The sequence below is a fragment of the Kribbella speibonae genome, assembly GCF_004331375.1.
GTDB lineage: Bacteria > Actinomycetota > Actinomycetes > Propionibacteriales > Kribbellaceae > Kribbella > Kribbella sindirgiensis.
Genome location: NZ_SJKC01000003.1, coordinates 1,304,108 through 1,361,778, shown reverse-complemented (window position 1 = coordinate 1,361,778; position 57,671 = coordinate 1,304,108). Strand labels below are relative to the sequence as shown.

Sequence of the window (57,671 nt, the reverse complement as noted above, 5' to 3'; positions counted from 1 at the left end):
CCCACCGGCTGCTCCAGCCAAACGATTTTGGGAAGGTCCTGGTCGATCCCAGCAAGAAGGAGGCAAAGTGATGGCTGATCGTGAAGAGGTCGAGCGTCTGAAGGACCTGGCGCTTCAGATGCGCAAGGATGTGCTGCGCCTGGCGCGTAACGCGGGCGGTCCCGTACATGTCGGCGGCGACTTCTCGCTGTCGGAGATCATGACGGTGCTGTTTCAGCACTTTCTGCGGATCGATGCAGGCAAACCCGAGTGGCCGGATCGTGACCGGTTCATTCTCAGCAAGGGCCACGGCGCCGGCACGCTGTATTTCTCCCTGGCGCGCAAGGGGTACTTCGACATCGAGGACGTCTTCGGCACCTACGGGAAGCTGGGAACGGACTTCGGAATGCATCCCTGCAAGGCCCACGCTCCCGGTGTCGAGACGTCGACCGGATCGCTCGGACACGGCCTCGCCGTCGCCGTGGGCATGGCGCTGGGCGGCAGGCTCGACGGGGGCACGCATCGAGTGGTCACCGTACTCGGAGACGGGGAGATGAACGAGGGGTCGGTCTGGGAGGCGGTCATGGCCGCCCCGCAGTTCAAACTCGGCAACCTCGTCGCCATCGTCGACAAGAACGAACTGTCCCTCGACGGGCACCTCGACGACGTCATGAAGATCAACCCTCTCGACGAGAAATTCGCCGCCTTCGGCTGGAACGTGATCGAGCTGGACGGACACGACGTGGCTGCCCTGATCGACGCCCTCGACAACCTGCCTCCGGTCGCCGCCGACCGTCCCACCGCCATCGTCGCGAAGACCGTCAAGGGCAAAGGCATCGATTTCATGGAAGACAAGATCGCCTGGCACGCCGGCATCCTCGACGACGAAATGTACGAGGCGTGCCTGAAGCAACTGGACGAGAAGCGCGAGGCAGAAAGGAATGACGCATGGCTGGTTCACTGAATGTCGAGGACATGCTGAAGCTCAACCCCCGGGATGTCTACGGTCGCAAATTGACCGAACTCGGGGAAACGGACGAGCGTATCGTCGTGGTCACGGCCGACTTGGCCAAGTCCAACAAGCTGCTCGATTTCCGCGACCGGTTCCCGGACCGGTTCTTCAACGTGGGCATCGCCGAACAGAACCTGATGGGGGTCGCCGCGGGGCTCGCGCTCGAAGGAAAGATCCCGGTCGCCTCGACGTTCGCGGCGTTCGCGTCGATGCGCGCACACGAACAGGTCAGAAGCGACATCGGCTACGTCGACCTTCCGGTGAAGATCCTCGCGACGACCAGCGGGCTGACGGCCGGCATCATGGGCCCGACGCACCAGGGCAACGAAGACATCGCGGTCATGCGGACCATTCCCAACATGACCGTGCTGGCCCCCAGCGATCCGCTGCAAGTGTCGGAGTTCATCGAGCTTGCGATCGGGCTGCCCGGACCGGTGTACATCCGCGTCGGCCGCGGCGAAGACCCGGTGCTCTACGGCGAGGACCAAAAGATCGAGATCGGAAAAGCGATCGTCGCCCGTGAAGGCACCGACGTCTCCATCGTCGCCTGCGGCACCATGATGAAGGACGCCATCCAGGCACACGAACAGCTGGCATCGGAAGGCGTCTCCGCGCGGGTTCTGGACTTTCACACTGTGAAGCCCCTCGATCGGGACGCGATCATCGCCGCAGCACGGGAGACGGGAACCATCGTCACCGTCGAAGACCACTTCGTCACCGGCGGGCTCGGTTCCGCCGTCGCCGAAGTCGTCGCCGAGGAGGGACTGGGGGCACGAGTTCGCCGGCTCGGCGTGCCGGATGTCTTCGCGGAGGTCGGGGTGCCCGACGAGCTCTACCGCCACTACGGGTACGACGCTGCCGGGATCGTCGCGACCGTGCGTGACCTGATCTTGCCAGCACGGCGCCGCTGACTCGGACTCGTGCCACGGGGTGCCGCAGGACCCCAGTTTCGCGGCGGCGCCTCATTCAACTGTGCCCTCATCGCCCCGAGCTTGGAGTACTCATGCGGATCGGGTTGCTGACATCCGGCGGCGACTGCCCCGGTCTCAATGCCGTCATCAGAGCATCCGTGCTGGAAGGCATCATCAACCACGGCGACGAGTTCGTGGGATTCCGGGACGGGTGGCGCGGGCTGGTCGAGCAGGACGTGATTCCGCTAGGCCGGCACGACGTTCGCGGCCTGTCCCGTCAGGGCGGCACCATCCTGGGCAGCTCCCGCACCAACCCGTTCGACGGTCCGCACGGGGGCGCGGCGAACATCAGAAACACACTCAAGCGGCTCGGTGTCGACGCGGTGATCGCCATCGGAGGGGAAGGGACGCTGACGGCCGCGAGCCGCTTGACCGACAAAGGACTGCCGATCGTCGGCGTGCCCAAAACGATCGACAACGACATCTCCGGGACGGACTACTCGTTCGGCTTCGACACGGCCGTGGAGATCGCCACGGACGCGATCGACCGGCTCCGCACGACTGCCGAGTCGCACAAACGCTGCATGGTCCTCGAGGTCATGGGCCGTCACGTTGGATGGATTGCCCTGTACTCCGGCATCGCGGGCGGCGCGCACGGAATCCTCATCCCCTCGCAGCAACGATCGCTCGATGACGTGTGCGGGTGGGTCGAAAGCGTGCGTCGCCGCGGCCGCGCGCCCGTTGTGGTCGTATCCGAAGGATTCACGCTCGACAGCATGGAGGAGCCCCATTCCCACAAGGGACTCGACGCTTTCGACCGTCCTCGCCTCGGCGGAATCGGTGACATCATCGCCGCGCAGATCGAACGCAGGACCGGGGTGGAGTCGCGGGCGGTCGCGCTTGGCCACCTGCAGCGCGGAGGCGCGCCCACAGCTCGTGACCGAGTCCTCGCGACCCGACTTGGGATGGCGGCCGTGGCAAACGTCCACGCCCGCGGCTGGGGATCGATGGTGGCCGTCCGAGGACTGGACATCGTCTCGGTCCCGATCGCGGAGGCGATCGCCGAGCTACAACGAGTACCGGCTGCGCGGTACGAAGAAGCCGAGAGGCTATTCGGCTGACTCGGCAGTTACGCGTCACCCGCTAACGGCGGGGCCGCGACGCAGCAAGGGAGGAACGCATGACGACGACATATCGCATCATGGGGTATCCATCCGACCGGACTAGCTGGGTTAGCCTCGTGATGTGACTGTGCCCCGGTTGCGGGCTGGCGTGCACTACCCCAGGTCGGTCGGGGAGCTCCAGTCCTGGTTCCGCACGGATGAGGATTGCCTGGACCACCTGGCGTGGCTGCGGTGGCCGGACGGGTTCGTCTGTCCGCGCTGTGGTTCGCCGGGCGGGTGGGCGACAGCAGACGGCCGCTACAAGTGTGGGGCGTGTGGCGCTCGAACCTCGGTGACGGCAGGCACGTTGTTCGACCGTCGCCGGACGCCGCTGACGGTGTGGTGCACCGCGTGCTGGATGTTCGCCGCGCAGAAGGATGGCGTCTCCGCGCAGAGTCTGCTGCGGGGCCCTGGAGATCGGCTCGTACCGGACCGCGTGGGCGATGCTGCACCGGCTGCGCGGCGGGCGGGCCAGAGGCAAGAAAGCCCTGGTCGGCGTGGCGGGCGAGCTCACAGAACCCCCGTGGATACGGGCGTTGCCGCATGAAGATCCTGACCGACACCTCCGCCGCCACGCTGCAGCCATTCGTCACCGAGCACGTCGAGCCGGGATCGACGCTCATCACCGACGGGTGGCAAGGCTATGCCGGCATCGACAGGCTGGGCTACCTCCACGACCGCCGCAGCCAACGGGCCGCTCGCGCCCGCGGCGAGGATCCTGGTGCGCTGCTGCCCGGCGTACACAGCGTGGCAGCATCGGGGTTTCGAACTTCACCGCCGACCACCTCGACCGTCTCATCGCTTAGCCGGATGCAATAAGGTCGCCCGGGCGTTGGCCTGCTTTCGGCAGGCCGTGCTAGGGCTGCGGTGGTTTCGCCAGGGCGCCGATATCACCACGCTGGGCCGCGATCACGGCGTCTCACGGGCGACGGCCTACCGCTACGTGGACCAGGTGATCGAGGTACTGGCTGCGCAGGCGCCGGACCTGCACGAGGCGCTGCTGCGTGCCAAAGAGGAGGGCCTGGCCTAGATAATCCTCGACGGGAAAGTGTTCTCCGCCGACAGGTACGGCGAGAAGACCGTCAGCACCAAGGGCTGATCGACCTGTGGTACTCCGGCAACGCCCAGGAGCACGGCAGCAACATCCAAGCCCTGTCGGCACCCGGTGGGTTCCCATTGTGGTCGCCAACGTCGAACCCGGCTCCACCCACGACCTGACCGCCGCCCGCGAACACGTCCTCGGCGCCCTGCATTGGGCGGCGTCCCGGCTCGATCTGCCCAGACTGGCCGACGGCGGCTACGACGGCGCCGGCATCGGCATGCACACCCCCGATCAAACAACCCACCGACGGACGGAAACTCCACGCCGACAACCGCACTTACAACGCACTGCTGCGCGGGCTACACGCCCCAGGAGAACGCGGCTTCGCCGTGCTCACCGGGCGCTGGCGCACCCTGAACCACATCACCGCCAGACCCCGAAAATTGGCAAGACCGTCAAAGCCGCGCTCGTTCTCACGCAGATCGAACACGGCCACCTCACATGATCTTGTTGAGATCACCTCGATCCCCTGCCGTCAATCAAATCGAGCTGCATCCGTACTTCACACAGAACTCGATGACCGCGGTGAACTCGGCGCGCGGGATCGTGACAGAGGCATGGTCACCGCTGGGCGGCATCCATTCCTGGGGATCCGAGCAACCGACCGAATCTCCCTTGTCCGATCCGGCTACTGCAGAGATCGCAACTCATCATGGCAGGAGTCCTGTACGGATCGTCTTGAGCTGGCATCGCCAACATGGCCGGATCGTGATTCCAAAGTCGAGCGGTGACGCCCGAATTCGGGAAAACTTCGCAGTTGGCGACTTCAGTCTGTCGTGATGAGGACGTTCATCTCATTGATGGGCTTGACAGGGGAGTCCGACTCAGGCTGGATCCAGACACCCGTCACCCCTAGCGCCCCTGGCCTACGCCATCTCCTCCAGCGCTGCACCATTGAGCTGGACGGACCCGTCGATGATCGCCGTTGGCACGACCATCGGTCCGAGTTGCCGGACGCCAGCATCGGCGGCTTGATTGAGCAAGGCAACGGGGCGGCCTCCATGAACCTCGACAGTCTGCACCGCCGCCTTGAGTAGCCCGTGGAGATCCAACCTAGGGTCAGTCACCCATAAGTGGATCGCTGCGGCCAGAGCTCCGACGAAGGAGTATCCGATGGCTTCGGGCAGGATGAGAGTGTCGCCGCGCGTGAAACGTGAGCGAAGGTAGTCGGCTAGTACCTGCGCCGTACCCAACGAGTGCGCTGCCGCTTCCTTGAACAGTTCGACATTGTTCTCCAGTAGATGGTCACGGGTGCGTAAGAACTCCACATCGTCTTCGGTATAGACGATGCTGTCGACCAACGCTGCCCGAACAACGTCCATCGGGTCGTCATCAGGGTGAGCCTGCGCTAGCGCAGGTCTTAGTCGTTCTCGGGCGGCCCGGAAGTCATACCAGACAACGCTCGATTTCGAGCGGAAGTACCGAAAATATGACGTGCGACCTATGCCTGCTGACTCGGCGATGTCGTCGATGGATGTCTGTGTGTAACCGCGAGTATCAAAGAGGCGGACTGCTACCCGCTGGATCTCGAGCGGGGTTGTCGCTGTCGGGCGCCCGCGCCGCCGCGACGTGGGCTCGCCCTTGGCGGGTTTGCGCAGTCGTTGCTTGTCCATGCACCAATGCTAGCGCCCCCTAAAGCTACCCCCTGCTGAGCAGGGGGTTTGTTGTTTTTCGGGGGTGGGGTTCTGGCTACTTCAGGTTGAGTGGGATGGGTGTGGAGGAGTTCGAAGGCGCGTCGTTGGGTCGGGGTGGGGACGGCGAGCGTGGGCACGATCGGCCCGTCGGTGCCGTATTGGATGTCGTTGCGGGTCAGGGTGGCGAGGTGGTCGAGCAGGGTTCGGAAGGATCGGACCGGCTGGCCGGTGTGGTCTGTGCGGCGGGAGGCTTTGCGGGTCGCTTCGGCGGAGCGGGTCGCGGGGGCGACGGGGTCGGTGTGTGCGGGCGGGTGCTCGTCGGTAACTGTCAATGGGACAGGGTTTTGCGCAGGTGCTAGGTCAGGTAGGCGGCGAGCATCGCGATGAACATGTGGGCCCGGACCCGGTCTTCGAGGCGGTGGTAGATCGGGCGCAGGTCGAGGTCGTCGACCTTGATGTTGCGGAAGTCGCGTTCGACGTGCGAGGTTCTTGTAGGCGCCGACCACACCGCCGCATCGAGGGTGTCGGCGGGCACGGTGGTGCGGATGACGTTGACGCCGTCCAGGGCCGCCTCGGCCTCGATCCGGCCGGTCTTGCGGGTGACTGCGAGGCTGGTGTCGGTGATGGTCACCTCGAGGTGTTTGGCCATCTTGTACTTGTTGATCAGGGGGCCGACCTTGAGACCGATCTGGTCGGAACCGGTCAGCCGTCCGGCGGTGACCGCTGCGATGACCGGGCGAGGGTGTTCTCGGTGGCGGTGAGCAGTTCGGTGCGTTTGCGGGCCTGCTCGTCGGCGAGGAACGGGTTGCGGCACGCGACGAGGCGCTCGCCGGGGTAGTCGGGGTGGCTGATCTCGGCGAGGGTCTTGGGTGTCGAACAGGGTCGGCTGCAGCGGCCCACCGGTGGCGGCGAGCGCCTTGATCGCGGGGGCACGGAGCGCGGTCAGCCAGCCCAGGTCGGTCTTGTCGGCCAGGGCATCGATCCGGGCCGAGGTGATCATGCCCCGGTCGCCGTCCATCACCAGCTGGGTGAGCCTGAACTTCTCGCGGACGATCTGCACGGCGTCGATGAACGCGGTCGGGTCGGCGGTGTTGCCCTAGAAGACCTTGATCGCGACCGGTCGGCCGGCGGGGTCGGTGAGCAGGCAGTACTCGATCTGGGCCCGGTTCTTCTTCCCGTCCCGGAATAGCCCCGCGCCGCGAGCGGGCAGTGGCTGCCCTCCATCCACGACGAGGACAGGTCGAACAACGCCATCCGGTGGTGGGTTGACATCCGGGGCGAGGTGGCGGCGGGCGAGCTTGGCCTCGACGGAGTCCTGTCGGCCCACCGGCCTGTCCATCGCCGCGTACACCTCATCGGTCGACGCACCGGCGACGCCGAGGTCGCTGCCCAAGGAGGTGTCGTCGCACCACGACGCGGTGGCCAGCTTCGAGACCGGGTGCACCACCCGGGAGACGACCAACGCCAGCGCCAGATCCCGATGCCGCCCAGGCGGACCCAGCAGTGCGGGCAGCCCAGCGCGGCGGTCTGGGCCCACACCGCCGCGATATGACCGCGCGGGACCGAACGGGTCACCTCCACGCCCTGGCCGGCGACGACCAGCGCCTCACCGGCCAGCGAGGCCCGCACCGCCTCGATCGCCGCGGGCGGCAGCGGCGACAGGTTCGCCAGCGTCTCATGCTTGACTTTCCCGGCATCGCGGCAGGTGCGGCACAGCAGGTAGGACACCGATTCCCGAGGCCCGGACCGAGTCACATACTTCTTCGACACCTTGGCTACAGGCATCGCACTAGCGTGTCTCGCCATGGCAGCCGCAAAACGGTACCAATGACGACCATGGAAAACCGACACGCCAATATCTTGGCTACGTTCCCAGACCAACCGCTACCCATTGCTGCTGGTCACACACGAAGAACCCACCCAAAACCCGCCGTAACTCCGGGGACCACGCGACGATCCACACCGGTGGCGCCGCGGTAGGCGACCGCGGCTACTTCTACGCACCGACCGTCGTATTCGGCCTTCACCAGAACGACGCCGTGATCCAGCAGGAAACCTTCGGCCCGGTCATCACCGTCCAACGGTTCACGGACGAAGACGAAGCGCTTCGCTGGGCCAACGACATCGAGTACGGCCTCGCCTCATCGGTCTTCAACCGCGACCACGCCCGGGCGATGCGGACATCGCGTCGCATCGACTTCGGCTGTGTCTGGATCAACACCCACATGCCGATCGTCGCCGAGATGCCCCACGGCGGCTTCAAACACTCCGGCTACGGCAAAGACCTCTCGATGTACGGCCTCCAGGACTACACCCGCATCAAACACTTCATGTCCAACTTCGAGGATCAACTGCGCGTGGACCGTCCACAGCCGCTCATCCCGGTTGGTCCAGGAGCTCAGGCAGTGCCCTCGTTGTGGTAGGCAACTGCCTCGTCGAGATCGCCGATTATGCATAACTCAAGCGCCCTGGAGACTGACCACGGCCGGATCGCAGCCCTCCGCCGAGACCCGGATGACGACCTCTCCCGAGCCGGTACGTCGGATGATCACGAGGGCCCGTCCGTCAAAGGTCGTATGCCGTGCAGCTCCATAAGTCTCGGGAGGAGCAGGGTTCCCAGTTCCCAGCGCCACAAGCTCCGCGGAGCCGATCACCTCGACCTCCACCTGGCGATCCGCATCTGTGAAAACGGTCCCATCCGAGTCCACCACCGCAAGTCGTGCGAATCGGTACTGATCCGTGATTCCGGCGTCCTCGACCCGAATCGCCAACCGCAGCTGTCCAGTAGCCGTGGCGAGGCTGAATGACTCCGCCCGATCACCGTCTCTGATGCTCGTTGCCGTCAGCGTGCCAGACTCGAAGGGGACATCGAAGACCGCTGTGTAGCGGTTCGCCCTGCCGGCTGGCGCAGAGCCGATGACCCTACCGTTCACCGCTAGCTCAACCTGCTCCGCATCGCTGTACACCTCGACGCCGAGCGACCGGCCCTCGTGACCGGTCCACGTCCAACTGCCGATGGAGTCGCTCCACGCCCACGGCCCGGTCGAGACAAGCTTGCCATCTTCGCCCGGACGCCGTACGGCGACATAGGGCTCGCGGCGTAGACCGAAGACGATCTCGCGGTAGTAGGAGGCTGGCCGACGCCCGCCGATCAGGTCGAGGTCACCGCACCAGCCCGCGATCCACGGGTAGGGAGCCTCGGATGCCGGCTCGCCCTCAGCCAGGTACTGAGCACGCCCGAGGCCCACCTCGCCCAGATAGTCGAAGCCCGTCCAGGTGAAGTCGCCGATCACGTGTGCGTGTTCGGTCACAAGGGCCCAGGTGCGGTCAATGGTCGTCGGGAAGGTCTCCGTCCCAACGATGATTCGGTTGGGGAACAGTTCGTTGTCCAAGGCGTACCGCGAATCGACGTAGTTCATACCTGCGATGTCGAGTAGGCCGAAGGACTCTGCAGTTTTCTCGGTGACAAGCGGTGACGCACTGATCTCGTTCATGATCTCGATCGGACCGGCCATCAGCGTGTTGATACCGGTGCCGTCGTCGGCGTCGCCTCCACGCTGTGCAGCGATCTTCTTCGCGTCGTCCATCACTGCGAGCAGCCCGTTGACGGCGTTCGTCACGAAACGCGTCGGGTCCAGCGAACGCACCTTCTCGGCCAGTGCGCGTCCGATCAGGCCTCCGGCGGGCGTCCCGGTCTCGGTTACCTCGTTGCCTATCGAGTACATGAGCACGCTGGGATGGTTGTAGTCCTTCGCGATCAGCGCCTCAACGTCCCGCTCCCACCACTCGGGGAAGACCAGGGAGTAGTCGTGGTCCATCTTGGGTGCGGTCCACATGTCGAAGGTCTCGTCGATGACGAACATCCCGAGACGGTCGCAAGCCTCCAGCAGTGCGACGCTCATCGGGTTGTGTGCTGAACGTAGTGCGTTGAAGCCCGCCTGCTTGAGAAGCCGGACACGTCGCTCGTCCGCCGCAGGGATCGTGGCGGCTCCGAGAATGCCGTTGTCGTGGTGGATGCAGGCACCGCGAAGCTTGACGGTTTCGCCGTTGACGCGGAGCCCGTTGACCGGGTCGACCTGGATTCGTCGGATGCCGAACGTCGCCGCCGTCTCGTCCAGCGTCGTTCCATCGCGGATGATCCGGGCCTCGGCTGTGTAGAGCACCGGACTCTCGGCGCTCCAGCGTTCGGGTGCGCGGATGTAGAGTCGTTGCCTGCTGAGCGAGGTGCCGTTGGGAGACACCGTGACGGGCACCACACCCGCTGCGACTTCGGCTCCACCCGGATTGACGACGCTGACGGCGACATCCACAGTTGTCCGGCGGTTGCTTGTGTTTGCGACCTGTACCGCGACTTCCACGAGGGCGCCGACGTCGTCGATGTCCGGTGCGCTCGCGCGCAGACCATGGGCGGGAATGTGGATCTGCGAGCCGATGTGGAGCCAGACGTCCCGGTAGATGCCGGCCCCTGTGTACCAACGGGAGTCCTGTCCGTTGCGGCATTCCACCCGGATGACGTTCTCCTCACCGGGCCGCAGGAACTCGTCGGCCTCGATGGTGAACAAGGAGTACCCGTACGGGCGATGTCCGGCGAAGTCGCCGTTGAGGTACACGGCCGCGTCCCGGTAGACGCCCTCGAACTCGAGCACGATCCGCTTGCCCTCGAACTCTTCCGGAACGTCGAACGTCTTGCGGTACTCGTAAGTGCCCCCAGGAAAGTAGGCCGCCGCTCTGTCCCCCTGCGGATCGCGTTCGCGCTCGATCATCGCGTCGTGCGGGACGAAGACATCGACGTACGGCGGCACCGCGCCGCTCAGCTCGTCGAAGGGGTTCACCTTCTGCCGGAACTGCCAGCCATCATTGAAGGGGAGGCGCTTCATCGGATCTCCTCTGGTCGGAGCTGTTCACTCAGTTGTCAGGCGACCCGACCTGATCGATGATCGACTGGAATCCTGCATAGTCAGGCGCGGGCTGTGGGGAGTTCCACGTCTTCTGCGCCATGATCCGCATCCGCGGGTAGATGTCGGCAGCGGCCTCGTCCGCGGTCCAGATACCGCCGCTGTTCCAGACGTTCAGCATGGAACCGCGGTGTCCGGGGGCACCGACCGCCACCGTCTTCACCGGCACGTACTTGACATAGGTGCCGTTCTGCTCCCGGTACAGGTAGCCGTAGAACTGCTCGACAGACCACGAGTCATACAGGTAGTTGACGTGGATCTGCGGCGTCCGACCGCCCGATGGGTAGGCATAGGTGGGCAGCAGACTGTCGTTGACGATCTGGTAGCCCTTGTCGAGCAGCGTCTGCGGCGTGTACGGCCCGTTCGGGCCGAAGAAGTCCTCGCTGTCGGAATCGGTCCAGTACTGTACGACGACGTTCTTGTCGGTCTCGATCGTGGTGCCAGGACCCACATTGTCGTTCCAGACACGTCCGATCTTGCCCTTGCTACGGACGAACGTGTTCATTTCGTTCGCGAACTGAATCACGGAGTCCTTCGCGGTGGCGTCGGGTCCGACGGTTGCCTTGGCGTACTGCTCCAGCTGCGGGAAGTTCGCGAACTGGCTGTTGGCCAGGTACTCGTCTTGACCCAAGTGCCAGTACTTGCCGGGGAACAGGGGCAGGTACTCCGCGAGGATCCTCTTCAGGAGATCGCGTGCCGCCGGGATCGTGAAGTCGATCTTGGTCGGCGAGACGTTGCCGTCCTTGTCGACGAGCCGGTACTCCGGGTATTTCCGCAGCAGCACCCCGAGGTGCGCGGGCATGTCGATCTCAGGAATCACCGCGATGTGGTACGTCGCCGCGTAGGCAACCAGGCTTCGGATCTCATTCTTCGTGAGGTACTGCGCGGACTGCAGCCCCAGACTGCTCTCGACTCGCCAGCCCTCGTCGTCGCTCAGATGGAGCTGAAGTGTGTTGAGCTTGAGGTAGGCCATGTCACGGACGCGGGCCTTGAGCCAGTCCAACGAGAAGTACATACGCCCGAGGTCGATCATGACGCCGCGCTCGGGATAGGTCGGCCAGTCGCGAGCGGTGCCGGCGGGGATCTTGTTCCCGTTCTTCAGCAGTTGCAGGATCGTGCGGGTGCCGTTGAAGGCGCCGTCCTCTGTGCCCGCGGTGACAACGGCACTCTTGCCGACGGCCAGCTCGTAGCCCTGATCACCGACACCCTCCCCCAGTCCTAGGACGATGTCGCCTGGGCCGGGCCTGTCGCCGTTGGCCGCGACCTTGACGTTGAAGCCGAATTGGCTCCCGAGCTCGGACGCGAGGAGATCGGCGACCGGCTTGAGCTTGAGTACGTCGCCCTGTCTGACAAGCACCCGGCTCTTGTCTGTGAACGTGAACTGTCCCGTTCCGGCGGTCCAGGATTGCAGCGCCGGAATCGTCACAGGCTGCGTCGGCGGTGACCCTGCAGTGGACGACACTGCTGCAGGACTAAGTCCCACGGTTGCGGTGAGCATCCCTGCAAGAATGCCCATTGCCCACGGCAATCTCTTCATCCCAATCCTCCTTCGGATGCCAGCGCGGAGTACGAGTCGCTTCCGCGATACACAAGGTCGTAGATGTGCGCGGCCCGACCCTCGGCCACCAGTCCGATCAGTCGTCCGGTGAAACCGCCGGCGACCTCGGTGGAGAAGTACCTGCCATCGATGCGTCCGAGTTCGCGCCACGCACGACCGTCGAGAACGCGCGCGACAACGACGTCCGGACCGTGCTGCGGAGTACCCTCCAGTTCCGGTGGTGGTTCCGTCCGCAGCTCGATCGTTGCAGCGCCATCGGCGGCGACTTCGCCGAGTTCTATCGGGAAGCCACCAATTGTCGCCACCGCGCGCACCGACTGCGGGCCGACCTGCACCGTCACGCGGTGATCCGGATCGACGCGAAGCTCCAGTCCAGCGCCTGCTGCGATCTTCGCGCGAGTACTGGTGAACAGATGTTCCTGCCATCGTCCGACGAAACCGCTGAGCTGCCATTGCCCGCCCTCGTGGTGAAGGATGTCCGCGGGGAGACCCGACGGCGAGACGAACGACAGCGGGATGCCCTCCGCGGTGAGTGCTTCGACGAAGACGTCGCCAGGCTCCGGCTCGAGAGCAGCATCGACGCGAGGCCAGTCGTCGTACCACGAGAGCCTGGCGGCGAAGGTCTCTCGCCCGAGAATGTGCCAGGCGGGCGTCGATCCCCGTGGTCGCACGCCGAGGAAGAGGACCGCCCACGACCCGTCGGCGAGCTGGACGAAATCCGCGTGACCGGTGCTCTGCGTCGGGCAGTCCGTTCCCCTCGCTGTCAGAATCGGGTTGGAAGGGCAGGGCTCGAACGGGCCGTTCGGCGCCGAAGCACGCGCCACGGTCACGGCGTGTCCGCGCTCGGTGCCGCCCTCGGCGATCACCAGGTACCAGTAGCCGTCCTTCCGGTGGAGATGCGGACCTTCTGGGAACTGACCTCCGGTACCGCGCCAGATCACCCTCGGCTCCGTCAGCAGCAGTCCGGTGACAGGGTCGAGCTGAGCCTGCAAGATGCCCTGCTGTCCGGCGGGCAGCTCCCCCGACCATGACAACCAGCAGCGTCCGTCGTCGTCCCAGGCAAGATCCGGGTCGATCCCGTGCGCTTCCGGAATGCGCAGCGGATCCGACCAGGCGCCGGTGGGGTCTTCGGCCGTCACCAGCAGCTGGCCAGGTCCGTTCGTGACGTTGGTGGTGATCATCCAGAAGCGTCCGTCGTGGTGACGCAGCGTCGGAGCGTAAATGCCACCGGACGGTCTGGCGTTCACATTCTCGAGTTGCTCCGGGCGATCCAGCACGTGTCCGATCTGCGTCCATCGCCGGAGGTCGCTGGAGCTGAAGATGGGAACGCCGGGGGAGTACTCGAAGCTGGACGTGACGAGGAAGTATGTGTCGCCGGCACGACAGACGGACGGATCCGGATGAAAACCGGGAATGACCGGCGTCTCGGGGATCACCCCTTCACCCCTCCCGTCGCGAGTCCGGACTGCCAGTACCGCTGCAGGAAGATGAAGGAGGCGATGAGCGGCAGGACGGAGACGAACGCCCCCGTGAGCACGGTGGAGAACAGTACCTGTGCCCCTCCGCCCGCGGACGCGGTCCCCTGCCACTGGGACAGGCCGACCGTCACGGGGAAGAGCGACGGCGTATTGAGCATGATGAGCGGCAGGAAGTAGTTGTTCCAGGTGGCCACCAGCTGAAACAGGAGAACGGTGACGATGCCCGGGGCAAGCAATCGCAGGCCGATGGTGGAGAAGATCCGGAGTTCTCCGGCGCCGTCACAACGCGCCGCTTCGAGGAGGCTGTCGTCGACCGCGTCGGCTGCATAGACCCGCATCAGGTACACGCCGAACGGGCTGACAAGCGACGGCAGGATGATCGCCCACACGGTGTCGGTCAGATTCGCCGCGGAGAACAGCAGGTAGGTCGGCAGCGCCAGCGCCGTCAGCGGCACCATGATCGAACCGAGGATCACCGAGAACACCGCCGTACCGCCACGGAAGCGGTACTTCGCGAGCGCGTAGCCGGCCGCCGTCGCGAGCATCGTCGCGCCGACCGAGCTGACCACCGCGTAGAAGACGGTGTTCAGCATCCACTGCCAGAAGACGCCGCCCTGGAAGGTGAACAGGTTTCCGAAGTTGGTGAAGAAGTCGAACCCCTTCCCGAACCACAGACCGAACGTCGCGAACAGATCCCCGTTGTCCTTGGTCGTGGAGATCGTCAGCCAGAGCAGCGGAACGACGAAATAGACGACCGAGATCCAGACGAAAACCGTCAGCAGGGTGCTTCTTCGCTTGCCCCGTTCTGCGACCTTACGGGGCTTGCTGTGGAGCTTCGGGGCGTCGGCGACACGCGCCGTTTCGGTCACTGGAGGCGAGCTGGTCATCGGATGCGCTCCCTTCGGTTGGAGGCTGTCTGGACGACGAAGGAAACGATCATGATGATGATGCCCAGCAGGAATGCGATGGCAGCCGCGTAGTTCACTTCCTGGTTCTTGAACGCGACGTTGTACGCGTACAGGTTGGGCGTGAAGTCGGTCCCGATCGCGTTGGGCGCGATGTTGAAGAGCAGGTTCGGCTCGTTGAAAAGCTGGAAGGATCCGATGATCGAGAAGATGATCGTGAGCAGGATCGCCGGCCGGATGGCCGGGAGTTTGATGCTCCACGCGATCCGCCACTGCCCTGCACCGTCGATCTCCGCTGCCTCGTAGAGGTCCGTCGGTACCGATCGGAGAGCGGCGTACAGCACGATCATGTTGTAACCGATGAACTCCCAGCAGACGATGTTCATGGTCGAGCCCAGCACGTTCCCGGGCGAGAGCAGGTTGGGTGCATGGAGCCCGAGGCCCTCGAAGAGCTGGGTGATGAGGCCGAAGTCGGCGCCGTACAGATAGCCCCACATCAGCGCAGCGACCACGCTCGGGATCGCGTAGGGGACGAAGATGAGCAGGCGTGCGGCTTTGCCGCCGCGGACCCGTCCGCTGTCCAGCGCCAGAGCGAAGAAGACCGACGCGGCCAGCCCGATCGGCACCTGGATGAAGAGGAACTGGGTCACGCGGCCGACGCCTGCCCAGAAGCTCGGGTCCTGCAGTGCTCTCGTGTAGTTGGCGAACCCGCTGAAGACTTCACCGCCCACGAGCTGAGAGGTGAAGAGGCTGAGGTAGGCGGAGTACGCCAGCGGCACGATGAACATCGCGGCGAAGACAACCAGGAACGGGAGGACGAGCAGCCATGCGGCTCGGGTCTGCCCTCCCCGAAGGGAAGGGGCGGGCCGGCGTACGGGAAGTGAGGTCATGGTCTTCTCCAGGAGACCGGCCCGGGTGCGGAGCCGGGCCGGTCGGGTGAGCTACTTGACGGTGAAGCCTTGCTGCTTCGCGTAGGTGACGAGCTTCTCCTGCCACTGCGCCAGGCCGACCGAGAGGTCTCCCTTCTCGGAGATCGCCTTGCCGAGCGTGTCGTTGAAGCTGGTGTTCGCGTAGTCCATGAACGGCAGCCACTCGAAGTCCTTGTCGACGGTCTTCGACACGTCGGAGAAGAACTGGTTGACCTTCTGCCCGCCGTAGAACTCGCTGGCCTGGCCGGTGAACTTCGGGTCCTGGAGCGTGGCCGTGTTGGTCGGGAAGAGGAACTGCTGGTTGGCAAGCGTCAGTGTGGATTCGGAGTCGTGGTTGATGAACTTCGCCAACTGGTACGCCGCGATGGGGTTCTTCGTCGAAGCGAGCACGACGTCCGACGACCCGCCCCAGTTGCCGGAGACGTCCTGGCCAGGCTGCCACTGCGGGATCTTGCCGGCGCGCCACTTTCCGGAGGTGTCCTTGGCCGTTCCCTGCAGGAACACCGGTCCCCAGGCAGCCACGAGCCAGCTCGCGTACTTGTTGCGGGACAGGCCTTGGTAGAACTCGTCCGTGAAGTCGGCATCGGTCGACACCAGGTCCTTCTTGATCAGGTCCTGCCAGTACGCCATGACCTTCTTCTCGGTGTCACCGTTGAGATCGATCCCGACGGTCTTCTGGCCGTCGTACGAGAACGGCTTCGCACCGGCCTGCCAGAACAGGCTCATGATCTGAGGCATGTCGTTGCCCGGCAGGTTGGTGATGTACGACCCGGTCTTCGACTTCACCTGCGCAGCCGCCTTCGCGAAGTCGTCCCAGGTCGCCGGCGCACCGTCGAGTCCGGCTTTCCTGAAGATGTCGTCGCGGTACAGGGTGCCGAGCGGCCCCGAGTCCTGAGGGATCGCCCAGACGCCCTTGGAGTCGGCGACCTGTTTCCAGACCCAGTCGACGTAGTCGTTGGCGAGCTCCTTGCCGCCGTACGGCGACAGGTCGAGCAAACTGTTCGTCTGTTTGAAGGAGCCGAGGTAGTCGTACCCGATCTGAGTAACGTCGGGAGCTCCCTTGCCGGCCTTGAGCGCCGCGCGCACCTTCGTGTAGCTCCGGGTCGAGTCCGTTGTGTTGACAAGGTTGACCTTGATCTTCGGGTACTTCTTCTCGAAGAGATCGACCTCCTTCTGGAGGTCGGGCACCCATGACCAGAAAGTGAGCGTGGTCGGAGTGTCCATCGCCTTGTCGATCTCGGCCTGCGTGACGTTCTTGGTCTGCTGGTCGCCCGTGGCGGGTTTGGAACAACCGGCGAGCAGCAAGGCGGCCGCGACCGCAAGTGCCCCTAGCGCCGTCGCTGTCTGACGTACAGTTCTCATTGCTCTCCTTTGTCAAGGGATTCGAGCCGGTCGGGTGAGCAGCCGGTCGCCTCGAGCAGCAACGCCGCGCGCCGTTCGAGGGGTATGTGGGCGCCGCGGTCCCATGGCTCGCCGGTGACGAGGTCACGAACGGCGAACGGCGCGGTGACCTGCGCCAGCTCGGCAGACCAGTTGGAGACGAACGCCAAGCGGCGTCCGTTCGCATCACCGGTGGAGACCGCGACGGCGGTGCTCGCGGCCCATTCACTCGTCGTACGGCGGGGAACCAGCCAGCGCGCGAGGCTGCGCGACAACGGCGGATTGGGCACAGTTGCGACGTAGGTGACCCGCCCGGCCTCGAACCGGCGCGTCGTGATCGCTGCCTGCGCACCGAGCTCGGTCTGATCGAACTCGACGACGACGTCGGCGTCGTCGACGTTGAGGACCTCCACCCAAGCAGTCGCCGCAGCGCCTTCTTCGAGCTGGAGACCGTTCGAGTGGACAGCGAGCGGAGCGTTGATGTTGCTGTACTCGTCGTAGCTGATGCCCGCTGCACCGGCGAGGAAGGCGGGCGCGACCGCCAGGCGCGCGCGGACGAGCTCGTCGGCGTACCCCGTGCGGATGCCGACGACCAGATGGCCCCCGGCTGCGGCGTACGCGCGGAGGTGCTGGAGCGTCTCATCGTCGGCCACGTAGATCGCGGGGGCGACGAGAACCGGATAGCGGGCGACGAGCTCTTCGACCGGCGTCGCAACAAACTGACGCGTGTGCTGGATCCGGACCTGTACCCCCGCCTCGAAGAGTCCACGGTAGAAGGCGTCGAAGATGCTGAGATAGGCCGCCGTGTCCGGACCGCCGCCCGGGAGCGGCAACGGTGGGTATGCCTCGAACGACCACTTGGTGTCCGTGGAGTACAGGAGAAGTACGTCGGCGTCGGGCACGTAGTCGTCGAGCGCCGGCCCGATCGCCTTCAACGCGGCACCGAGCTCTGCCACCTCCCGGTAAATGCGCCCGGGCTGCTGGCTGTGTGGGAGGACACCTCCCCAGTAGGTCTCGGCGCCGAAGTGCAACGTGTGCCAGTGCCAGTACTCCACCATCCGGCCGCCCCGGGCGAGCAGCGCGAACGCTGCCTGCTTGATCTGTCCGGGGTACGGCGGGTGGTTCTGCCAGGGGTCGCCGACGGACTGAGCGTTGGTCTCGGTAACGAGGAACTGCGCCTGGGCCGACGAGTAAGCGCGGTCTCCCCACTGGAACAGCGCCCACACACCCGTGTGCCACCACAGCACTTCCCGCGGCACTTCCACGCCGGCATCGAGCCCGTCCTGCATCTTGTAGTACGCGTTGCCGGCGACCACGTCGAGGGACGCAACCATCTCGTCGTCGGAGACCTGCGGCCGCGGATAGGAGATGCAGGTCGTGACGAACTGGTCGTCGCGCGCGTACTCACGAACCACTGCTGCTTGCCAACCGATCAGCTCGGTCGCGAGTGTCGCCTGGAAGCGACGCCACTCGATCTGGTACTGCGGGGTGGTGTTGGCGTCCGGCCTCCACAGGTCCGCCCAGTCCGAGAGCCGGTGCGACCAGTAGACCAGCCCCCATTCCCGATTGAGGTTCTCGACATCCCCGTAGCGCGTCTGGAGCCAGCTGACGAAACGCTGGAACGTGTGCTCGTTGTGGGGCAGTTGCAGGCCGGGTTCGTTGTCCACCTGGAAGCCGATCACTGCAGGGTGATCGGCGTACCGCTCGACGACCTTGCGTACGACGCGCTCGGCGTAGAAGCGGTAGGCCGGGGAGCTCTGGTCCATCTCCTGCCGCGCGCCCCAGCCATTTCGAACGCCGGTCTTCGACTCGGCAGCGATCTCCGGGTGCAGACGCTGCAGCCACGGCGGGACGGCGTACGTCGGGGTGCCGATGAGGACCGCGATCCCTCGTGCGTGAGCAGCATCGAGCACCGGCTGCAGCCAGTCGAGGTCGAACTCGCCCTCACGGGGTTCCCAGGTCGACCACACCGACTCCCCCACACGGATCACGCTGAATCCCGCCTCGGACATGAGATCGAGATCGTGCTCGAGTGTTCCCTCCGGCTGGTACTCCGCGTAGTACGCAGCACCGAAGAGGATCCCTGAAAAGGACGGCTTGGCAGTCATCAAAACCCTGTCTCAGTTGAAATGTTGTCGACAACATTGACGGCGAGAGTACGTCGCGAGCGCCCGGTACGCCAGCCCGAAGCTGGGGCTTGTTACCTAGCCGAGACCTACAGACATCACGATGTGCGGCGGGTCGAACGCGAGCGTTGCGCGATCCGTGCCGTAGAGCTCCGGACGATGAGATTGGGGCTGTACGGCTCGTCGGCGGTGCTGCTCGTCTCCGCCTCGGCCGGCGAGATCCGGTCGATCAGTTGCGCCGCGAGACGGGCACCCTCGCCCACGAAGTCCATCTGTACCGTGGTCAACGCCGGACGCATGAAGCGACCTTCATCGAGATCATCGGTCCCGATGACACTGAGTTCCTCCGGGACCGCCCGGCCGTCGTCCAGAGCCGCAGCTATGACACCGATCGCCATTGCATCGTTGGCCGCCGCAACGGCCGTCACCGTTTGCTCCTTGGCCTTCAACCCCTGCCATGCCCGGTAGCCGGAGTCGGCCGACCAGTCACCTTCGCGAACCCACACGACGTCTCGTCCCGCAGCTTCGACAGCCGCGATGAATCCCGCCGCTCGGTCCCGCGCCGCGAACCAGCCGTCCGGTCCACTCACATACCCTATTCGCCGGTGACCGAGCTCGAGGAGATGCTCGGCTACCCGCCTGCCGACGAGCTCACCGATCAGCACACCACTCGCCGGGTCGACTATTTGGGCATCGATGACCATCGGAACCGCAAGAGTGCGGTGCCGCAGCCGCTCCAGCACAACGTTCGTCTGCGCGGTCGCCAGAATCCCCGCCACCTGGTACTCGGTCGCGAGATCGATCGCCGCGTCGACCGATGCCGGATCCTCGCCGTTGACGGCGAGGATGTCGCCGACGAACCCGCGCTTCTGGAGCATCTCCGTGACACCCTGGACGATCAGAGCCGGGCCGCCCTGCCCAAGTCTGTCCGCCAGCACCGCAATGCGGTTCGACCTGCGCAGACGAAGTTGCCGCGCCGCCGTGTTCGGACGGTATTGCAGTCGCTCGAGCGCTGCTTCCACGCGCTGACGCGTAGCGGGCCGCATTCCCTCGTATCCCTGGAGGTAGCGGGTGACAGTCTGGTGCGACACTCCCGCTTCACGGGCGACGTCGTAGATCGTGGCAGCCTTCACGGTTCATTCATACAGGAGCGGCCAGGCTCTTGAGCACTCGCGGTGGTGTCGCTAGCATCCCGATGTTGTCGACAACATTCTCTCAGAAGTGTTGCCCGCATCCATCAAGGGAGACCATGCGCAAGCTATCGAGATGAAGCTCCGCCGCAGTCGCGGCGGTGGTCGTCGTCAGCGGACTTCTGACCGGTGTCACAATGCCCGCGCTCGCTGCCGGGGACCCTTGGCGCGATACGACGAAGTCGCCGGCTGAACGAGCGAAGGCACTTCTCGGAGCACTCAGCTTCGACGAGAAGGTGCAGATCGCCCTGGACAACTTCGGATCGCTGACCAAGTACGGCCTTCCCGAGACACTGAAGTCTCATGACGGCCCGAGCGGCATCAGCGTCAACGGAGCCACGGCCTTCCCCGCAGCCGTGAGCCTGGCGGCCAGTTTCGACCGCGGCCTGGCCCACCGGTACGGCACTGCCATCGCAGAGGAAACCCGGGCCAACGGTTCGTCCATCTGGCTGGGGCCCGCGACCGACATCGCACGTCAGCCGCTGTCCGGGCGCTTGGCTGAGAACCTGGGCGAGGACCCCTACCTCGTCGGCACGACCGCCCGGGCCGAGGTCGACGGTGCCAAGTCGCGGAACGTCATGACGACCGTGAAGCACTTCGGCGCGAACGTGCAGGAATACGCGCGCATGGGTTTCCAAGGTGAGGCCACGGACTGGCCGGCGGTCTTGCAGTACTGCACAGGCCCCGGCGTCCGCACCCCAGTACCTTTGGGTTTTCGCACGCCTGCGATCAACGAGAACATCCCGGCGCAGGCGCTGCACGAGATCTACGAGTCCCCCGCCGTCGCGGCGGTCGAAGGCAATGGCGCGGACTCGGTCATGTGCTCCTACAACCAGGTCAACGGGTTACCCGCCTGCCAGAACCCGGACCTGCTGGGCGGCCTGAAGAGTCATTTCAACGGGTTGGTGATTCCCGACTTCCTAACCGCGCAACGCGACGCCGTCGCGGCTGCGCTCGCAGGCACGGACATCGCCGGCTTCGACAACGGGAACCAGCAGCGCACTGCGGCAATGTATGTGTCGGGGCAGATCCCTGAGACCGTGCTGAACGACAGCGACTACCGCATCCTCTACGCCCTGTTCGCCTCCGGAGTCTTCGACAACCCGCCGACGGCCACAACGCCGATCAGCACCGATGCTCACGTACAGCTCGCAGCCGAGGTCGCGGCGCAGGGCATGGTGCTACTGAAGAACCAGAACAACGTCCTTCCGCTGCGCACCGATCGCCCGGTCGACCGATCGATCGCCGTCATCGGCCCCTCGGGAACGGACGCCGTCTACACCGAAGGCGGGCTCGGCCCGTCGGTTCCCGTCTCCGCCGAGACGACCGTGACCCCGCTTGAAGGAATCCAGAGCCGCGCTGGTGCCGCCACGACGGTGACCCAGTCACAGGGCTCGGCCGGTGACCTTGCCGCCACGACCCTGGTGTCGGGCCCCTGGACGGCCAAGTTCTGGAACAGCGCCGAGCCACAAGGTGAGCCTGTGCTCACGCGGACGGACTCCACGATCGACTTCACCGGGCCGCTCCCGTCCGCGCTCACCACTCCCTTCTCAGCCACCTGGACGGCGACAGTCACACCACCCGAAACTGGGACCTACCGGTTCACCACACTGGTATCGGGCGACATGACGCTCGCCGTCAACGGCAAGACCGTGATCGACGCCATGAAGCCCACGTCGAACTGCGGCGGTAGCCGCGACTATCCCGCGCAGGGGACGGTTGCGCTGCGGGCGGGCGAACCGGTCCAGCTGAAGGTCGACTACAGCAGCCTCAGCAACACGATCTGCGTTGCCTCGAACAACATCAACCTCGCCTGGCAGACGCCGTCACAGTCGCAGATCCCCGCCGCGGTCGAAGCGGCCAAGCGAGCCAATGCCGCAATCGTCTTCGCGAATGCCGCGTCCGGCGAGGGCTCCGACCGCAACACCCTGGAACTGCCCGGCGACCAGAACCAGCTCATCGAAGCAGTCTCGAGCGTGAACAAGCGGACCATCGTTGTCCTGAACACGGCTGGGCCAGTCCTGATGCCATGGCTCGACAAGGTCGCAGGCGTGGTCGAGGCGTGGTACCCCGGGCAGACCTTCGGCACGGCCCTGGCCAAGGTTCTCTACGGGGACGTCAACCCATCAGGACACCTCCCGATGACCTTCCCCGCAACCGCACACCAGGGGCCCGTAGCGGCGACCCCAGAGGGCCTCGTCGGCGACGCGACTGGGTCCCTCAACTTCAACGAAGGAATCTACGTCGGATACCGGTGGTACGACGAGATGAAACACATCCCGCTCTTCCCATTCGGGTACGGCCTCTCCTACACCTCGTTCCGCTACTCCAACCTCAAGGTGCGGCCCGACACCAGCGGCGCGACCGTGTCCGTCCTGGTCAGCAACGTGGGGACGAACACGGGCACCGCGACGCCACAGTTCTACATCGGGGCGCCGACCGGTTCCTACAGCGCTCAGTTCGCCAAGCACGCCCTCGCCGCCTACGACAAGGTGACGCTGAAGTCCGGCGAGTCCGCGACCGTCCGCGTCCATGTCGACAGCCACCAGCTGAACTACTGGGACACCGCGAGCGACAGTTGGCGAACGGCAACGGACGGCCGGACGATCTCGGTCGGGGACTCCGTGAGGCAGATCAGCGCAACCGTTCCGCTGAGCATCAGATAAGACCATATTCCAATTATCGGAACGACGATCTATATAGTGAAACTACTGCTAATGTGGGCAATCGATGAGGAGGGCATCCATGCCAAGCACGCCGACGCCGCTCGACGGCGAAGAGCGGCTCGTCGGCACGGACCGCGTGCTGGCGATGCTGATCCAACTTGCCGGCCTGCCCGCCGGCGCCACTCTGGACGAGATGGTCCAGCGCACCGGCGACCCGAAACCCACCGTCCATCGCGCGCTCGCGTCACTGAAGCGCGCCGGGCTTGCGGCGCAGGCTGGGCGGGGCCACTACATCCTGGGCGACGAGTTCATCCGTCTCGCGTTCGCGCATCATGAGGCGCGTCCGGAGCACATCCGTGTGCGGCCGATACTCGATCGCCTCTCCGAGCGCTTCGACGAGACCATCCACTTCGCAGTCCTGGACGGCACCGAAGTCGTCTACCGCGACAAGGTCGATCCTCTCGTTGGCGCCGTGCGCCTGACGTCCACTATCGGCGGGCGAAATCCGGCGCATTGCACCGGTGTCGGCAAGGCCTTGCTGGCGACACGGCTCCACACACTCGACGATGTCGAGCAATGGGTCGCCGGCCGCGTGCTCGAGCAACGGACACCGCGTACTGCGACCACAACTGCGGACCTGCACGCCAGGTTGACCGAGACACGCGAGCGAGGATTCGCGGTCGACGACCAGGAGAACGAGGCCGGCATCAACTGCATCGCCGTGCCGGTGTACTTGGCCTCGCCGAGCGAGCCGTCTGGCGCCGTCAGCGTCAGCGCAGTGGCCTACCGCACCCCGCTGGCAGACCTGGTGAGCGCAGCGGACGAGATCCGCACCTTGATTCACGAGAGCACCGGCTGGCAGGAGAAGACAGCGTGACGACACTCGTAACTGCCAGCGAAGAGACCTGCTGGCTCGGGGAGGGCCCGTTGTGGGACCCGGTGCGTTCCCAACTGCTGTGGGTCGACATCCGCAATGGCAAGGTCTTCCGCGGGAGACTGCGGACCGACGACACGATCGAGACGCTCGAGACGGTTCAGCTCGGTGAGACCGTCGGCGCAGTCGGGGTCTCGCGCTCTGGAGAGTGGATCCTGGCCGGGCAGAAGCGGATGCACTTCCGTTCAACCGCTGGCGGGATTACTTCGGGGCCGATCATCCTTCCCGAGAGCGCGTCCAGCCGTCTCAACGACGGAAAGGCCGACCCGGCCGGCCGATACCTGATCGGCACGCTGTCGCTGGCCGGTCCCTCAGAAACCGAATCACTCGTCGCCATCGAGGCGGACGCATCTGTGCGCACCCTCGACGCGGACCTGACGCTGTCGAACGGCCTCGCCTGGAGTCCCGACGGTCACACGATGTACAACGTCGACACAATTCGTCAGCTGGTGTTCGCGCGGCCGTACGATCCGGCGACCGGCGAGACCGGCGAACGCAAAGCCTTCCTCACCTTCGCCGAGGGTTATCCCGACGGCATGACCGTCGACGCGAGCGGCCACCTCTGGATCGCCATGTGGGGCCTCGGCGAAGTACGCCGATACTCGCCCGACGGCCACCTCGCTCTCAGCATCAACGTCCCCGCTCCGCACACATCGAGTGTCGCCTTCGCCGGTGCGGAACTCGACGTTCTCGTCATCACCACAGCCACGCAGGATCTGAGCCAGGAACAACTCGCGGCGCATCCGCTGTCCGGCCGTATCTTCACGATCCGCACCGGCGTTCATGGATTCCCGCAACCGCTGTGGAGCGGTCTCCCCCTTTCGATCGACCAATCACAGAGGAACAGATGAGGCTCCTTCGCACCTGTGTCAACCTGTCCGATATCGCGCCGCGATGAAGGCGTTCGTCGTTCGAGGCCCAGGGGATGCTGGGGTGGAGTACGTGCCTGATGCTGTTCCCGCCCCGGGTGAGGTGCTGATCGCGATCCGGCGGGCAGGAATTTGCGGGACTGATGCCGAGTTCTACAGCGGCGCGATGCAGTACCTGCACGACGGCAATGCCTCGTATCCGATCCGGCTCGGGCACGAGTGGATGGGGGTCGTCACCGCGGTGGCCGACGACGTCGCCCCGTCCTGGGTCGGCCGCCGAGTCACCGGCGACACCATGCTGGGCTGTGGGAAGTGCTATCGGTGCCTCGATGGGCGTCACCACGTCTGCGAGCACCGGTTCGAACTCGGTATTCGCGGCGGCAAGCCGGGAGCTCTGGCCGAACGCCTCGCCTACCCCACGCGTTACCTCCACCACTTGCCGGACGAGGTGGATGACGTGTCCGGTGCGCTGGTGGAGCCCGCGGGCAACGCACTCCGCGCCGTCCGGGCTGCGGATCTGAGCGTCGGCGACAGACTTCTCGTGCTCGGATCAGGAACGATCGGACTGCTCGTCGCGATGTTCGCACGTGCCGCCGACGCGGAGGTCCACATCATGGGGAAGTCGGAAGACACGCTCGGGTTCGCTCGCTCATTGGGGTACACCGTCTGGACAGCTGAGACCCTTCCGGGGCTGCCGTGGGACGCCGTGATCGACTGTTCGAACGCCGCGAGCCTTCCAGCGAAAGCGCTCGATCTCGTCGAACCGGGCCGCCGGGTCGTCTATGTCGGGCTCGCCGGAAGCCCGAGCCTCATCGACACGCGCGCCCTGGCGCTCAAGGACGTCACAGCGGTCGGCATCCTCGGAGCCAGTCAAGCGCTCGACGGCGTCATCGATGCGTTCGCGCGCGGCGCCGTCGACCCGCGTCCGCTGGTCGCCGGCACGGTAGCGCTCGACGATGTCGCATCCGTCCTGGCCGGCGAGCGACCGTCACACGCCGGCTCTGGCCCCAAGATCCACGTCACTGTTTCGGGTGCACCTGAGCGCCCGTCGGAGAGGAACCACCGATGAGAACAGCGGTTGTCACTGGCGGCGCAAGAGGGCTCGGCGCAGCGACGGCCGCAAAGCTGCGCGCCGACGGCGTCCGGGTCGTCACGGTCGATCTCACCGACGATGCCGACGTGCGCCTCGACGTCACGGATGAGGCCGCGCTGGCTCAAGCCGCTGCTGAGATCGGTGCAGTGGACATCCTCGTCAACTCGGCAGGGATCGTCGGGCCCAACAAGCCGATCCTCGCGACCGAAGCGAACGAGTGGCGCCGAGTGCTCGACGTCAACGTGCTCGGGACGGTCGCCACCATGCGCACCTACGTCCCAGGGATGGTTGAGCGTGGCTGGGGCCGTGTGGTGAACTTCGCCAGCATGGCCGGCAAGGACGGCAACCCAAACCTCTCCATCTACTCGGCCTCGAAGGCGGCGGTCATCGCCCTCACCAAGTCCGCGGGCAAGGAACTCGCAACCAGCGGCGTATTGGTGAACGCGATCGCTCCTGCCGTTTTCGCAACGCCGATGAACGACGACACGGCCCCCGAGGTGCTTGATCACATCACCAGCCTCATCCCGATGAAGCGGGTCGGCCGGCCGGAGGAGGTGGCCGAGCTCGTGAGCTGGCTCACCTCCGACAGCGTCAGCTTCTCCACCGGTGCTGTCTACGACATCAGCGGCGGTCGCGCCACGTACTGATCAGAGTCGTGCCAGTGGGCCCGGTCGCTTGGCCGACTGGGCCGACTGGCCGGCGTTCGTCAATTCACCACGACGCGGACACGGCCCAAGTTTTGCGCCTGGCCGAAGGAAGATCTCGGGTCGCGTTGTGAGGTGGCTCGGAGAGCCGGGAAGTATGTTCCTGCCTTGGTGAAGACGAACGACGTACGCAACTCGACCGTTGATCTCGGGGCACCGATGGCTGAGGACGTATAAGTCCCGCTGCCGGTGAAGTCCCAGGCGGCAGCGACCACTGAGCCGGTCTTGGGCGGTGCCTGGATCCGGGCGCTGAAGGTGACGCGCTGCCCCGCGGCGACGTCGACGTGATCGGAACCGTTCGCGGTCAAGTCGACGACCGGCTGAATTCCACCGCGCGCGGTCGCTCGGGCCGGTACCTGCACCTGACCGTCCACGACCTTGTACTGCGATGACCTCGGTGGCGCGACGCCGCGTTCGACCCATGCGCTGACGTCGCGGACGGCCTGCTGGAGGAAGCCGGTGTACTCGATCAGGCGGGTGGCCCGGGAGCCTGTCACCGGACCTTCGAGATGGTCGGCATTGTCGTTGTACCAGATGCGGAAGTTGTCGCCGAAGCGGTCCCCGAGGGCAGCCTGCACCTGCTGTGCGTACCAGGAGGCATGCCAGGGATAGGCATCGACGTCCAGCAGATTGCCGACGATGATGACCTTCCCGGTGATCTGGCCGGTGTGGGTGCCGCCGCCACTGGTGCTCGAGGAGATGAGCGGGCCGATCTGGATCGGTCGCTGCGGGTAGATCGGCGTACCGTCCGGGGCTCGGAACTGGTCCCAGGCCGTGAATCCGGCCCTTGTCGGCACCTGGTGGCGGTGGTACGACGTGAGCGCGACGGCCCACCGGTTGTCGATCCGCAATTGCCTGCCGGTCGCGACGGCATCCAGATCTCCGCCGCTGATTGTGAAGACCTTCTTCGCCGTATCGAGCGACCCCGTCAACGACCCGAGCTTGGTGGCTCCGTCGTACAGGGTGAAGTCGAGGCCGACCGCGTCGTGGATCGAGGGCACGCTGCCGAGCACGAGGCTCACCGGCGCACCGCTGGCGTCGCGGTTGACCCGCGTGATTGTGGCGACGTGATCGACCTTCGCAGCGCGAACCAATGCGCCGAGCGCGGACTGCTCAGTCCCCAGGTATCCAGGTCTGCTCCAGAAGTCGTCGGCGTACGTCGGATCGATACCGCGGACGACCCCGCCGAACCCGAGCAAGCCGTCAGACGTGTCCAGTCCCAGCAAGTAGCGATAGTCCTCCCAAGCGCGCAGCGGCACGCCGAGTTTCGTAACCTCCTGGAGCACCGCCCGCTCCGTGGGATTCAACCCGGCGTACGGATCGCCACTACCACCAGGTCGCACTGCGTCGGCGATCTGCGGTGCCTTGTCCTTCAGGATCAAGCGGGCGAAGGCGCGGATGAAGAAGTTGTTGGGGACCGAGGTCGGTACTCCAGGAACGAACGGAACGGCCCCGTCCCAGACGCCGACGGTGTTCTCGATCGCGCCAATGGTCTGGAAGGATCCGCCACTTCCTCCGTAAACGTAGCCGTAGATCCGCCGCGATGGCTCCCGGTAGTAGCTCGCGGCAACCAACTTGGCGAATTTGGCGGCGGCCGCGTCTACTCGGTAGCCGCCGTCGCCATTGGTTTGCACCGTGTATGCGCCGCTCTCCGCACCGAACGCGATCGTCTCGTCCGAAGCGTTCTCGTCCTGGATCGTGGCCAGTGGATACACCTTGTGGAAAAACCGCCCCTGCCACTGGTTCTTGGGCGGCAGGTAAATGTTGAACTTGTACTTCGTTCCCTCGAAGTGGCCCGATACTCGATGGTGCGGTACGGGGCTCTGCACGTCCCGCTCGGAGTCGACGACCGGCCGGTTGTACGCCGGGTCGACACAATCGCCGGTGATCCAGAACGGCCCCCCAGCCTGTTGTGGCGCACAACTGGGTGCGGTTTCGGCGGTTGCGGTGTTGAGGCTGGGCGTGCACAGCAACGCGCCAATCGCCAGGATTGCGGCCCCTCGGCGGATGAACGGTGTCATGCGTGCTCCGATCAATAGGTCTCGGTGGCGGGGCTCGTCGCGACGAGCCGAGTCGCTTGAAAGGGCGGTCAGGATGCTCCCTGGCCGTTGAGCAATGCACGGCGCAGTTCGCGGCGCTCTCGCTGCTTCTTCGGATCTGCGATGGGCGCGGCCATCTGGAGTCGACGTGTGTAGTCGTGTCGCGGCGCGGTCGAGACCTGGTGTGCTTCGCCGATTTCGGCGATCTCACCCCGATAGAGCACTGCGATGCGGTCGCTGATGTCATTGACCACGCCCAGGTCGTGGCTGATGAACAGGTACGCGACACCGGTCGCCTGCTGAAGCTCTTTGAACAGGCTGAGCACCGTGGCCTGGGTCGTCACATCGAGGGCGCTCGTCGGCTCGTCACAGACGATCACGGCCGGTTCGAGCGCCAGTGCGCGCGCGATGGCGATCCGCTGACGCTGACCGCCGGAGAATTCCCGTGGGTAGCGGCGTCCGGAGTTTGCGGGGAGACCCACTGCGTCGAGGAGATTTCGGACCCGCGAACGTCCGTCCTTCACGCCGGCCGCGGCCAGGGGCTCCACCAGGATGCTTTCGACAGGCATGGAGGGGTTCAGGGAGGAGTACGGGTCCTGGAAGACGACCTGAATATCCGTGGCCAGCTTCCGGCGCTCCTTGCGGGAGACATTGCTGATCGTGTTGCCGCGAAAGGTGATCGTCCCCTCGCTCACCGGCGCCAGACCCAGGATCGCGCGACCGATCGTGGTCTTGCCCGATCCGGACTCGCCGACCAGGCTCAACGTCTCCCCGGCAGCGAGTTCGAACGAGACACCGTGGATGACGGTCGTGGATGCTCTGCGCCGGCCGGCGAACGTCACCACGAGATCCTTCACCTCGAGCAGCGACATGGTCAGACCTCCATCAGCTCGACACTGCGGGACGAGGACAGCAGCTGCCGCGTGTACGCCTGCGACGGTGCGGCGAAGATGCCGTCGACATCTTGATGCTCGACGATGTTCCCGTCCTTCATCACGCTGACGACGTCGCACAGATCGGCCACGACGCCGAGGTTGTGGGTCACCAGGATCATCGCGAGCCCGCGCTCACGGCAAAGCTCTCGCAACAGCTCGAGGACGTCGGCCTGCACCGTGACATCGAGAGCGGTGGTGGGTTCGTCGGCCACGATGATGTCCGGTTCCGACGCGACGGCGCCACAGATCAGCACCCGCTGCGCCATGCCCCCGGAGATCTCGTGGGGGTAGAGCCGCATCAGCCGCTCGGGATCGGTGATTCCGACGCTCTGCAGCAGGTCGACCAGCACCTTGCTCGCCTCTTTCTTCGCCATCGGCCTGGTCGCGCGCAAGCCACGCGAGAGCTGCGATCCGATGGTGAAGGACGGGTCGAGGTTCGACATTGGTTCTTGTGGGACGTAGGCGATTCTCCGCCCCCTGGCGGCCCGCATCTTGTGCTCGTCGGCCAGGAGGTCCTCGCCGTCGAGTAGTACGCTGCCACCGAGGACGATCGCCTCCGGCGGGAGAATGCCCAACGTGGAAAAGGCGATCTGTGACTTGCCGGAGCCCGACTCCCCGACCAGCCCGTGGATCTCACCACGCCGGACATCGAGGTCCACGCCATGCACGACTTCGTTCACGGTGCCATCCGGGCTCGGGTAGGCGATGCGGAGGTCGCGCACCGACAGCACCACGTCGTCCGAGCTGCCGACAAGTTTCGATTCGCGTACTTCGCCGGCTTCGAGCTCGCCAAGCGCAGCAGCAACAGCCTTGCGCCGCTGCCGCGGCGGGAGCACCTTGCTGCGCGCCGACGACTGCAGCACATCGCTCAGAGCGTTTCCCAGCAGGATCAGGGCGAGGATCGTGATGCTGATCAGGAGCGCAGGCCAGAGCACACCCCAGGCGTTGTTGTAGATGCCGTTGAACGAGCGCTGCAAGACGATGCCCCAGGACGTTCCCGCCGGGTCACCGAGACCGAGGAAAGAGATTCCCGCTTCGATCCCGATTCCTGCGGCCATCACGAACGAGCTCTGGATGATGACCGGCGCCCGAACCGCCCACAGCACATGCCGGCCGACGATCCTCGCGTCCGAAAGCCCGACGACCCGGGCGGCGTCGACGTACAACTCGTTGCGTACGCCGAGCACGATCGCCCGCACCAGACGGTAGTAGGTCGGGGCGATGATCGCGCCGTACACAGCCATGGCAGCAGGCACATTGGGGCCGGTCAAGGAATACAGAGCGATGAGCAGGACGATGCCCGGCAAGGACATGATCACGTCGGAGAGAAATCCCGCGCCCGCGTCGAAGCGGCCTCGATAGAAGCCCGCGACCAGACCGGTGACGACGCCGAGGACCAAGGCCACCACAACGACGATCAGTACGGCGATCACCGTTTGCCGCGAGCCCCAGATGAGCCGGGACAGGATGTCGAGCCCGGCGCTGTCGCCGCCCAGCAAATGTCCGGAAGTGAATGGTGGCGCGTTCACCGCGGCGAGGTCGGTCTCCTGCGGCCCGTACGGCGCCAGCAACGGGGCGACGATCGCAACCAGGATCACCAGCAGCACGAACGCCAGACAAGGTGCACCGAGCGGATGCCGCAGCAGAAGGCGGAACACTGAGCGACTCGGGGCTTCCTTCGCGAGGGCGAGCTCATCGTCCAGGGCTGTGCGTTCGGGTCCGGCTGTCATCGGGTCCTCGCCTTCGGGTTCAGGAGGGTGATCGCCAGGTCGCCGAGGAAGTTCACGACCAGGACGATGACGATCGTGACGAGCACCGTCCCCATGACCAGTGGTACGTCATTGATCTGGGCGGCCATGTTCGCAAGCTGGCCCATACCCGGTAGCGCGAACACCTGCTCGATGAACACTGCTCCGCCGAGGAGTGCGAAGGTTGTCAGGCTCAGTACCGTCAGACCCGGCGCGGCGGAGTTTCGCAGCACGTTTCTGAAGATGACCTCGCGTTCGGGGATTCCTCGAGCTCTCAGGGTTCGAACGTAGTCGCGGCCCAGCGTGTCGAGGACCGCGGTCCGAAACTGCTGGGTCGCGCTGGCGACCGACCCGATGAGAAGCGCGAGCACCGGGAGGCTCAAGGACGCCAGCCAACCGCTGAAGTTGACGTCCGGCGACACGTATCCGGTCGCCGGGAACAGTCTCCAATGAATCGCGAACGTGAACACCAGCGCGATGGCGATGATGAACGCCGGCACCGCAGTACCCAGCACCGACACGAACTGGAGCGTCCGGTCGACCCACCCTCCTCTGACGGCCGCGGTCACCCCGAGCATCACGCTGAGCACGGTCGTCAGGAGGAGGGCGAGTACAACGAGCGCCAAGGTCACCGGAACCCGGTTCGACAAGGCCCCGCTAACGGACTCACCGGTGTAGAAGGATCGGCCGAGGTCGCCGTGAAGAACCCCCGTGAGCCACGTCCAGTACTGGACCACCAGCGGCTGGTCGAGGCCGAGCTTGACGACTTCCGCCTGGACCGCCTCCGGCGTCGCGGACTTGCCCAGTACGGCGTGAGCAATGCCCGGCCCGTTGCCGTACATCAGGCAGAAGGTCGCGAACGTGACCACGATCAGCACCGCAAGGGAACGTACGAGCTTCTTCACCAATGAGAGCGCCATGGTTGCTTCCTGCCGCTACTTGAAGTCGCGCAGCTTGGGGACCAGCGCCTCCTGGTCGGACTCCGTCGGGATGGCGACCTTCGCCGGGTTGTAAACGTAGTTCGTGCCGTTGTAGACCATGGGCGCGAACCACGCCTGGTCGACCTGGTACTGGTTGATCTGCTGCTGAAGCTTCGCCGACTCCTCCGGTTCCGCGGTCGTGATCCGCGTCCAGAGCCGGTCGACGGTCGGGTCCGGCTGGTGTTCGAGATTCCACCAGCCCTTCGGCGTGGACTCGACGTAGATCTGCAGCGCCGAGTTCCCCAGGTTGCCCAGCTGCCAGAGGACCACGGGGTACTTGCCACTCAGTAGGTCACTGATGGCGTTCGCGCCGGTCAGCGGAACCTGCTTGACCTTGATGTTGATCTTGGCGAGCTGCTGGGTGACGTACGGCATCAGGGTCTCGAAGTTCTGGCCCGTCATGGTCGGCAGCTCCATCGTGAAGCCTCCGCCGTAACCGGCTTCGGTCATCAAGGCCTTGGCCTTGTCGACGTCGTACGGGTACGGGTCCTGCATGTTCTCGATGTAGGCGTCGGTGCCCTTGCGGAACACCTGAGGTGTCGGCTCGGCGTTGCCCTGGTACAGACTCTTGGCCATCGCTTCCTTGTCGAAGACCATGTTGATCGCCTGGCGAACCTTCAGGTTGCCGATGGGCTTGAGCACCTTGCCGAGATGATCGGTGAGCAGCAGGCGCGTGGTCTGGCCCTGGAACTTGATGACCTTCTGCCCGGAGGCCTGGACCTCGTTCAGGGATGCCTGAGGTACGAGCACCGCGTCGATCTGGCCGGTCTTGAGGGCGGACACGGCAGCGGTGTCGCTGGTGATCACCTTGATGACAAGCTTCTTGTACGGGTAGTTCTTCGCGTTCCAGTGCTTCTCGTTCTTGGTGAACGTGTAGACCGAACCGGTGGTCGAGGCGGCAGTATCGAGGACGTACGGACCGGAACCGATGGGGTTGTCGAACTTCTTGGCGGCGACCGATGCGGCGGGAACGATCTTCGGGGCGCAAGCCTTGTTGTCCATCACAGGTCCCTGGGGATCCGGCCAGGTGATCGAGATGTTGCTCGCATCAGGCGTGTCGATCGTGATGCCCTTGTAGTCCGCCTGCGAGCCACCATTCTTCGAGGCGAACTCGAACGAGGCCTTCACAGCCGCGGAGTCGACCGGCGTACCGTCGGTGAACGTCTGGCCGGCACGGATGTGCGCCTTGAAGGTCTTGTTTCCGTTGGTCGTCTCGAACGTGTCGGCAATGTCGGGCACGGCCTTGCCTGTGGCATCGGTCTTGCACAGCTGATCCCACACGGCCTCAGCCGCCCAGCCCTGGTAGCCGGGCTGGTTGCTCGGGTCCCATCCGTAGAAGTCCACGGTCTGAGCAAGGGTGAGTTGTGCCTTCTCGCCGTTGGCCGAGGCGCCGGCGGCGGCCGAGCCGGCACCAGTCTCCGAGGTGCAGCCGCCGACCGTCAGCGCGAGCGCAGCGATCGAGACGACGGACGCGAGGTGAATGCGTCGCATGGTTACTCCTTCGTCAGGATGTGAAACGTTCCACACATGGCCACCTGATCACCTACGGAAGTCGGGGGGTGTGCAACGTTCTACGCCGGAAGCTACGAAATGCTGTTGAAACGAGTCAAGAGCTCGTTGGCGCGACCGAGGTCACGGTTCCGCAACATCCATGACGGTGCATTCGTTCCGACTGGGCGGCTGCCCTGTCAGCGCTTGCGTTTCCCGCGGGGACGGCCGACGGACAGCGCCGGGCCGGCACTCGTGCCGCGCGGGACGAGACGCGGCGCGACGACGTAATGGACCGGTCGCGAGCGGCCTTCGATGCGCTCGAGCAGAAGCCTCGCGCTCGTCGTACCGGTCAGGTGTCCGGACTGGTCCACCGTGGTGAGCGAGATCCGCCCGATGCTGGTGATGTAGATGTTGTCGTAGCCGGCGACGGTCAGGTCGTCAGGCACCTTGCGCCCGAGTTCTTCGGCGGCCCGCAGCGCTCCCAGTGCGGCGATGTCGGCACCTGCGAAGATCGCCGTCGGCGGGTCGGTCCGGCCGAGCGCCTCGACGGTCGCCTGATAACCACCCAGTTCGGAGTAGGTGGTCTCGATGACATCCGGCTCGAGTCCGTGTCGTTCCATCGCGTTGACGTAGCCCTCGCACCGCGCAGTGTGCGACAGCACGAAGGGTCGTTTCAGGCCGCCCGATGGATGGCTGGTGTGCAGGATCCGCCGATGGCCAAGGGCCACGAGATGATCGACCATCAGCCGCGCGCCCTCGTAGTCGTCGTCCACGACGCTGTCGTAGTTCGCCCCACCACCGTGCCGGGCGACCACCACGGTCGGGATCGTCGACGTGAGTTTCTCAAGCCACGGCTGACTGATGAACGATGCGATCAGGATCAGTCCGTCGACCTGCCGGTCCACCAACGCCTCGATACTGCGCTTCTGGTGCTCGGCGTCGGCCCCACCCACGGTCATGATCGCTTGGAACGGGCTGGGTTCGAGCTGATCGTTGATGCCGTCGACGACCTCGGGCTGGAACGGCGACGACATCTCGGTGAGCACGACGCCGACGGTGAACGATCGGCCACGCATCCCCCGGGCACCGGCATGCGGCCGGTATCCGAGTTTCTCGATTGCGGCGGTAACCTTCACACGCATCTCGGGGCTCACGCCATAGGCCTCGCGCAGCACCTTGGACACCGCGGACACCGACACTCCCGCGGACTGCGCGACATCCTGGATGGTGGCCCTGCGGGCCGGTCCGCTTCGCATGCAGTCGAGTCTACCCAGCAGGCGTACATCGTTGCACGCACCGATTCGCTCCGGGATTGACTTACCGGATGACGGCGACCTACTCTCCGGCGTAGAACGTTGCACACACCTGTGGACGTGAGGAGAAGGTCATGGCCATGGCTGCGGCACCAGGTCCGCCCCGGTTCGAACACCACACCGACGCGTCGCCAGCGCTCGGTCTGGGAACAGGCGCTCCCCGCCTGTCCTGGACGATCCCGGATGCAGAGCCCGATTATCAGCAGACCGCGTACGAGGTCGAGATCACGCGACGCGGAGCAGTTGAACTCCACACCGTCGAAAGCTGCGAGCAGATCCTGGTGCCGTGGCCGGGCGAGCCACTCTCCTCTCGCGAGGCTGCGTCGCTGCGTGTCCGAGTGGCTCACGGGGACACTTGGAGCGAGTGGAGCTCAGCGGCCAGTGTCGAAGCCGGTCTGCTCGAGCCGACCGACTGGGCCGCAACCTTCGCCAGCCCGGTCGGCCTCGGAGCGACCGAGATGCCCGCACCTATCCTGAGCTCCACCATCACGATCTCCGGCGACGTCAGCTCTGCGCGGCTGTACGCCACCGCACACGGCGTGTACGTCGCCACCCTCAACGGCTCGAGGGTCGGCGACCAAGTGCTCGCGCCCGGTTGGACGTCGTACCCGAATCGTCTGCGCTATCAGACGTACGACGTGACGGACCTGGTTCGCAGTGGCGAGAACGTGCTGGAGGTCCTGCTCGGTGACGGGTGGTATCGCGGCCACCTCGGCTTCAAGGGCGAGAAGGCCCTGTACGGCGATCGGCTGGCCCTACTCGCACAACTGGAGATCACGACCACGGACGGTCATCGACACGTCCTGGCGACCGACGAATCGTGGTCGGCACGAGAGAGCGAGATCCTCACGCACGATTTGTACGACGGCCAGCGCACCGACCTACGCCGGCGCGATCGGAACTGGCATCCCGGCATCGCCGGTGTCGAGCGGATCGAGGCCGACATGACCCGCCTGGTGGCACCCGAGGGACCGCCGGTTCGGATCACCGAGGTCCTACCCGCGAGGCGCGTGTGGCGATCTCCCTCCGGCCGGACGCTGGTCGACTTCGGTCAGAACGCCGTCGGATGGGTGCGACTTCGAGTGCGCGGACTCGCACCGGGAGACGAGGTGATCGTTCGCCACGCCGAAGTCCTCGAGAACGAGGAGCTCGGCACCCGTCCGCTGCGCGCCGCCAAGGCCACCGACACCTACCTCGTTGCAGGCAGCAGCGAGGAGATCCTCGAGCCCGCGCTCACCTTCCATGGCTTCCGGTACGCCGAAATCACCGGCCTCGCCGATCTTCGAAACGAGGACATCGAAGCCGTCGTCGCCGGGTCGGACCTGCGCCGGACCGGATGGTTCACCTCGTCGCACGAGCTTCTCAACCGCTTCCACGACAACGTCGTGTGGAGCATGCGCGGCAACTTCCTCGACGTACCGACCGACTGCCCGCAGCGCGACGAGCGGCTCGGATGGACCGGTGACACGCAAGTCTTCGCTCCGACCGCGATGTTCCTCTTCGATACCGCCGGATTCCTCGGCTCCTGGCTCGGCGATCTCCAGGCGGAGCAGGAGACCGACGGATCGGTTCCGTTCGTCATACCCGATGTACTGCGCGACCAGTCGCCCGCAGCCGCTGCATGGGGGGATGCGGCAACCATCGTGCCCTGGGTGCTGTACGAGCGAACCGGCGACCGGGGCATTCTCGCGCGGCAACTGCCGAGCATGCGCCGCTGGGTCGACAAGATCGCAGCGCTCGCGGGACCGGATCGGCTGTGGACCGGCGGCTTCCAGTTCGGCGACTGGCTCGATCCGACCGCGCCGCCGGATCGACCGGGCGACGCGAAGGCTGATCCGGATGTGGTCGCCACGGCGTATTTCGCCCGCTCTGCCGAGACTGTCGCGCGAGCAGCGCGAGTACTGCAGCAACTCGACGTGGCCGACCAGTACGCCGCGCTGGCCAAAGCAGTCCGCACTGCGTTCGCCCATGCCTATGTCACTCCAGCCGGGCGTGTCCTGTCGGACGCTCAGACTGTCTACGCCCTGACGGTCATGTGGGATCTCCTGCCCAGCGACGAACAACGGTCCGAAGCTGGTCGCCGGTTGGCGGATCTGGTCCGCGAGTCCGGGTACCGCATCGGCACCGGATTCGTCGGAACGCCACTCGTTACCGATGCACTCGCCAAGGCCGGACATGCTGATGTCGCCTACCGGCTGCTGCTGCAGACCGAGTGTCCATCCTGGCTCTATCCGGTGACCATGGGGGCTACAACGGTCTGGGAGCGCTGGGACAGCATGCTCCCCGACGGCAGCATCAATCCCGGTGAGATGACATCGTTCAATCACTACGCACTCGGAGCCATCGCCGACTGGCTTCACCGCAGCGTTGCCGGCCTTGCACCAGGTGCGCCCGGCTATCGCGAGATCGTCGTACGTCCGCTGTTGTCATCGACGCTCACTTCGGCGTCGGCACGACACCTAACGCCGTATGGCGAAGCGCACGTCGCATGGGAGATCAACAGCGATCGTTTCCATCTCGCGGTCCGCGTCCCCGTCGGAGCCACCGGACATGTCTACCTGCCCGGCACCGAAACAGCCGAAATCGTCCGACACGGTAACCACAGCTGGGACGTCGCCGTGCAGATCGACACGCCTGCCCTGGTACCGGCATTCACAGATTGAAGACAGTCATGCACCACCTCGATGCAAGCCTGCCGTCCGACGCAAGAGCTGAACTGCTGCTGCAGGAGATGACACTGGCGGAGAAGTGCCATCAGCTCACTTCCGTCATGCCGTGGAGCTTGGTCCGCCCCGACGGAGCGGATACAGACTCCACTGCGGACTTGCTCAAGAATCCGCCTGGTCACGTCGCCCAGCTGATCGTCGACGATCCGGCCAAGCTCGCGGACCTCGTCGGGGCGATCCAACAGCGGTTCGTCACCCGTACCAGGCTCGGGGTCCCGGCATTCCTTCATGCGGAGGCGCTCAGCGGATTCCTGGCCGGTGGCCACATGTCGTTCCCGACCGGCACCGGACTCGCCGCGACGTGGAGTCCCGAACTGGTCCAGGAGATGGCCGACCTGATCAGGCAGCAGATGCGCCGGGTCGGCATGCCGCACGCGCTCTCCCCCGTCATGGACATCGCCCTCGACCCCCGGTGGGGACGCGTTCACGAGACCTACGGCGAAGATCCGTACCTCTGCGCCGCGCTCAGCGTCGCCTACACCCGCGGGCTCCAGGGCGACGACCTCGCTCGGGGTGTCATTGCCACCGGCAAACATTTCCTCGGCTACGGCCTTCCCGCCGGTGGCGCCAACACGTCGGCCTTCGATGCCGGAGCCCGGCGAACCCGTGATTTGTTCGCGTACCCCATCGAGGCCGCGATTCAGCTGGCCGGCCTGAAGTCGGTGATGAACTCCTACGGCACCGTCGACGGCATCCCGGTAGGGGTGTCCCGAGAGGCCCTGACCGACCTGTTGCGTGGCACTCTCGGCTTCGATGGGTTCGTCTCGGCGGACTACACCACGCTGGAGAAGGTCGTTGCCGATCAACGGGTCGCGTCCACTCCCGGCGACGCGGCACGGCTCGCGATCACCGCCGGTCTCGATGTCGAGCTACCGAAGCCCTTTGCCTACGGCGCTCCGCTGATCGACGAGGTACGACGTGGCGCGGTCGAGGTCAGTGCTGTCGACGTCTGCGTCCGCCGGGTGCTGAAAGCCAAATTCGACGTCGGGTTGTTCGAGAATCCCTATCCGGCAGAGCACATCGACGTACACACCGTGGCCGTCGAGGGACGGGAGTTGTCGGAGGAGCTCGCCGAGCGATCCGTCGTACTCGTCAAGAACAACGGCATCCTGCCGTTGGCTCCGGGCACGCAGACCGTTGCAGTGATCGGGCCGCACGCGGACACTGCACTTCGGCAGTTGGCGACGTACACCTACCCCGCTTGGCGTGAGGCGGTCAACGCGATGTCCCGCGGGGACCTCGGCAACATGCTCGGCGCCGACGCGATCATCGCCTCGTGGTACGACGCCCTCCTCACACCGGTGGATCCGGAAAAGCTGGTTCGTGACCGGTACGGCGTCCACACCCTGTCGGACGAGATCGGCAACTTCGCCGCCGCCGTACGAACCGAACAGGCGTCCACGTTCACCGAGCCGCTGGGCTCCGGGGCAATTGATCGCGCGGTCGCGATCGCGCATGAGGCGGACGTCGTCGTCCTGGCGCTCGGCGGTGCGAGCCTCTGGTTCAACGGCGAGCGCACCGAGGGCGAGGCCAGCGACTCTGCGGACATCTCGCTGCCGGCCGTCCAGACCGAACTCGCCGAAGCGGTCGCCGCGATCGGCAAACCGCTCGTCGCCGTACTGGTCCAAGGGCGTGCCTACGCACTGCCCGAAGTCATCAAGGACGCCGCGGCGATCGTCATCGCGCCGTTCGGCGGCCCGTTCGGGACCAAGGCGATCACGCGGGTTCTGTTCGGCGCGACGAACCCGAGCGGGAAACTGCCCTACAGCATCCCCCGCGGAACTGGACAGATCCCTGTCTACCACCACCAGCACGCCGGCACTGGCTACCGCAATCCGGTGCCTCCCAGCCTCTCCCAGCACTACCTCGACCTCGAGGCCACACCCCTCTATCCCTTCGCGCACGGCCTGAGCTACGCCGACTTCGATCTTGCCGACCGCACCGGTGACTCCGAGATCGACACCTCCGGCTCCGCACGAATCAGCGCCCTCGTAACGAACACAGGTGCCGTCAAGGGCGCCACTGTCGTACAGCTGTATCTCAGGGTGAACACCATAGGTGTCACGCGCCCGGCACAGCAGCTCGCCGGCTTCTCCCGGCTCGAGCTTGCTCCTGGCGAATCCAAGCGCGTCACCTTCACCATCGCAGCCACGCAACTCGGATACACCAACCTGGTGCACGACTTCGCCGTCGAGCCCGCACGCGTCGACTACTTCCTCGGTTTCGACTCTGACGATCAACGCCTTCAGGGGCACTTCGAACTCGTCGGTGAACCGCGCGTCCTGACCAGCGCCCAACGCTCGTTCCTCTCCGAGGTGTCGCATGCCTGAGTACGACGCCTTCCGTCCCGGCCGGCCGTGGCTCGACACAGACGGGAAACCGATCCACGCGCACGGCGGTTCGATCATCGCCGAGGACGGCGTCTACTACTGGTACGGCGAGAACAAGGAACGCTCGATCCCGGGTTCAGGCATCTGGACCTGGGGCATCCGCTGCTACTCGTCGACCGATCTCTACAACTGGACGGACTGCGGGCTCATCGTCCCGCCGAACCTGGACGATCCCGCCTCGCCCCTGCATCCGTCCCAGATGATCGATCGTCCGCACATCATCCGAAACAACCACACAGGCAAGTACGTGTGCTGGCTCAAGATCATGGGTCACGACGACACCCAGCAATGCACCGTTCTCACCGCAGATTCGCTGCTGGGGCCATACCAGATCGTTCGCACCGGTCTCCGGCCGCTGGGCATGAACGCCGGCGACTTCGACCTGGTCGTCGATCCGTCCGACGGCAAGGGCTACTACTACTTCGAACGAGTCCACAGCGAACTCGTCTGCGCCGACCTCACGCCCGACTACACCGACGTGACCGGCTACTACTCGACACTTCCCGCGCCCCCACCCACCAATGGTCCGCGAAGCGCCGGCCTACTTCCGCCGCCAGGGCAAGCACTACCTGATCACCTCAGGTACCAGCTGGTACTACCCGAATCCGTCGGAGATCGCAGTCGCCGACACCTACCACGGCCCGTACACCGTCCTCGGCAACCCACATCGCTTCGACCTCAGCGGCACGTCGTACCGCTCGCAAATCAGCTCGGTCTTCCAGCACCCGGCCGTCGACGACCTCTACATCGCCCTCGCCGACCGATGGCTCCCTCACCTGTCGGAGACAGATTCCGACCAGACTCAGGCCTTCCACGACGACTTCGCGGCCAGAGCGGCAGGCCGCCTATATACCACGCTGACGCTTCCCGAGGCCGACACCTCGCTCGCAACCTACGTCTGGCTCCCCCTCCGCTTCGACGGCGACATCCCCACGATCGAGTGGCGCGACACGTGGCGGATCAACGACGTGGACACGCCTCCCGGTCGTCCCTGATGAACGGCTTGCCAAGGCCGCGCGCTCACTCTGTCCGTGGTCGAGCATCCTGACTCCTGGACGAAAGGACTCAGCCGAAACCTACCTGCTCAGGAGTCGAAACCCAGTCCCACAGCATCCAGAGCCCGGAGAAAGAGATTCCGCCGGCCCTGCCGATGATCCGCGCGATTGAGCGACCAGCGCGCCAGGTTGATGCCAACCGCCGCGGCAGGCTCCGGTGGGAATGGCATCGGCCTCCTGCGCACCATCTCCAGTTCGGTCCGTTCTGTCGCTTCGCCGGCGAGCAGATCGAGCAGTACGTTCGCCGCGAACCGAGTGGCGCCGACACCCAGACCGGTGAATCCCGCCGCATACGCCACACGCCCCTGACGGGCGAGGCCGTAGAACGCAGCGAACCGCGTGCAGGTATCGATGGCACCGGCCCACCTGTGGGTGAAGGTCAGGCCTTCGAGTTGCGGGAAGGTGGCAAAGAAGTGTGAAGCGAGGCAATCGAAGGTCTCGGGACGATCCTCGTAGCGAGCTCGGACCTTACGGCCGGCGTGGTAGACGGCGTCGTAACCGCCGTACAGGATCCTGTTGTCCGCCGTCAGTCTGGAGTAGTGGAACTGGTTCGCCATGTCGGAGAGTCCCTCGCGACCCGACCAGCCGATCGCTGCAAGTTGTGAATCGGCGAGTGGTTCGGTCATCAGGACGTAGTCATAGACCGGGACGGTCATCAGCCGGTTGCGGCGAAGGAGCGACGGGAAGACGTTCGTTGCCAGGACGACGCGGTCCGCGGTGACGACAGCGCCGGCGGTCTCGACTCGGACGCGACCACCTCGGCCGCCGGACAGTCCGGTGACCGCCGAGTGCTCGTGAATCTCTACCCCATGTTCGCGCGTGACGCGGGCGAGTTCGATCGCAAGGCGCGCCGGATGGACCAGAGCGCACTCGTCGAGGTGCCTGGTGCCACCGACGAAGAGCGGACTGTTGACCACCTCCCGGACCGCTTGCCGATCGAGCTGATCGGCACCGAGCCACTGCAGTTCGTGTTCCTCGACCGCAACGTGCAGCGTGCCGGTCCGTTCCCAGTTGCAGTCGAGACCGAGGTCGTGCACATCCTTCTCGAAGTCGTCGAGATTGTTCGCTCCCAGACGGCTGAGCTTCTCGTACTCCTCTGGCCACCGCGCGCGGCCGTTCTCTTCGCCGTGGGTGATGGATGCTTCGCAGAAGCCTCCGTTCCGCCCGGATGCTGCCCAGCCGACCCGGTGCGCTTCCAGGACCATGATTCTTTGCCCCGGGTTCCGTCGCTGAGCCAGCAGCGCCGTCCAGAGTCCGAGGTAGCCACCACCCACAATGACCAGATCCGCATGGGCGGTCTGGGAGAGCGGGGTGCAACTGTCGTCGCGTCCCGCATCTTCGATCCAGAAGACACTGTGCCGACTCGGTTCGAGCGCGGCGCCAACGACTCGAGGGTCCGGCGCGTTGCGTTCGTACGCCGTGAGTTGGGGCCGATTCACCATGATCACACCCGTTTCGAGGTCAGGCGACGCCGCGCGACAACTCGCGGCCAACTCGGATCGCGCCGTCTACATGCTGGAAGCCGACGCCGGCCACGTCGCTGCTTCCGAAGCTCAACGGGCCGACCGGTTGGCGAACGTGCTCGCCGTACCTGGTCAACCCCCCGAGGTCGAAGCTGGTCGCGTACGCACCCGCAGTCCACTCGTCCGCCATCCATTGGCTCTCGTAGTAGCTGATAGGGCGAGCAGCCTGTGGCCCGAGATAGTGCGCAATGGACTGCAGTATCTGGGTTCGTCGGTCGTCCGGGTCGAGCGCAAGGAGATTGTCGGCGGTCAGGTCTGATACGAAGCCCACGAGCGTGCCGCGCTCGTCACCGAAGTTGGTGTTGTCATAGAGCTCGTGTACGACCTCGTACGGGCTGAACGCTGTGCCGGACAGTCCGTCTGCACGCCAGAAAGGACGGTCGTAGGTGGCATGCACTTTGATCACGAGTCCGAAGGACTGGTGCTGCCGCCACTGCATCTGGATCGGCGGCAGGTTGGGGATGAACTGGATGCGGGAGACGAGGGTCGGCGGCACCGCGACGATGACCCGTGCCGCGGACCACGCAGCGCTTCCGGCGTGTACGACCGCCGATGCTTCGGTCCACTCGATGCGATCAACCGGACCGCCGACCGTCACCCGGTCGCCCAGGTTGGCTGCGAGGCGAAGCGGGACCTGCTGTAGTCCGCCGACGACCCGACGATCGAGGATGAAGTCCGCGTCAACGAGATTGCTGAACGATCCGGCGCTTGCCGCCATCAGTACGCAGGACAGCGCCGAGAAGGAATGGGTGGGCTTGGTGAGCATCGCCGGGCCGACGTACAGCGCGATGTTGTCCCTCGCCTCCTCGTCGTCGGTCTGCTGGGAGAGCCACTGGGCGAACGAGATGCTGTCCAGCTCGGCCGCTCGAGGGTGCAGCCAGGGCTTCCCCGGATCCATTTGACCTGCCAGGTCGTCGAGGATCGCAGTGATCCGGTCGACCTCCGCCGCCGTCCTGGCCGAGACCGGGAAAGCCGCACCGATGAACTGTCGCCGCATCCGATCCTTGCCGATGTACACGCTGTCACCGGCGCGGTACCGCGCGAACGTCTCGAGTCCGAGCGTCTCGAGGGTCTCGAGCAAGGCGGATTGGTCAGGCGACACCCACTGTCCGCCGAGTTCGAGCGGGATACCCTCGATCGTGTCCGTCCAGAGCCGTCCGCCGACTCGATCACGCGCCTCGAGCACGACGACCTCTTTGCCTCGGGCAACCAGTTCGGTCGCCGCCGTCAGCCCGGTGACACCGGCGCCGACAACGACGACGTCGGCTGATCTGTGATTCATTGGTTCGACTCCAAACGACCCGGCGGAAGGTCCGCTGGGCGAATCGGACGCATCCCGTTCTCTCCCGCTTCAGGCCTCACCGCACACCCCACGAGTACGTCTGCTTGACCAATTTGAGGTAGACGAACGTCTCCGTGGCCTGGACGCCGTCGATCCGGCGGATCCGCTCGGACAGCACCTGAAGCAGATGCTCGTCGCTTTCGCACAGCACCTCAGCGAGGAGGTCGAAGGAGCCGGCAGTGATGACGACGTACTCGATCTCGTCCATCGCGGCCAACGCCTCGGCGATCGGCTCGAGCGCTCCCTGGACCTTGATGCCGATCATTGCCTGCCTGGCAAATCCGAGTTCGAGTGGATCGGTGACCGCGACGACCTGCATGATGCCGGCGTCCGTCAGCCGCTGCACCCGCTGACGGACGGCCGCCTCGGACAAGCCGACGGCTTTGCCGATCGCGGCATAGGGCCGCCTGCCATCGACCTGTAACTGCTCAATGATCGCCTTGGAGACATCATCGAGCAGTCCGTGATTCTTCTCTGGGTTCCCGGTTCGCACAGCCCTGACGCCACTGGGCGATTGATTTCGTCGCGAATCCGTCACATGCCTGACGATATCAGCTCCTGATCGGCTAGTCTGCTACGAAATTCGCAATCCAGCCGGTGAGGGGCAGCGATGGCCGAGCTTCAGATCCTTCCGAACATCGTCGACGGGAAACCGATAGCCACCCTGAGTGGCTCGACGTACGACGTCATCGCGCCCGCCACCGGCGAGGTGTATCTCAAGGCACCGCTGTCGGGTCCTGAAGATGTGGATCAGGCGATGTCCGCAGCGGCCCGAGCGTTCGAATCCTGGCGTGACAGCACGCCCGCAGATCGGCAACTCGCGCTTCTGCGGATCGCCGATGCGTTGGAGCGAAGGGCCGACGAGTTCACTGCCGTGGAGAGCCGCAACACGGGCAAGCCGCTGGCGATCACCGCGAGCGACGAGATACCGCCCTGTGTGGATCAGCTCAGGTTCTTCGCCGGTGCGGCGCGGGTTCTGGAGGGACGGGCGGCCGGCGAATACATGGCCGGTCACACGTCGTGGATCCGGCGCGAGCCGATCGGTGTAGTCGGCCAGGTGACGCCGTGGAACTACCCGCTGATGATGGCGATCTGGAAAATCGCGCCGGCCCTCGCCGCCGGGAACACGGTGGTCCTCAAGCCTAGCGACACCACACCCGCGTCGACTGTTCTGCTCGCCGAGCTGTGCAACGAGTTCCTTCTGCCTGGCGTACTCAACGTCGTCTGTGGTGACCGGGACACCGGCCGCGCTCTCGTCGACCACGACGTACCGCAGCTCGTCGCGATCACCGGCTCGGTCCGCGCCGGCATGGAGGTCGCGTCCGCTGCCGCTCAGCGACTCAAGCGTACGCATCTCGAACTGGGCGGGAAGGCGCCTGTGGTGGTCTTCGACGATGCAGACGTGGAGAAGGCCGCGAACGCGATCGCGGCCGCCGGCTACTTCAACGCGGGCCAGGACTGCACGGCGGCAACGCGGGTGCTGGCAGGACCGCGAGTTCATGACGACTTCGTCGACGCCCTCACCGAGCGGGCCAATCACACACGCACGGGGCGACCTGACGACCCGAGCGCGGCGTACGGCGCCTTGAACAGCGAGTCTCAGTTGCGCCGGGTCACCGGCTTCATCCGCGATCTGCCGGACCATGCAACGGTACGCACGGGCGGCGCCGCGGTCGGCGAACGCGGGTACTTCTTCGCTCCCACAGTGGTTTCCGGGCTGCACCAGGACGACGACGCGATCCAGCAGGAGATCTTCGGTCCGGTCATCACAGTGCAACGCTTCACCGACGAGGACCAGGCCCTGCGCTGGGCCAACGGCGTGGAGTACGGTCTCGCCTCTTCCATCTTCACCCGCGACCACGCACGCGCCATGCGCATGTCCCGGCGTCTCGACTTCGGCTGCGTGTGGATCAACACCCACATCCCCATCGTCGCCGAGATGCCCCACGGCGGCTTCAAACACTCCGGCTACGGCAAGGACCTCTCCATGTACGGCCTGGAGGACTACACCCGCATCAAACACGTCATGTCGAACATCGAGGAGAACTAGGCCGTTCAGGCCGCGGCACGGACTGTCATGCCGGCCTTCCGTCGCAAAGCTCGCGACCAGCTTCGGCACTCCAGTCCGGTGTATGCGGGGCCGGTGGCCGCCGGACCGACGCGTGGTACGGGAGGAGGACGTCGGATGAGCCGAACGGATGTTGTCGTCGTCGGGGGTGGTGGACTGGCCGGCCTGGTCGCCGCCCGGGACCTGGCGGCTGCCGGGATCGGCGCTGAACTGCTGGAGGCTCGCGACCGGGTCGGAGGCCGGACCTGGACAGCCCGTTTCGAGGCCACCGGCGTCCATGTCGACCTGGGCGCGGAATAGGTCGCTGGGATTGCCATCACCCGGTAGCGCGGGAGGCGGAGCGCTACGGGCTGAAGCTCGTCACCCAGGATGTCCAAGTCCCAGGTGACCTCGTCGAGCCCGAACTGACGGCCGCCTACGAGCGCACCCTCGCCCACCTCGACGGGCACGCCGCCGAGATCGACTTCGATCGTCTCGATTGGTGCCGGGTCTCGAACATCTCGACGTGACGATGGCCGCGTACCTGTCGCGGCTGGATCTGCCGGCGCGGGCGCGCGAGCTTGTCCTGGCGGACTCGTTCGCGTTGATGGGCGCCGACGAACACTGCTACTCGGTGCTCAACCTACTGCACGAGGTTCGCGGTTTCGGCAGTGCTCAGACCGCGTTCACCGGCGAGACGGCGAGGGTGGGTGGCGGGGCCGACGCGATCGCCCGGGCGATCGCCGCCGCTCTGGGCGACGCCGTGCGGCTTGGGCACCTGGTCGAGCGGATCGCCCAGAACGAGAGAGGCGTCGTCGTGGAAGGGGCGACCTTCTCGGTCGAGGCGCGGGCGGCCGTCGTCGCGATCCCGGTCAACGTCCTGCGGGAGCTACATCCGGAGATCCCGTTCGGCCCGCAGGCCGTCCGGGTGCTCGCCGAGGGCCACGTCGGCCGCGCGGCGAAGGGCTGGGCCACGGTCTCCGGGGACGCGAGCAGTGTCCACTCCGAAGGGTGGCCGGATGCGATCGAGGTGTACGCAGTGCCTGGTGAGCACCGCGCGGCAGTCGCACGGTTCAGCCTCGGCGAGCCCAGCCACGATGCGGCGCTCGACCGGGCGCGCCAGGCGATGGGAAGTCGCCACCCGGAGTTGGGCACCGAGCTGGAAACGTTCTCTCACGACTGGATCACCGACGAGTACGCACGCGGTACCTGGCATACCGCGACTCCGGGGCCAAGCCCCCGGCTGGCACGAGCTCGCGTCAACTCCTGGCCTCTTCTTCATCGCCGGCGGCGATGTCTCCAGGCGTTGGTTCGGCTGGATGGACGGGGCCATCACCTCGGGGGCGGACGCGGCGGTCCGCGCGGCTGCCTACGTCGCCGGGCTCCCGGTGCCCGAAGCCCGCGGCTGACGGCAGTCGTCGGCCCGGTCGTCCGCGTCGAGGCGACGGTGACAGAGGGGTTCGCGCTGCGCGGTGTTCCCGGCTGCCGGGTCGAGCGAGCGGGCCACGACGGACCCGCGACCTGTTCGCCTACCCCATCGAGGCCGCGATTCAGCTGGCCGGCCTGACACTTCCCGCGCCCTCACCCACCGATGGTCCGCGAGACCACAGCGGCACGTCGTACCGCTCGCAGATCAGCTCGGTCTTCCAGCATCCAAGCGTCGACGATCTCTACATCGCCCTCGCCGATTCTCCGCTGGATCAGGAGGCGGCGGCCGATGGGTATCGGTTGGGGGCGACCGAGCCTCGGACGATGAGCGTGGTGGCGAGTTCGACGTGGTGGGAATCGACCTTCTCACCGGCCGCCAGGTGCAGGGCGGTGCGAAGCGCGACGGCCCCCATCTCGCGGAGAGGTTGCTTGACAGTAGTCAGTGGCGGCGACGCCAGGCGGGCGACGTGGGTATCGTCGAAGCCGACGACACTGAGGTCCTCGGGCACCCGAAGACCGAGGCTACGGGCCGCCTCGAGGACGCCGAGTGCCACTTCGTCGCTGCCGGCGAAAACCGCAGACGGACGGTCCGGCCGGTCGAGCATCACAGCACCGCCGGCCAGACCGTCGTCGTACAAGAAGTCCTGCAGCCAGATGTGTTGCGGCAGCACTTCGGCATCCGCTTCCTCCATGGCGCTACGGAAGCCACTCAGCCGGGCACGGTTGCAGCCCGAGGTCGGAGGACCGCCGACATACCCGATCCGCCGGTGCCCGAGCGACAGCAAGTACTGCGCAGCCGCCATCCCGCCGGCGAAGTTGGTCGAACCCACACTCGCCACATCCGGCTGCGAGATGTCGGTCGGGTCGACCACCACCAACGGCAGCCGTGCCCGCGACAACGCTGCCAGGTCTGCGTCTGCGAGCTGGCTGGTGATACCGATCGCGGCCCGGCGCCCGGCAGAGGCGAGCTCCCGGATCCACTGTGCCGCCCGGCGGCTGCTCGACGTCTGCGGGTGCGGAGGGTGCCTGTTCAGCACGACGTCCACTCCAGCCACCTGGGCGGCCTCGACAACACCCTCGATGACCTCGACGCAATAGGCGCTCAGCACACCCTGGTAGAACAGCTCGACCGAGTCGCGCTGGACCTGAACCTGGACCGGATCCTGACGGCGACGGACATACCCGTGCCTCTGCAGAATCTCCTGCACCTCGGCACGAGTGACCGGCGAGACATCGGGACGCCCGTTGAGCACCTTCGAAACCGTGGCGACAGACACTCCCGCCGAACTCGCGACGCTGGCCAGGGTGACGCGGCCCTTCAGCCGTGGCATCTCTTCCACCCTCCTCCCATCTCAGCGATCTCGACCAGGATCGTCCGGACGCGATTGTGTCCTACCACCCTCACATCCTCGGTGATTCGTACGACGCCGCACAGGGGGTCCACCGACGACGCGCCGACCACCACCTCGAAGCCCCAGGCTCGACGATACGGCGCACATCCGGCCCGGTGCACGCCGGAGCGCCCGCCGCAGGCAAGAGTTCCACGTCCGGAAGTTCGTTGCGCAGGGCATCGAGTGGGTCGACGACCCGGGGGCCGCGCTCGGGGTGCTGCGGCCGGACGTGGTTGGGGGGCGCAGCAGCCCGTCAACGCCCGCACGTCGGCGGCGCGCCGGGCGGCCACTGCGATCCGCCGTTCGCCGGGATCCAGCAGCTCCGCGGCCGGCCGCCCCGGACGGCGCCGGAGCCGGTCGTGCGAGCTCGCGGTGATCAAGAAGATTCTCCCCTAAACTTATACCATCGCCGTGACTAAATGCCGAAACATTTCGATCCGTTTCGCAAGCTGCCTTGCTATTGTTGAAACTTGATCCTGCCGCCCACTTCTGCGGGGAATCCTTGAATCCAGAGTGACGCCAAAGCGGTCTCTCCTTCAAGCCTTGACACTAAGAATCCCGAAATCTATGTTACGAAACATAGCGCCAATCGGCAGCTACTTTCGACATCTTGCGGAGGAGTCGGTCGAGGCGTTCCCACGCTCCGTGCCGACGGCCGCGCCCTGCAACCACGCGCCGTGGAATGGTCTGCGGCAAGGAATACGGAGATCACGATGGATCCCATGACGACGTCTCGGCGTACCTTCCTCAGCCTGGTCGGCGGCGGCGTGCTCGCGACCGGTCTCGCCGCGTGCGGCACCTCTGGCCCGAAGAGCTCCGGTGGCTCCACCGGCAGTGAGGGCGCCAGTGGCAGTGCGTCGTACTGGTTCCTCAGCGGCCAGCCTCAGCAGGGCATCTGCGAGGCACAGGTCAAGCGGTTCAACGACGCCAACCCGAGCACGCAGATCAAGTCCACCGCGTTCCAGAGCGAGGCGTTCGCGCAGAAGATCAAGACGGCCATCGGTGCCGGCACGGCGCCGACGCTGATGTTCGGCTGGGGCGGCGGCGGGCTCAAGAGCTACGTCGAGGCCGGCCAGGTCGAGGATCTGACCGACTGGTTCGGCCAGAACGCCGACCTGAAGAACTCGATCTTCCCGGCCGCGTTCGGCGCGGCCACGGTGAACGGCAAGATCTACGCAGTGCCGGTCGAGACGGTGACGCCGATTGTGCTGTTCTGGAACAAGAAGGTGTTCGAGAAGGTCGGCGCCCAGCCGCCACAGTCGTGGAGCGACATCATGGACCTGGTGCCGAAGTTCAACAACGCCGGCATCGCGCCGTTCTCGCTCGCCGGACAGTCCCGCTGGACCAACATGATGTGGCTGGAGTTCCTGTTCGACCGGATCGGCGGCAGCGAGGTCTTCCAGAACATCTACGACGGCAAGCCGAACAGTTGGTCCGACCCGTCCGCGCTGAAGGCACTCGACGAGATGCAGAAGCTGATCAAGGGAGGAGGCTTCATCAAGGGCTTCTCCTCGATCACCGCCGACTCGGGCGCCGACCAGGCGCTGCTGTCCACCGGCAAGGCCGCGATGATGCTGCACGGCGCCTGGGTCTACGGCACCATGAAGGCGTCCGGCGGCGGCATCGTCACCGATGGCCACCTCGGCTACCTGAACTTCCCGCCGGTCGACGGCGGCAAGGGCGACCCGGTCAACACGGTCGGCAACCCGGGCCAGTATCTGTCGATCTCATCGAAGGCGAGCCAGCAGGATCAGGACACCGCGAAGAAGTTCCTGTCCACATCAACTCTGGACGACACCTCGGTCGAGGCCTGGGTGCAGGCCGGCGGCGTGCCGGTCGTCAAGAGCGCCAAGGACAAGATCGCCTCGGTGTCGGACCCGAACGACAAGGCCTGGCTGAACTTCGTCTACGAGACGTCGGCGAACGCGAAGAACTTCGCGCAGTCGTGGGACCAGGCGCTCAGCCCGGCCCAGGCGGAGACCCTGCTCGACAACATCGCCAAGCTGTTCCAGCTGTCCATCTCCCCGCAGCAGTTCGCGACCAACATGAACGCGGTAATCGGCCAGTGACTGTCGTCGCTCCCCCCGTCGCACCACCGGCGACCGGCCGCCTGCAAGGTCTCGTCGCGAGCTGGGGCCGCGAACGGGCAAGGGATCGCGCGAATAAGACATTGTCCACCCGGTCCGGCCACGGCCGGCACTGACCTCGACGGATGCACGATGCCACTCGACCCCGTTCTGGCCGCATTGATCGCCGGCCCGCCCTACGCTGCGAACAGCACCCGGCCGGTCGTACTCGACGTCGCCACGGCTCGCGATGATTTCGAGAACATTGCACGCACGATGGCGCCCGTGGATCGACGCGACTCGGTCGCCGGCGTCCACGACGCGACAGCGCCCGGCCCGGCTGGACCAATTCCGTTACGCGTCTACCAACCGCTGTCTGCGGCCGTGCCGGCGCCGGTGATCGTCTGGTTTCACGGCGGCGGCTGGATGATCGGCAGCCTCGACACCGGCGACATTGTCGCCCGGGCGCTGTGTCGCGGAGTTGGGGCAGTCGTCGTGTCGGTCGACTACCGGCTCGCCCCGGAACATCCGTGGCCTGCCGGCCTCGACGATGCCGCCGCGGCGCTGCGATGGGTCGCCGAGCACGCCGAGGAGCTTTGCGGCGATCCGGTGAGGATCGCGGTCGGTGGAGACAGCGCCGGCGGAAACCTGGCAGCGGTCCTCGCCCAACAGACTCGGGGCGGCGGACCTGTCCTCGCGGGCCAGATCCTGGTCTACCCGGCCACGGACCTCGAACTCGACCACTTCGACAACTATCCCTCGTGGCAGTTGCACGCGTCGGGCTACGTTCTCACCGCCGATGCCGTGCGCTCGTGCGTGGAGACCTATCTTCAGCCCGCTGCCGACGTGACCGATTCGCGCATCTCCCCGGCGCGCTGCAAGGATCTCACCGGTCTCCCGCCGGCCGTGGTCGCCGTCGCGGAGTTCGATCCGCTGCGCGACCAGGGCGCTGCTTACGCCTCGGCGCTGCGGGAGGCAGACGTGCCAACCGTTCTGCACGAGGGCCGTGGTTTGGTCCACGGGTGCTTCGACATGCTCGGCATCGTTCCGGTCGCTCGGACTGAGTTCGACCAGCTCGTTGCCAGCGTGCACATGCTCTTCGCCCCTGACCCCGGCGGTCTGGTCCACCCGGGCACGGTGGGCTCGTCATGACCGCCGAGCGCACCGATCTAGTTCTGGTATTGACGCCAGTTCCCCCAATGCGGGACACGACACGAAGGAGTTCGGCGGCATGACGATTCGTAAGGTGTTGGCTGGCCTCGGCTCAATGTTGATTGCCCTCGCAGCGATCGCAGCCGGCGGGTCTGACGCGGTCGCCGCGCCCAGTGACGCTACAACCGATTCCACGGCATTGTCCGCCGCAGCACTGCTGAACCCAGATCCGAACCTGGACTCGTCGGCATGCCTGCCGGAGGACACTACAACTGTGACGGGCTCACGCATCCGCCACATCACGGTTGCTCAAACCCGCGTATCGGTTCTGCTACCGCCCCAGTACGGCAAATCCAATCGACGGTACCCCGTGCTGTACCTGCTGCACGGGGGGACCAACAACGAGGACAGCTTCCTCGTGTACACGAATCTCATTTCGGTGACCTCGACACTTCCCGATGACGAGCAGTACATCGTGGTTACCCCATTCGCGCAGTACGGCGGCTTCTACGTCGATTGGAAGGACGGAAGCCATCTGATCGAATCGTTCATCACGAATTCGGTGATCCCTGCCGTGGACAGCACTTTCCGAACCCAGAGCGACGCCGCGCATCGCGCCGTCGCCGGTATCTCGATGGGCGGTTGGGGGGCAATGCATCTTGGTGTCACCCACCCGGACCTGTTCGGGGCGGTCGGATCAATGTCTGGGCTCCTCAACTCTCAAGACCCCGACCAGCAGGCGGTCATGCTCGCGGTTGCACAGGATCAGCGAGCGTGTGCGGACGGTCTGAGCGCCGGCCAGTACGATCCGTTCGGGATGCTCGGTGACCCGGTCACGGACGCAGACCGCTGGGCGGCCGCGAATCCAGTGCTCAACTCCAGCCGCCTGACCGGCAAGGACCTGTGGCTCTCGTCCAGCTCGGGGCTGCCATGCGACGAGGAGGACATCGCATCGGGCAGCACGGGATCCGTCGAAGCCCTCCCCGCGCACACCACGCTCGAGATGTACCTCGCCCTGCAGAAGAACGGGATCGCGAGCACCTACCTGCTGAGGGCGTGCGGCTTACACACCTTGCGATACTTCAACCTGCAGCTGGCCGATTATCTGCCGCACGTGGGGGCCTACTTCGGATCCCTGCCCGACAGTGGCCCGAGCCACTGACCCTTCGTCTGGTGACGGCGACCGCCCGCAGGCGGCTCGTCGTTGATCGACCAGATCGTCCGTCGGCACAGGTGGAGATGAGTTCCACGTCTTCTGCGCCACGACTCTCAGCTTGGGGAAGATCGACACCGCGCCAGCGGCGTGCGCTGATCGCGCGTCCTACACGCGCCTGGCGGTGGGGCGTGTCGGTGTGGTGAATTCGATGGCGAGGTGGGTGAGGGTTTCGGCGCAGGTGAGGACGGAGTCGAGGTCGACCCATTCGGTCTGGGCGTGGGCACCATCGCCGGCCGGGCCGTACAGGACGGTGGGGATACCTGCCTGGGCGAGGATTGCCGAATCGGCCCAGTAGCTCATTCCGACGACCGTGGTGTTCTGGCTGGTGCGGGTGCCGATCGCGTGGGCGAGGGCGGTGGTGATGTCGGCGTCTGCGTGGGTGTCGAGTGGAGGGCGGGAAAGGGTCACTCGTCGCGCGGTGACGAGGGCCGGATCGGCGTGTCGGCAACTGTCGAGGGCGTTGTCGATCTCGGCCAGCACGGTGTCGGGTGTCTCGCCGGGCAGGGTGCGGCGTTCGAGGGTGAGGGTGAGGCGGTCCGGGATTGTGGATTCCTCGCGGCCGCCGGTGATGACCGAGGCATGCAGGACGCCGGTGCCGAGCAGCGGGTGTGGCGTCCGGTCGGCGATTTGTCCGGAGAGCCGGTCGAGGGCGACCAGCACGGGGCCGGCCTTCATGATGGCGTCGACGCCGAGCTCCGGCCGGGATCCGTGGGCGGCTTTGCCCTCGATCGTGATCTCGACCCACACGAAACCGCGGTGGGCGACGGCGAGTTGCAGTTCGGTGGGTTCGGTGACGACGGCCCCGTCCGCTGAGAGGTGAGGCAGCACTTCCCGGATGCCTGTCGAGGAGTGCTCTTCGTCGGCCACGGCAACAACCTGGACCGTTCCCGGCACTCCCCTGCGATGAGCGTTGCGACACGCGATGAGCGCGGCCGCGAGCCCGCCTTTCATGTCGTAGCTGCCGCGCCCATGCATACGCCGGCCACGCACGGCAGGTGCCAAGGGGTCGATCATGCCGTCGGTGCCAACAGTGTCCAGGTGCGCGCAAAGGATCAGATTGCGCCCGCCCGTACCCTGCCCGCCGGTGATGATCAGGTTCGGACGCTCGGGATCGGCCCCGACTGTCTCGACCGCGAGGCCCTCTCGTTCGGCCCACGCCCGAACGAACGCGGCGATTTGTGCTTCACCCGCCGCGCCGGGCACCAAGGACGGGTTGACCGAGTTGATGCCAATGAGGTCGCGGAGCAGAGCGGTGACTTCATTGGAACCAGTGTCGCCTTCACAGGTTGACTCAGTCATCGATCACACGTCTTCGGGGAGCGGGTTGGCTGCTCGGCCTTCGGTGCTGAGCAGCAGCACCGTGGCGTCCGGCGGTACTGCGAAGTCGTCGCGGTATCGGTCGAGAACAACCCTGCCGGCAGCCAAGGTGGCGGCACCGCACGGGCCGGAGTCGATACCGGCCGCCTCGAGGTCGTGGACAGCGGTCGCTGTCTGCGAATCGGTGACGGTCACGGCGGCGTCGAGTCCGGATCGCAGGTCGGGCCACGCACCGTGCGAGGGGGTGCCACAATTGAGTCCGGCCATGATCGTCTGTCGCGTCGGTACCGTCAGCAGTTTGCCGGCGTTGAGGGAAGTGACGATCGCCGGAGCGTTCTCGGGTTCGACGCCGAGCAGGGCCAGGTGACGGACGCGTGTGGTTGAGCGGTAATGACGTACCGAGGCTTGGGCGAGTGAGCCGACTCCGATCGGTACGACGACCAGCGCCGGTGACGCCGCACCGATTGCGGCGAGTTGAATGTCGGCTTCAGTGAACAAGGTGCTGTAGCCGTCGACGATCCATTGCGGGATCTCGGTGTAGCCGGGCCAGGCGGTGTCCTGGATCAGCAACGCGTCCGGTCCGGCGACGGATGCTGCCTGGCGGGCCGCCATCACCACATCGTCGTAGTCGAGGGCCAGCTCGGTCGTCTGCGCCCCTTCGGAGGCGATGCCGGCCTTCGCGGCCCCGGTCAGCGAGTCAGGCACGAAGATCTGCGCAGGTAGGCCGATCAGGCGCGCGAGATGGGCGACCGCGCGGCCGTGGTTGCCGTCGGTGGCTGCGATCAGCGTGACCGGACCGTATTCGTCCGCGAGCAGGCGCAGGCTCGGCAACGGAAGAGCGCGATCAGTCTCGCCGAATCGCGTCGACAGTGCGCGGGACACGGCGTACGCCGCGCCGAGGACCTTGAAGGCCGGGAGTCCCAGTCGGCTCGACTCCTCCTTGACGAACAGCCGTCCCACGCCGAGTTCGGCGGCGAGTCCGGGGACCTCGACCAGCCGGGTCGGCGCATATCCCGGCAAGGATTCGTGGAACTGCGTCACACCCGTCGCGGGCGTGGTCGTCCACGACCGCGCGGTCGAATTGAGGTGCCACATGGGGTCCTTCGCGGACCGTGCTTCTGCCCGACCGAGGCGGTAACTGCTGCTCACTGAGACGCCAGTCTCAGCACGGTGGTGGCGAGCACGTCGATGCCGGCGGCGCAGGCTTCAAGGGTCGAGTACTCACGGGGGTTGTGGCTGATGCCGTCGTACTCGCCACGCACGAAGATCATCGCAGTGGGAGCGATTGCCGTCATTTCCTGCGCATCATGCCCGGCGCCGGACATCAGTCGCATCGTGTCGTGACCCAGGTCGGCCGCAGCAGCGGCGATCGCGTCCTGAACAGACTCGTCGAACGGCACCGCACTGGTCTTCGCCATCCGCTTGACATCGACCCGGAGGCCAGGCTGTGCCCCGGGCAGCAGGTCGAGGAACGCGGCAAGCTCGGCCTCGGCAGCGGCCATCCGGGCGTCGTCGGGATTGCGCAGGTCCACGGTCAACTCCGCGCGGTCCGGTACGACGCTGGGCAGGCCCGGTGACGCCGTGAGGTGGCCGACGGTCGCGCGCAATCGCCCGTACCTGCCGGAGTCGACCATCTCACGCACCTTCACGACGATCTGCGCCGCCGCGAGCCCGGCGTCGACGCGAAGCTCGGTCGGGGTCGTGCCGGCGTGCGCGGCGCGGCCGTGCAGTGTCACTTTCTGCCACGAGATGGCCTGCACGCCGGTGACCACGCCGACTTCGTAGCCTTCCCGGGCGAGGACCGGCCCCTGCTCGATGTGGCACTCGACATAGGCGTACGGCGGATCCAGCCGCACCGGTTGAGGGCCTTGGAAACCGATCCGCACCAGCTCGTCGCCGAAACGCGTCCCCTCCTCGTCGATGAGATCGTAGGCGTAGTCCAGCGCCAGCCGCCCGGCCGCCACGGCCGAGCCGAGCATGTCGGTGCCGAAGCGAACGCCCTCTTCCTCGGTCCAGGCCGCGACGACGATCGGGCGAGCGGTGCTGATCCCGGCATCGTCGAGGGAACGGACAACCTCCAGTGCGCCGAGCACCCCCAGACAGCCGTCGAACGCGCCGGCCGTGGCCACCGAATCGATGTGCGACCCGACCAGCACGGGCGCGAGGCCGGGCTCCGTGCCCGTGCGGCGGCCGAAGATGTTGCCGATCTCGTCGATCGTGACCTCGAGCCCGGCGGCCTTCATCCACCCGATCACCAGACGGCGCCCCGCGGCATCCTCGTCAGTCAGGGACTGCCGGTTGACTCCGACGAGGCCGGTGCCGGCGTCGTGGTAGGCGCCGATCTTCGCGAGCTCCATCAGCGTGTCCCACAACCGCGTGCCGTCGACAGTCAGCGTCTGGCCGGCGGCCGCCCGAGTCCTCAGATCACTCATGACTCACAAGCTAGAGGACGATCTTTGCCTCGATCGATAGCATGAATCCAATCAATACTCATGAATATCGGCCATGAACAGGAGTCGTGATGTACGACGTTCGCCGCCTCCGGCTCCTGCGCGAGCTGAACTACCGGGGCACCCTCGCCGCGGTTGCCGACGCTCTCGGTTACAACCCGTCGTCGGTGTCCCACCAGCTGACGATCCTCGAGCGCGAGGTCGGCGTGCCCCTGCTTGAACCCGTCGGCCGCGGCGTACGACTCACTGCCGCCGCACACGTGCTCGTCACGCACACCGAGGCCATCCTGCTCGAGCTCGAACGCGCCGAAGCAGCCGTCGCCGCAACCCGCACCGCGGTCACCGGCGTGGTCCGCCTGGCGACCTTCCAGAGCGCAGCCCACACCCTCATGCCCCCGGCCGTCGCGACGCTCGCCTCCACCTACCCCGCCCTCGAAGTACAACTCACCCACATCGACGCAGAACACGCCCTGC

47 protein-coding genes and 3 pseudogenes (2 of these 50 running past the window's edge) are annotated in these 57,671 nt (G+C 65.8%); 26 read left to right on the top strand and 24 right to left on the bottom strand.

Annotation, left to right across the window (positions count from 1 at the left end; genetic code table 11):
• From E0H92_RS27685 to E0H92_RS45805, 9 genes and pseudogenes are all read left to right on the top strand, one after another.
• A protein-coding gene (locus E0H92_RS27685; protein WP_165550050.1) for a zinc-dependent alcohol dehydrogenase crosses the window boundary here: on the top strand, positions 1-71 show its 3' end. 961 nt of this gene lie to the left of the window's left edge; only the last 71 of its 1,032 coding nucleotides appear in the window; its start codon lies beyond the left edge, outside the window; its stop codon occupies positions 69-71.
• Entirely contained in the window at positions 71-943 is an 873-nt protein-coding gene (locus tag E0H92_RS27680) for a transketolase (RefSeq protein ID WP_131498242.1), read from the top strand. Before E0H92_RS27685 ends, E0H92_RS27680 begins: the two co-directional genes overlap by 1 nt.
• Positions 928-1,902, top strand: a complete 975-nt coding sequence (locus E0H92_RS27675; protein ID WP_202873849.1) for a transketolase family protein — start codon at positions 928-930, stop codon at positions 1,900-1,902. Before E0H92_RS27680 ends, E0H92_RS27675 begins: the two co-directional genes overlap by 16 nt.
• 92 nt (positions 1,903-1,994) lie before the next feature.
• Positions 1,995-3,023 (top strand): 6-phosphofructokinase, encoded by a 1,029-nt coding sequence (locus tag E0H92_RS27670; RefSeq protein ID WP_131498241.1) that lies wholly within the window; start codon positions 1,995-1,997, stop codon positions 3,021-3,023.
• A gap of 124 nt (positions 3,024-3,147) precedes the next feature.
• A pseudogene (locus E0H92_RS45810) lies at positions 3,148-3,336 on the top strand (transposase); the annotation flags it as partial.
• Positions 3,249-3,884 (top strand): transposase, encoded by a 636-nt coding sequence (locus E0H92_RS45575; protein ID WP_338068876.1) that lies wholly within the window; start codon positions 3,249-3,251, stop codon positions 3,882-3,884. The pseudogene E0H92_RS45810 and the gene E0H92_RS45575, both read left to right, overlap by 88 nt.
• A gap of 13 nt (positions 3,885-3,897) precedes the next feature.
• Complete coding sequence (locus E0H92_RS44775; protein WP_202873848.1) at positions 3,898-4,095, top strand: hypothetical protein; 198 nt, start codon at positions 3,898-3,900, stop codon at positions 4,093-4,095.
• Positions 4,096-4,243: 148 nt separating this feature from the next.
• Positions 4,244-4,612, top strand: coding sequence for a hypothetical protein (locus E0H92_RS44770; RefSeq protein ID WP_202873847.1), 369 nt, complete (start codon positions 4,244-4,246; stop codon positions 4,610-4,612).
• Entirely contained in the window at positions 4,609-4,947 is a 339-nt protein-coding gene (locus tag E0H92_RS45805) for an aldo/keto reductase (RefSeq protein ID WP_131498238.1), read from the top strand. Before E0H92_RS44770 ends, E0H92_RS45805 begins: the two co-directional genes overlap by 4 nt.
• Positions 4,948-5,033: 86 nt before the next feature.
• On the opposite strand, the gene E0H92_RS27645 is transcribed toward E0H92_RS45805, so the two are convergent.
• The 3 genes and pseudogenes from E0H92_RS27645 to E0H92_RS44760 form a co-directional block, all read right to left on the bottom strand.
• Positions 5,034-5,780 carry a TetR/AcrR family transcriptional regulator gene (locus E0H92_RS27645; RefSeq protein WP_131498237.1) on the bottom strand — a complete coding sequence of 249 codons (747 nt, stop codon included), beginning with the start codon at positions 5,778-5,780 and terminating at the stop codon, positions 5,034-5,036.
• Between the two features lie 376 nt (positions 5,781-6,156).
• Positions 6,157-6,885: pseudogene (locus E0H92_RS44765) on the bottom strand (transposase); the annotation flags it as partial.
• A 12-nt stretch (positions 6,886-6,897) separates the two neighbouring features.
• Positions 6,898-7,338, bottom strand: a complete 441-nt coding sequence (locus E0H92_RS44760; protein WP_202873845.1) for a hypothetical protein — start codon at positions 7,336-7,338, stop codon at positions 6,898-6,900.
• A 418-nt stretch (positions 7,339-7,756) separates the two neighbouring features.
• Here E0H92_RS44760 and E0H92_RS27635 point away from each other — a divergent pair, with 418 nt between their 5' ends.
• Positions 7,757-8,224 (top strand): aldehyde dehydrogenase family protein, encoded by a 468-nt coding sequence (locus tag E0H92_RS27635; RefSeq protein WP_238173632.1) that lies wholly within the window; start codon positions 7,757-7,759, stop codon positions 8,222-8,224.
• Between the two features lie 36 nt (positions 8,225-8,260).
• On the opposite strand, the gene E0H92_RS27630 is transcribed toward E0H92_RS27635, so the two are convergent.
• From E0H92_RS27630 to E0H92_RS27595, 8 genes are all read right to left on the bottom strand, one after another.
• Positions 8,261-10,678, bottom strand: a complete 2,418-nt coding sequence (locus E0H92_RS27630; protein ID WP_131498236.1) for a glycoside hydrolase family 2 TIM barrel-domain containing protein — start codon at positions 10,676-10,678, stop codon at positions 8,261-8,263.
• A gap of 28 nt (positions 10,679-10,706) precedes the next feature.
• On the bottom strand, positions 10,707-12,254 hold the full coding sequence (locus E0H92_RS27625; RefSeq protein WP_238173631.1) for a family 20 glycosylhydrolase: 1,548 nt from the start codon (positions 12,252-12,254) through the stop codon (positions 10,707-10,709).
• A 35-nt stretch (positions 12,255-12,289) separates the two neighbouring features.
• The gene (locus E0H92_RS27620) at positions 12,290-13,750 is read right to left on the bottom strand and encodes a glycoside hydrolase family 43 protein (protein ID WP_202873844.1); all 1,461 of its coding nucleotides are present in this window, start codon (positions 13,748-13,750) and stop codon (positions 12,290-12,292) included.
• The gene (locus E0H92_RS27615; protein WP_131498234.1) at positions 13,747-14,679 is read right to left on the bottom strand and encodes a carbohydrate ABC transporter permease; all 933 of its coding nucleotides are present in this window, start codon (positions 14,677-14,679) and stop codon (positions 13,747-13,749) included. Before E0H92_RS27615 ends, E0H92_RS27620 begins: the two co-directional genes overlap by 4 nt.
• A complete protein-coding gene (locus E0H92_RS27610) occupies positions 14,676-15,587 on the bottom strand; it encodes a carbohydrate ABC transporter permease (protein WP_131498233.1) in 912 nt (303 codons plus the stop codon). Before E0H92_RS27610 ends, E0H92_RS27615 begins: the two co-directional genes overlap by 4 nt.
• A gap of 51 nt (positions 15,588-15,638) precedes the next feature.
• A complete protein-coding gene (locus E0H92_RS27605) occupies positions 15,639-16,988 on the bottom strand; it encodes an ABC transporter substrate-binding protein (protein ID WP_131498232.1) in 1,350 nt (449 codons plus the stop codon).
• A complete protein-coding gene (locus tag E0H92_RS27600; protein ID WP_131498231.1) occupies positions 16,985-19,114 on the bottom strand; it encodes a beta-galactosidase in 2,130 nt (709 codons plus the stop codon). The genes E0H92_RS27605 and E0H92_RS27600 overlap by 4 nt, the downstream gene beginning before the upstream one ends.
• Before the next feature lie 116 nt (positions 19,115-19,230).
• Positions 19,231-20,265, bottom strand: a complete 1,035-nt coding sequence (locus E0H92_RS27595) for a LacI family DNA-binding transcriptional regulator (protein ID WP_131498230.1) — start codon at positions 20,263-20,265, stop codon at positions 19,231-19,233.
• A gap of 194 nt (positions 20,266-20,459) precedes the next feature.
• Between E0H92_RS27595 and E0H92_RS27590 the strand changes: the two genes are divergently transcribed.
• The 5 genes from E0H92_RS27590 to E0H92_RS27570 all read left to right on the top strand — a co-directional run bounded on the left by E0H92_RS27590 (position 20,460) and on the right by E0H92_RS27570 (position 26,531).
• Positions 20,460-22,988, top strand: a complete 2,529-nt coding sequence (locus tag E0H92_RS27590; RefSeq protein ID WP_131498229.1) for a beta-glucosidase — start codon at positions 20,460-20,462, stop codon at positions 22,986-22,988.
• A gap of 79 nt (positions 22,989-23,067) precedes the next feature.
• A complete protein-coding gene (locus E0H92_RS27585) occupies positions 23,068-23,865 on the top strand; it encodes an IclR family transcriptional regulator (RefSeq protein ID WP_202873843.1) in 798 nt (265 codons plus the stop codon).
• A complete protein-coding gene (locus E0H92_RS27580; RefSeq protein ID WP_202873842.1) occupies positions 23,862-24,773 on the top strand; it encodes an SMP-30/gluconolactonase/LRE family protein in 912 nt (303 codons plus the stop codon). Before E0H92_RS27585 ends, E0H92_RS27580 begins: the two co-directional genes overlap by 4 nt.
• Positions 24,774-24,864: 91 nt before the next feature.
• A complete protein-coding gene (locus E0H92_RS27575) occupies positions 24,865-25,860 on the top strand; it encodes a zinc-dependent alcohol dehydrogenase (protein WP_202873841.1) in 996 nt (331 codons plus the stop codon).
• Complete coding sequence (locus E0H92_RS27570; protein WP_131498226.1) at positions 25,857-26,531, top strand: SDR family NAD(P)-dependent oxidoreductase; 675 nt, start codon at positions 25,857-25,859, stop codon at positions 26,529-26,531. Before E0H92_RS27575 ends, E0H92_RS27570 begins: the two co-directional genes overlap by 4 nt.
• 59 nt (positions 26,532-26,590) lie before the next feature.
• On the opposite strand, the gene E0H92_RS27565 is transcribed toward E0H92_RS27570, so the two are convergent.
• From E0H92_RS27565 to E0H92_RS27540, 6 genes are all read right to left on the bottom strand, one after another.
• Positions 26,591-28,609 carry a PKD domain-containing protein gene (locus E0H92_RS27565; protein WP_202873840.1) on the bottom strand — a complete coding sequence of 673 codons (2,019 nt, stop codon included), beginning with the start codon at positions 28,607-28,609 and terminating at the stop codon, positions 26,591-26,593.
• A 68-nt stretch (positions 28,610-28,677) separates the two neighbouring features.
• The gene (locus E0H92_RS27560) at positions 28,678-29,469 is read right to left on the bottom strand and encodes an ABC transporter ATP-binding protein (protein WP_238173611.1); all 792 of its coding nucleotides are present in this window, start codon (positions 29,467-29,469) and stop codon (positions 28,678-28,680) included.
• Positions 29,470-29,501: 32 nt separating this feature from the next.
• Positions 29,502-31,292, bottom strand: coding sequence for a dipeptide/oligopeptide/nickel ABC transporter permease/ATP-binding protein (locus E0H92_RS27555; protein ID WP_131498225.1), 1,791 nt, complete (start codon positions 31,290-31,292; stop codon positions 29,502-29,504).
• On the bottom strand, positions 31,289-32,230 hold the full coding sequence (locus tag E0H92_RS27550; protein WP_131498224.1) for an ABC transporter permease: 942 nt from the start codon (positions 32,228-32,230) through the stop codon (positions 31,289-31,291). The genes E0H92_RS27555 and E0H92_RS27550 overlap by 4 nt, the downstream gene beginning before the upstream one ends.
• Before the next feature lie 15 nt (positions 32,231-32,245).
• Complete coding sequence (locus E0H92_RS27545) at positions 32,246-33,781, bottom strand: ABC transporter substrate-binding protein (RefSeq protein WP_131498223.1); 1,536 nt, start codon at positions 33,779-33,781, stop codon at positions 32,246-32,248.
• Positions 33,782-33,978: 197 nt separating this feature from the next.
• The gene (locus E0H92_RS27540) at positions 33,979-35,037 is read right to left on the bottom strand and encodes a LacI family DNA-binding transcriptional regulator (RefSeq protein WP_131498222.1); all 1,059 of its coding nucleotides are present in this window, start codon (positions 35,035-35,037) and stop codon (positions 33,979-33,981) included.
• A gap of 131 nt (positions 35,038-35,168) precedes the next feature.
• Here E0H92_RS27540 and E0H92_RS27535 point away from each other — a divergent pair, with 131 nt between their 5' ends.
• From E0H92_RS27535 to E0H92_RS45255, 4 genes and pseudogenes are all read left to right on the top strand, one after another.
• On the top strand, positions 35,169-37,757 hold the full coding sequence (locus E0H92_RS27535; RefSeq protein WP_131498221.1) for a glycoside hydrolase family 78 protein: 2,589 nt from the start codon (positions 35,169-35,171) through the stop codon (positions 37,755-37,757).
• Between the two features lie 8 nt (positions 37,758-37,765).
• Entirely contained in the window at positions 37,766-40,150 is a 2,385-nt protein-coding gene (locus E0H92_RS27530; RefSeq protein ID WP_131498220.1) for a glycoside hydrolase family 3 N-terminal domain-containing protein, read from the top strand.
• Positions 40,143-40,685 (top strand): annotated as a pseudogene (locus E0H92_RS45800) (family 43 glycosylhydrolase); the annotation flags it as partial. The gene E0H92_RS27530 and the pseudogene E0H92_RS45800, both read left to right, overlap by 8 nt.
• Positions 40,686-40,731: 46 nt before the next feature.
• Positions 40,732-41,205: a glycoside hydrolase family protein gene (locus E0H92_RS45255; RefSeq protein WP_238173610.1), complete on the top strand. Its 474-nt coding sequence runs from the start codon at positions 40,732-40,734 to the stop codon at positions 41,203-41,205.
• Between the two features lie 89 nt (positions 41,206-41,294).
• On the opposite strand, the gene E0H92_RS27520 is transcribed toward E0H92_RS45255, so the two are convergent.
• The 3 genes from E0H92_RS27520 to E0H92_RS27510 form a co-directional block, all read right to left on the bottom strand.
• Complete coding sequence (locus tag E0H92_RS27520; RefSeq protein WP_131498219.1) at positions 41,295-42,707, bottom strand: NAD(P)/FAD-dependent oxidoreductase; 1,413 nt, start codon at positions 42,705-42,707, stop codon at positions 41,295-41,297.
• Positions 42,708-42,726: 19 nt separating this feature from the next.
• Positions 42,727-44,070, bottom strand: coding sequence for a flavin monoamine oxidase family protein (locus tag E0H92_RS27515; protein WP_131498218.1), 1,344 nt, complete (start codon positions 44,068-44,070; stop codon positions 42,727-42,729).
• A gap of 76 nt (positions 44,071-44,146) precedes the next feature.
• Positions 44,147-44,623: an Lrp/AsnC family transcriptional regulator gene (locus tag E0H92_RS27510; protein ID WP_202873838.1), complete on the bottom strand. Its 477-nt coding sequence runs from the start codon at positions 44,621-44,623 to the stop codon at positions 44,147-44,149.
• A gap of 117 nt (positions 44,624-44,740) precedes the next feature.
• Here E0H92_RS27510 and E0H92_RS27505 point away from each other — a divergent pair, with 117 nt between their 5' ends.
• From E0H92_RS27505 to E0H92_RS27495, 3 genes are all read left to right on the top strand, one after another.
• Entirely contained in the window at positions 44,741-46,180 is a 1,440-nt protein-coding gene (locus E0H92_RS27505; protein ID WP_131498216.1) for a gamma-aminobutyraldehyde dehydrogenase, read from the top strand.
• A gap of 135 nt (positions 46,181-46,315) precedes the next feature.
• Complete coding sequence (locus tag E0H92_RS27500) at positions 46,316-46,498, top strand: FAD-dependent oxidoreductase (RefSeq protein ID WP_131498215.1); 183 nt, start codon at positions 46,316-46,318, stop codon at positions 46,496-46,498.
• A gap of 181 nt (positions 46,499-46,679) precedes the next feature.
• The gene (locus tag E0H92_RS27495; RefSeq protein ID WP_131498214.1) at positions 46,680-47,744 is read left to right on the top strand and encodes an FAD-dependent oxidoreductase; all 1,065 of its coding nucleotides are present in this window, start codon (positions 46,680-46,682) and stop codon (positions 47,742-47,744) included.
• A 133-nt stretch (positions 47,745-47,877) separates the two neighbouring features.
• On the opposite strand, the gene E0H92_RS27490 is transcribed toward E0H92_RS27495, so the two are convergent.
• Positions 47,878-48,936: a LacI family DNA-binding transcriptional regulator gene (locus E0H92_RS27490; RefSeq protein ID WP_131498213.1), complete on the bottom strand. Its 1,059-nt coding sequence runs from the start codon at positions 48,934-48,936 to the stop codon at positions 47,878-47,880.
• Positions 48,937-49,718: 782 nt separating this feature from the next.
• Here E0H92_RS27490 and E0H92_RS27485 point away from each other — a divergent pair.
• The 3 genes from E0H92_RS27485 (at position 49,719) to E0H92_RS27475 (ending at position 53,376) form a co-directional block, all read left to right on the top strand.
• Positions 49,719-51,065, top strand: a complete 1,347-nt coding sequence (locus E0H92_RS27485; RefSeq protein ID WP_131498212.1) for an extracellular solute-binding protein — start codon at positions 49,719-49,721, stop codon at positions 51,063-51,065.
• A gap of 150 nt (positions 51,066-51,215) precedes the next feature.
• Entirely contained in the window at positions 51,216-52,214 is a 999-nt protein-coding gene (locus E0H92_RS27480) for an alpha/beta hydrolase (RefSeq protein WP_131498211.1), read from the top strand.
• Positions 52,215-52,293: 79 nt separating this feature from the next.
• Complete coding sequence (locus E0H92_RS27475; RefSeq protein ID WP_131498210.1) at positions 52,294-53,376, top strand: alpha/beta hydrolase; 1,083 nt, start codon at positions 52,294-52,296, stop codon at positions 53,374-53,376.
• Positions 53,377-53,535: 159 nt separating this feature from the next.
• On the opposite strand, the gene E0H92_RS27470 is transcribed toward E0H92_RS27475, so the two are convergent.
• From E0H92_RS27470 to E0H92_RS27460, 3 genes are read right to left on the bottom strand one after another with little or no spacing between them, the layout of a single operon-like run.
• Positions 53,536-54,729, bottom strand: coding sequence for a M20/M25/M40 family metallo-hydrolase (locus E0H92_RS27470; RefSeq protein WP_131498209.1), 1,194 nt, complete (start codon positions 54,727-54,729; stop codon positions 53,536-53,538).
• Positions 54,730-54,732: 3 nt separating this feature from the next.
• Positions 54,733-55,842 (bottom strand): diaminopropionate ammonia-lyase, encoded by a 1,110-nt coding sequence (locus E0H92_RS27465; RefSeq protein WP_131498208.1) that lies wholly within the window; start codon positions 55,840-55,842, stop codon positions 54,733-54,735.
• Between the two features lie 50 nt (positions 55,843-55,892).
• The gene (locus E0H92_RS27460) at positions 55,893-57,179 is read right to left on the bottom strand and encodes a M20 family metallo-hydrolase (RefSeq protein ID WP_131498207.1); all 1,287 of its coding nucleotides are present in this window, start codon (positions 57,177-57,179) and stop codon (positions 55,893-55,895) included.
• Between the two features lie 89 nt (positions 57,180-57,268).
• Between E0H92_RS27460 and E0H92_RS27455 the strand changes: the two genes are divergently transcribed.
• On the top strand, positions 57,269-57,671 hold the beginning of the coding sequence (locus E0H92_RS27455; protein ID WP_131498206.1) for a LysR family transcriptional regulator. The gene runs 497 nt beyond the window's last position; the window shows 403 of its 900 coding nt (coding positions 1-403); the start codon lies at positions 57,269-57,271; the stop codon falls past the right edge of the window.

Coding starts and splice junctions, on each gene's coding strand:
- E0H92_RS27465 (WP_131498208.1), bottom strand. CDS start 55,842: ATGTGGCACCTCAATTCGACCGCGCGGTCGTGGACGACCACGCCCGCG.
- E0H92_RS27670 (WP_131498241.1), top strand. CDS start 1,995: ATGCGGATCGGGTTGCTGACATCCGGCGGCGACTGCCCCGGTCTCAAT.
- E0H92_RS27605 (WP_131498232.1), bottom strand. CDS start 16,988: ATGAGAACTGTACGTCAGACAGCGACGGCGCTAGGGGCACTTGCGGTC.
- E0H92_RS27645 (WP_131498237.1), bottom strand. CDS start 5,780: ATGGACAAGCAACGACTGCGCAAACCCGCCAAGGGCGAGCCCACGTCG.
- E0H92_RS27615 (WP_131498234.1), bottom strand. CDS start 14,679: ATGACCAGCTCGCCTCCAGTGACCGAAACGGCGCGTGTCGCCGACGCC.
- E0H92_RS27600 (WP_131498231.1), bottom strand. CDS start 19,114: ATGACTGCCAAGCCGTCCTTTTCAGGGATCCTCTTCGGTGCTGCGTAC.
- E0H92_RS27680 (WP_131498242.1), top strand. CDS start 71: ATGGCTGATCGTGAAGAGGTCGAGCGTCTGAAGGACCTGGCGCTTCAG.
- E0H92_RS27535 (WP_131498221.1), top strand. CDS start 35,169: ATGGCCATGGCTGCGGCACCAGGTCCGCCCCGGTTCGAACACCACACC.
- E0H92_RS27505 (WP_131498216.1), top strand. CDS start 44,741: ATGGCCGAGCTTCAGATCCTTCCGAACATCGTCGACGGGAAACCGATA.
- E0H92_RS27540 (WP_131498222.1), bottom strand. CDS start 35,037: ATGCGAAGCGGACCGGCCCGCAGGGCCACCATCCAGGATGTCGCGCAG.
- E0H92_RS27625 (WP_238173631.1), bottom strand. CDS start 12,254: ATGCTCACCGCAACCGTGGGACTTAGTCCTGCAGCAGTGTCGTCCACT.
- E0H92_RS27490 (WP_131498213.1), bottom strand. CDS start 48,936: ATGCCACGGCTGAAGGGCCGCGTCACCCTGGCCAGCGTCGCGAGTTCG.
- E0H92_RS27545 (WP_131498223.1), bottom strand. CDS start 33,781: ATGCGACGCATTCACCTCGCGTCCGTCGTCTCGATCGCTGCGCTCGCG.
- E0H92_RS27485 (WP_131498212.1), top strand. CDS start 49,719: ATGACGACGTCTCGGCGTACCTTCCTCAGCCTGGTCGGCGGCGGCGTG.
- E0H92_RS27610 (WP_131498233.1), bottom strand. CDS start 15,587: ATGACCTCACTTCCCGTACGCCGGCCCGCCCCTTCCCTTCGGGGAGGG.
- E0H92_RS27590 (WP_131498229.1), top strand. CDS start 20,460: ATGCCCGCGCTCGCTGCCGGGGACCCTTGGCGCGATACGACGAAGTCG.
- E0H92_RS27520 (WP_131498219.1), bottom strand. CDS start 42,707: ATGGTGAATCGGCCCCAACTCACGGCGTACGAACGCAACGCGCCGGAC.
- E0H92_RS27550 (WP_131498224.1), bottom strand. CDS start 32,230: ATGGCGCTCTCATTGGTGAAGAAGCTCGTACGTTCCCTTGCGGTGCTG.
- E0H92_RS27475 (WP_131498210.1), top strand. CDS start 52,294: ATGACGATTCGTAAGGTGTTGGCTGGCCTCGGCTCAATGTTGATTGCC.
- E0H92_RS27675 (WP_202873849.1), top strand. CDS start 928: ATGGCTGGTTCACTGAATGTCGAGGACATGCTGAAGCTCAACCCCCGG.
- E0H92_RS27565 (WP_202873840.1), bottom strand. CDS start 28,609: ATGACACCGTTCATCCGCCGAGGGGCCGCAATCCTGGCGATTGGCGCG.
- E0H92_RS45805 (WP_131498238.1), top strand. CDS start 4,609: ATGATCTTGTTGAGATCACCTCGATCCCCTGCCGTCAATCAAATCGAG.
- E0H92_RS27500 (WP_131498215.1), top strand. CDS start 46,316: ATGAGCCGAACGGATGTTGTCGTCGTCGGGGGTGGTGGACTGGCCGGC.
- E0H92_RS27515 (WP_131498218.1), bottom strand. CDS start 44,070: ATGAATCACAGATCAGCCGACGTCGTCGTTGTCGGCGCCGGTGTCACC.
- E0H92_RS27480 (WP_131498211.1), top strand. CDS start 51,216: ATGCCACTCGACCCCGTTCTGGCCGCATTGATCGCCGGCCCGCCCTAC.
- E0H92_RS27585 (WP_202873843.1), top strand. CDS start 23,068: ATGCCAAGCACGCCGACGCCGCTCGACGGCGAAGAGCGGCTCGTCGGC.
- E0H92_RS27570 (WP_131498226.1), top strand. CDS start 25,857: ATGAGAACAGCGGTTGTCACTGGCGGCGCAAGAGGGCTCGGCGCAGCG.
- E0H92_RS27530 (WP_131498220.1), top strand. CDS start 37,766: ATGCACCACCTCGATGCAAGCCTGCCGTCCGACGCAAGAGCTGAACTG.
- E0H92_RS27555 (WP_131498225.1), bottom strand. CDS start 31,292: ATGACAGCCGGACCCGAACGCACAGCCCTGGACGATGAGCTCGCCCTC.
- E0H92_RS27460 (WP_131498207.1), bottom strand. CDS start 57,179: ATGAGTGATCTGAGGACTCGGGCGGCCGCCGGCCAGACGCTGACTGTC.
- E0H92_RS27470 (WP_131498209.1), bottom strand. CDS start 54,729: ATGACTGAGTCAACCTGTGAAGGCGACACTGGTTCCAATGAAGTCACC.
- E0H92_RS45255 (WP_238173610.1), top strand. CDS start 40,732: ATGGTCCGCGAAGCGCCGGCCTACTTCCGCCGCCAGGGCAAGCACTAC.
- E0H92_RS27630 (WP_131498236.1), bottom strand. CDS start 10,678: ATGAAGCGCCTCCCCTTCAATGATGGCTGGCAGTTCCGGCAGAAGGTG.